The sequence below is a fragment of the Paenibacillus sp. S150 genome, from assembly GCF_019352175.1.
Classification (GTDB): domain Bacteria; phylum Bacillota; class Bacilli; order Paenibacillales; family Paenibacillaceae; genus Paenibacillus_AQ.
The window spans coordinates 57,388-99,152 of the sequence record NZ_JACBYI010000022.1 but is presented as its reverse complement, the minus strand read 5'-3'; the positions used below and the strand labels follow the sequence as shown (position 1 = coordinate 99,152).

37 protein-coding genes and 2 pseudogenes are annotated in these 41,765 nt (G+C 55.8%); 7 read left to right on the top strand and 32 right to left on the bottom strand.

All coding sequences use genetic code 11. The annotated features are described in order from the left end of the window. Nucleotides 1–265: 265 nt before the first annotated feature. From HYD27_RS19310 to HYD27_RS19300, 3 genes are all read right to left on the bottom strand, one after another. Nucleotides 266–427: a hypothetical protein gene (locus tag HYD27_RS19310; RefSeq protein WP_219217866.1), complete on the bottom strand. Its 162-nt coding sequence runs from the start codon at nucleotides 425–427 to the stop codon at nucleotides 266–268. Then, the gene (locus HYD27_RS19305) at nucleotides 424–651 is read right to left on the bottom strand and encodes an ABC-2 transporter permease (protein ID WP_219217864.1); all 228 of its coding nucleotides are present in this window, start codon (nucleotides 649–651) and stop codon (nucleotides 424–426) included. Before HYD27_RS19305 ends, HYD27_RS19310 begins: the two co-directional genes overlap by 4 nt. Before the next feature lie 164 nt (nucleotides 652–815). After that, nucleotides 816–1,241: a TetR/AcrR family transcriptional regulator gene (locus HYD27_RS19300; RefSeq protein ID WP_228745213.1), complete on the bottom strand. Its 426-nt coding sequence runs from the start codon at nucleotides 1,239–1,241 to the stop codon at nucleotides 816–818. A gap of 145 nt (nucleotides 1,242–1,386) precedes the next feature. On the opposite strand from HYD27_RS19300, the gene HYD27_RS19295 reads away from it, so the two are divergent. Beyond that, the gene (locus tag HYD27_RS19295) at nucleotides 1,387–2,496 is read left to right on the top strand and encodes an FAD:protein FMN transferase (protein WP_219217862.1); all 1,110 of its coding nucleotides are present in this window, start codon (nucleotides 1,387–1,389) and stop codon (nucleotides 2,494–2,496) included. A 94-nt stretch (nucleotides 2,497–2,590) separates the two neighbouring features. Here HYD27_RS19295 and HYD27_RS19290 read toward each other — a convergent pair whose 3' ends face one another. The 10 genes and pseudogenes from HYD27_RS19290 to HYD27_RS19250 all read right to left on the bottom strand — a co-directional run bounded on the left by HYD27_RS19290 (nucleotide 2,591) and on the right by HYD27_RS19250 (nucleotide 11,805). Then, nucleotides 2,591–3,304, bottom strand: coding sequence for an HAD family hydrolase (locus tag HYD27_RS19290; RefSeq protein WP_219217859.1), 714 nt, complete (start codon nucleotides 3,302–3,304; stop codon nucleotides 2,591–2,593). A 60-nt stretch (nucleotides 3,305–3,364) separates the two neighbouring features. Continuing rightward, a complete protein-coding gene (locus HYD27_RS19285) occupies nucleotides 3,365–3,859 on the bottom strand; it encodes a metallophosphoesterase family protein (protein ID WP_219217857.1) in 495 nt (164 codons plus the stop codon). Nucleotides 3,860–4,083: 224 nt separating this feature from the next. Beyond that, nucleotides 4,084–4,353 carry a hypothetical protein gene (locus HYD27_RS19280; RefSeq protein ID WP_219217856.1) on the bottom strand — a complete coding sequence of 90 codons (270 nt, stop codon included), beginning with the start codon at nucleotides 4,351–4,353 and terminating at the stop codon, nucleotides 4,084–4,086. Nucleotides 4,354–4,393: 40 nt separating this feature from the next. Further along, a complete protein-coding gene (locus HYD27_RS19275; RefSeq protein WP_219217855.1) occupies nucleotides 4,394–5,572 on the bottom strand; it encodes an anti-sigma factor in 1,179 nt (392 codons plus the stop codon). Continuing rightward, on the bottom strand, nucleotides 5,565–6,068 hold the full coding sequence (locus tag HYD27_RS19270; RefSeq protein ID WP_219217853.1) for a sigma-70 family RNA polymerase sigma factor: 504 nt from the start codon (nucleotides 6,066–6,068) through the stop codon (nucleotides 5,565–5,567). Before HYD27_RS19270 ends, HYD27_RS19275 begins: the two co-directional genes overlap by 8 nt. A 283-nt stretch (nucleotides 6,069–6,351) precedes the next feature. Beyond that, on the bottom strand, nucleotides 6,352–7,638 hold the full coding sequence (locus HYD27_RS19265) for an ATP-binding protein (protein ID WP_219217850.1): 1,287 nt from the start codon (nucleotides 7,636–7,638) through the stop codon (nucleotides 6,352–6,354). Further along, nucleotides 7,608–7,926, bottom strand: a pseudogene (locus HYD27_RS19260) (RtcB family protein); the annotation flags it as partial. The gene HYD27_RS19265 and the pseudogene HYD27_RS19260, both read right to left, overlap by 31 nt. 500 nt (nucleotides 7,927–8,426) lie before the next feature. Further along, nucleotides 8,427–10,529: a serine hydrolase domain-containing protein gene (locus HYD27_RS19255; RefSeq protein WP_228745212.1), complete on the bottom strand. Its 2,103-nt coding sequence runs from the start codon at nucleotides 10,527–10,529 to the stop codon at nucleotides 8,427–8,429. Between the two features lie 505 nt (nucleotides 10,530–11,034). After that, complete coding sequence (locus HYD27_RS32445) at nucleotides 11,035–11,163, bottom strand: hypothetical protein (protein WP_255596485.1); 129 nt, start codon at nucleotides 11,161–11,163, stop codon at nucleotides 11,035–11,037. 381 nt (nucleotides 11,164–11,544) lie between these two features. Further along, nucleotides 11,545–11,805: a YqkE family protein gene (locus tag HYD27_RS19250; RefSeq protein ID WP_219217848.1), complete on the bottom strand. Its 261-nt coding sequence runs from the start codon at nucleotides 11,803–11,805 to the stop codon at nucleotides 11,545–11,547. A gap of 215 nt (nucleotides 11,806–12,020) precedes the next feature. Here HYD27_RS19250 and HYD27_RS19245 point away from each other — a divergent pair, with 215 nt between their 5' ends. Further along, nucleotides 12,021–12,365, top strand: a complete 345-nt coding sequence (locus HYD27_RS19245; RefSeq protein WP_219217846.1) for a winged helix-turn-helix transcriptional regulator — start codon at nucleotides 12,021–12,023, stop codon at nucleotides 12,363–12,365. A 41-nt stretch (nucleotides 12,366–12,406) separates the two neighbouring features. Here HYD27_RS19245 and HYD27_RS19240 read toward each other — a convergent pair whose 3' ends face one another. The 4 genes from HYD27_RS19240 to HYD27_RS19230 all read right to left on the bottom strand — a co-directional run bounded on the left by HYD27_RS19240 (nucleotide 12,407) and on the right by HYD27_RS19230 (nucleotide 16,374). Beyond that, entirely contained in the window at nucleotides 12,407–12,910 is a 504-nt protein-coding gene (locus tag HYD27_RS19240; protein WP_219217845.1) for a GNAT family N-acetyltransferase, read from the bottom strand. 91 nt (nucleotides 12,911–13,001) lie between these two features. Then, nucleotides 13,002–13,844, bottom strand: coding sequence for an SDR family oxidoreductase (locus HYD27_RS19235; RefSeq protein WP_219217844.1), 843 nt, complete (start codon nucleotides 13,842–13,844; stop codon nucleotides 13,002–13,004). 301 nt (nucleotides 13,845–14,145) lie between these two features. Further along, nucleotides 14,146–14,268, bottom strand: coding sequence for a hypothetical protein (locus HYD27_RS32440; protein WP_255596484.1), 123 nt, complete (start codon nucleotides 14,266–14,268; stop codon nucleotides 14,146–14,148). 828 nt (nucleotides 14,269–15,096) lie between these two features. After that, nucleotides 15,097–16,374, bottom strand: coding sequence for a PQQ-dependent sugar dehydrogenase (locus HYD27_RS19230; protein WP_219217843.1), 1,278 nt, complete (start codon nucleotides 16,372–16,374; stop codon nucleotides 15,097–15,099). 527 nt (nucleotides 16,375–16,901) lie between these two features. On the opposite strand from HYD27_RS19230, the gene HYD27_RS19225 reads away from it, so the two are divergent. Together HYD27_RS19225 and HYD27_RS19220 are read left to right on the top strand one after the other, a co-directional pair. Continuing rightward, nucleotides 16,902–17,996 (top strand): M24 family metallopeptidase, encoded by a 1,095-nt coding sequence (locus tag HYD27_RS19225; protein WP_219217842.1) that lies wholly within the window; start codon nucleotides 16,902–16,904, stop codon nucleotides 17,994–17,996. A 951-nt stretch (nucleotides 17,997–18,947) separates the two neighbouring features. Continuing rightward, nucleotides 18,948–20,636, top strand: coding sequence for a methyl-accepting chemotaxis protein (locus HYD27_RS19220; protein ID WP_219217841.1), 1,689 nt, complete (start codon nucleotides 18,948–18,950; stop codon nucleotides 20,634–20,636). A 366-nt stretch (nucleotides 20,637–21,002) separates the two neighbouring features. On the opposite strand, the gene HYD27_RS19215 is transcribed toward HYD27_RS19220, so the two are convergent. From HYD27_RS19215 to HYD27_RS19160, 12 genes and pseudogenes are all read right to left on the bottom strand, one after another. Continuing rightward, nucleotides 21,003–21,329 (bottom strand): YnfA family protein, encoded by a 327-nt coding sequence (locus HYD27_RS19215; RefSeq protein WP_219217840.1) that lies wholly within the window; start codon nucleotides 21,327–21,329, stop codon nucleotides 21,003–21,005. A gap of 2 nt (nucleotides 21,330–21,331) precedes the next feature. Further along, nucleotides 21,332–22,936 carry a cobyric acid synthase gene (locus HYD27_RS19210; RefSeq protein ID WP_219217839.1) on the bottom strand — a complete coding sequence of 535 codons (1,605 nt, stop codon included), beginning with the start codon at nucleotides 22,934–22,936 and terminating at the stop codon, nucleotides 21,332–21,334. A gap of 105 nt (nucleotides 22,937–23,041) precedes the next feature. Further along, nucleotides 23,042–23,851, bottom strand: coding sequence for an adenosylcobinamide-GDP ribazoletransferase (gene cobS / locus HYD27_RS19205; protein WP_219217837.1), 810 nt, complete (start codon nucleotides 23,849–23,851; stop codon nucleotides 23,042–23,044). Beyond that, on the bottom strand, nucleotides 23,848–24,396 hold the full coding sequence (gene cobU / locus HYD27_RS19200; protein ID WP_219217835.1) for a bifunctional adenosylcobinamide kinase/adenosylcobinamide-phosphate guanylyltransferase: 549 nt from the start codon (nucleotides 24,394–24,396) through the stop codon (nucleotides 23,848–23,850). Before cobU ends, cobS begins: the two co-directional genes overlap by 4 nt. Continuing rightward, on the bottom strand, nucleotides 24,393–25,454 hold the full coding sequence (gene cobT / locus HYD27_RS19195) for a nicotinate-nucleotide--dimethylbenzimidazole phosphoribosyltransferase (RefSeq protein ID WP_219217833.1): 1,062 nt from the start codon (nucleotides 25,452–25,454) through the stop codon (nucleotides 24,393–24,395). Before cobT ends, cobU begins: the two co-directional genes overlap by 4 nt. Nucleotides 25,455–25,625: 171 nt before the next feature. After that, nucleotides 25,626–26,831, bottom strand: a complete 1,206-nt coding sequence (locus tag HYD27_RS19190) for an aminotransferase class I/II-fold pyridoxal phosphate-dependent enzyme (protein WP_219217830.1) — start codon at nucleotides 26,829–26,831, stop codon at nucleotides 25,626–25,628. Nucleotides 26,832–27,057: 226 nt separating this feature from the next. Further along, nucleotides 27,058–27,963: pseudogene (locus HYD27_RS19185) on the bottom strand (D-alanine--D-alanine ligase); the annotation flags it as partial. Between the two features lie 14 nt (nucleotides 27,964–27,977). Beyond that, the gene (gene pdxR, locus HYD27_RS19180; RefSeq protein ID WP_219217828.1) at nucleotides 27,978–29,438 is read right to left on the bottom strand and encodes a MocR-like pyridoxine biosynthesis transcription factor PdxR; all 1,461 of its coding nucleotides are present in this window, start codon (nucleotides 29,436–29,438) and stop codon (nucleotides 27,978–27,980) included. 324 nt (nucleotides 29,439–29,762) lie between these two features. Continuing rightward, nucleotides 29,763–30,524, bottom strand: coding sequence for a histidine phosphatase family protein (locus HYD27_RS19175; RefSeq protein WP_219217827.1), 762 nt, complete (start codon nucleotides 30,522–30,524; stop codon nucleotides 29,763–29,765). 7 nt (nucleotides 30,525–30,531) lie between these two features. After that, a complete protein-coding gene (gene cbiB, locus HYD27_RS19170; protein ID WP_219217826.1) occupies nucleotides 30,532–31,497 on the bottom strand; it encodes an adenosylcobinamide-phosphate synthase CbiB in 966 nt (321 codons plus the stop codon). A 37-nt stretch (nucleotides 31,498–31,534) separates the two neighbouring features. Continuing rightward, nucleotides 31,535–32,392 carry an adenosylcobinamide amidohydrolase gene (locus HYD27_RS19165; protein ID WP_219217825.1) on the bottom strand — a complete coding sequence of 286 codons (858 nt, stop codon included), beginning with the start codon at nucleotides 32,390–32,392 and terminating at the stop codon, nucleotides 31,535–31,537. Between the two features lie 1,120 nt (nucleotides 32,393–33,512). Beyond that, a complete protein-coding gene (locus tag HYD27_RS19160) occupies nucleotides 33,513–34,601 on the bottom strand; it encodes a pyridoxal phosphate-dependent aminotransferase (RefSeq protein ID WP_219217824.1) in 1,089 nt (362 codons plus the stop codon). A gap of 227 nt (nucleotides 34,602–34,828) precedes the next feature. Here HYD27_RS19160 and lplA point away from each other — a divergent pair, with 227 nt between their 5' ends. Continuing rightward, a complete protein-coding gene (gene lplA, locus HYD27_RS19155; RefSeq protein ID WP_219217823.1) occupies nucleotides 34,829–35,830 on the top strand; it encodes a lipoate--protein ligase in 1,002 nt (333 codons plus the stop codon). An 845-nt stretch (nucleotides 35,831–36,675) separates the two neighbouring features. Here lplA and HYD27_RS19150 read toward each other — a convergent pair. Continuing rightward, nucleotides 36,676–37,389, bottom strand: a complete 714-nt coding sequence (locus HYD27_RS19150; protein WP_219217822.1) for a metal-dependent hydrolase — start codon at nucleotides 37,387–37,389, stop codon at nucleotides 36,676–36,678. 237 nt (nucleotides 37,390–37,626) lie between these two features. Here HYD27_RS19150 and HYD27_RS19145 point away from each other — a divergent pair, with 237 nt between their 5' ends. After that, on the top strand, nucleotides 37,627–38,586 hold the full coding sequence (locus tag HYD27_RS19145) for a DMT family transporter (protein WP_219217821.1): 960 nt from the start codon (nucleotides 37,627–37,629) through the stop codon (nucleotides 38,584–38,586). A 134-nt stretch (nucleotides 38,587–38,720) separates the two neighbouring features. Further along, nucleotides 38,721–39,533: a Cof-type HAD-IIB family hydrolase gene (locus HYD27_RS19140; RefSeq protein ID WP_219217820.1), complete on the top strand. Its 813-nt coding sequence runs from the start codon at nucleotides 38,721–38,723 to the stop codon at nucleotides 39,531–39,533. Nucleotides 39,534–39,948: 415 nt separating this feature from the next. Here HYD27_RS19140 and HYD27_RS19135 read toward each other — a convergent pair whose 3' ends face one another. Further along, nucleotides 39,949–40,533 (bottom strand): GNAT family N-acetyltransferase, encoded by a 585-nt coding sequence (locus tag HYD27_RS19135; RefSeq protein WP_219217819.1) that lies wholly within the window; start codon nucleotides 40,531–40,533, stop codon nucleotides 39,949–39,951. A gap of 463 nt (nucleotides 40,534–40,996) precedes the next feature. Continuing rightward, complete coding sequence (locus HYD27_RS19130; RefSeq protein ID WP_219217817.1) at nucleotides 40,997–41,716, bottom strand: 5'-methylthioadenosine/adenosylhomocysteine nucleosidase; 720 nt, start codon at nucleotides 41,714–41,716, stop codon at nucleotides 40,997–40,999. Nucleotides 41,717–41,765: the final 49 nt, after the last annotated feature.

Below are 41,765 nucleotides of genomic sequence, written 5' to 3'. Positions count from 1 at the left end.
GTTTCTCGTCGTTGCAGCCGGTCAGATTAAGTGTCGGGATTTCTCACCAATATTTTATCGACCTCTGATCCACAGCACCATTTTACCAAATACGCACTCTGTCTTCATCTGTTTTTCATGACCGACGGTGGCTGCCAGGCCATGGTTGATTAAGTGTACAAATTCCCACTAAACCTCGCAGCAGCGCCGATTTCAGCAAATTAGTTGTACTAATTCCCACTAACACTCTGAGCAGCGCCATTTCGGGGCAATCTGGCCGGACTAATTAATTTCCTTCAGCTGGAGCCGCCGCAGATTGCAGCAGTTTAGTTACAACCTTTCCCTCCAGCTCTCTGCCGGCCCGGCGCTTGGCGCAACACAGCTTCCCGATGTCAACCCGAGTCGTTCCGGCCCGGTGCATGCCCGGCAGCTTCAGGTTATACCTCATGCCGTCAGCTCTTTAAGGGCAGCTGGTGTCCGCTTGGTCTGGCGCGCAAAATACAGGAGGGTTAGGGCCAGAAAGATCACGGCATAGGTGAACAAATACACGGTTTGCTCTCTTAACAAGATATAGCCGCAGCTGGCGATAATCGCCTTGCAGCCAACGGTGCTGTGTGTCATAGGCAGCCACGGATTCATCTTCTGCATCCAGCCCGGCAGCAGCTCCAGCATCTCTTGCTTGTAAATTCCCGAAAACTTTCACAATATTCATTAAGGGACAAAAAAATAGCCTTTGCAGGCTGGACGGCTTGGCTTCTATACTTGGCAGCTATATAAGAATGCCGTTCGAAATAAACAGAATCATATGCTCCTTAATCCGGTTGTTATCCAGCGGCTCATGCTCTTTGTTCCATCCGGTGGTCTAAGCCAGGTATAGACGCAGAATCATGAACGCCGCCACGCTTGGATCGCAAGGCTTCACTTCGCCCCGGCTGATCGCCTGCCCAATCTGCTGCCGCAGGAAATCCAGCGCATATTCTTCCATCCGCTTGACGCCTCCAACGCCTGCACAGTGCCGATATCCCTCCCTCTTGCGCCAGCTTGACGAATAATTCATGATTGGAGCGGAACTCCAGAATAGAGTCGAGCAGATTGAACAGCTTCAGTATAAAGGTATTATCCTCCTCCGCCAAACGGTTCATTACCGAGGTCAGCTCCTGGGAGGCCTTGCCCAGAATTTCTTCGAACAGCTCTTCCTTCGTTTTGAAAAAGGTATAAATCGTCCCTTTGCCTACATTTGCGATCTTGGACACTTGATCCATGGTTGTGGCTTTTAAATTCTGCGGGAAGGAAAATCCCATCTACTTCTTATGCCCAAAATGTCGTCAAAAAAGTATCCATTGCCCGCTTATCTGGGGTATGATAATAAGGATGTAGTCAAGAAACTAACTTTATGGATGGTGGAATATGTTTAAGAACAAAAAATCGAGACTTTTCCTCGTCGCCTTCGTCGTTATCATCGCTCTGGCTGTCACGGCCTGCAGCAAGAATAAGGACAGCGGCAGCAGCCCCGCTGAAACCTCCGGCGGCGCAAAGGTATCCACGGATGGCGGAACGAAATCCCTGGAGCAGACGTTTTATATTTATGATACCGTTGTGAATATCAAGGTGTTCGGCGACAACGCTGAACAAAAGAATATGGATGACATCCAGCAGATGTTGGAGCGAATGGATACAGAGTTCAGCCGTACCAAGGAAGACGGAGAATTGTTCGCAGTGAACAAGGCTGCCGGCAAAGAAGCCGTTGTCGTCTCCGATGAAACCCTGGATATTGTCAAGCTCTCGCTTCAGTACGCCGAAGAAATGGACGGGCTGTACGATCCGACGATCGGACCGCTTGTGGATCTGTGGAATATCGGCAATGGCGGAGAATCGGTTCCTCCTCAGGCGGAAATCGACAAAGCCAAAGCACTGACCAACTACAAGGATGTTATTGTGGATGATGCCGCGAAGACAGTCAAACTGACCAAAGAAGGCATGGTGCTGGACATGGGAGGGATCGGCAAGGGGTATGCCGCTGACCGCATCGCCGATTATTTGAAGGAGCAGGGTCTGGACAGCGCAATGATCAACCTTGGCGGCAGCAGCATCATCGCTCTGGGCAATAAGCCTAACGGCTCGCCGTGGAACATTGGCCTGCAGGACCCTGACCAGAGCCGCGGCACCCAGCTCGGAACCATCAAGATTACCGATGAAGTCATTGACGCTTCCGGTGTGTATGAACGTTTCTTCATGCAGGATGGCGTGCGTTACCATCACATTCTTGATCCCCGCACAGGGTTCCCATCCCAGAACGGGCTGAAAAGCCTTACCATTATGAGTCCCAATGCTACTGACGCTGACGCCCTCTCTACCGGGGTCTTCCTGATGGGCCTGGAGGATGGAATGAAATATCTTGAAGCGCTGCCGGAGAAGGTTGAAGCTTTCTTTATTACCGATGACAACAAAATCTATGCAACCTCTGAGCTGAAGGAAAGGCTGCAGTTGACCGATCCTACGTACACTTTTGCCAACTAAGGCTCATCTGCTGCGACGTCTGCAGCACAAACAAAAGCGGCGGAGCCTGGGCTCCGCCGTTTTTTAGGCAGGTATATGATATTAGAACACTCGCTCAAATCAGCGGAAGCCCGCTGAATTCCCGGTAGCTGGTGAAGATATAGCTCGGCTTATGCTCCGTTCCCGGCTGGCGGCCGCGGGGATTGTACCAGCACACCTTCCAGCCTGCGGCAAGCGCACCGACCACATCATTGTCCCAGGTGTCTCCAATGTAGAGCGACTGCTCCGCTGTTGTCCCGGTCACCCGGTTGACATGGGCAAAAATTGCCGGGTCCGGCTTGGCCAGTCCAACTGCATCGGAGATAAAGATCATCTCCTGCGGGATGAGCTTGTCCACCCCCAATCCGCGCAGCTTGTTCATCTGGTGGTCCTGCGGGCCGTTCGTAATAATGCCCACCTTGTGTCCGAGGGAGATGAAGCGCTGGAGCTGTTCAGCCACACCCTCTATCAGTTCAATACTGTACTGGCGGCCGATATAGGCTGCCTGCACTTTTGCCGCCTGCTCCCGGTTCAGCTCCAGGCCAGCCTCGGCAAAAGCAAGCTCCAGCCGCCGCACCCGCGTTTCTTCCAGTGCAAGCTCGCCCTGCAGATACATCGGCCACAGCAAGTCGCTGTGATGCCTCACCTTGTAGAATAAATCGGCATAATTCAAATTGCTGTCTTCCGGCTGCAGCACCTCGCGCACCGCTTCCCGGAAAGGCACCAGATGATCGTACAGCGTATCATCCAGATCAAAAAAAACAGCCAGCTTCCCATTGCTCTTATCCACGTTAACGCCCCTTACTCTTTTCTTCAAACATAGTTCACTCTACTCTATTATTCCCTGGAATCAAAAGAAAATGTGGCGTGCGCTGACCTTGCCCGCTTCAATATCCAGCAGGCCGAAGGAATACTGCTTCTCCCTCCGCTTATCGGTTGGGGAGCCTGGATTGAACAGCAGAATACCGTCCTCTTTGCGCAGCAGCGGCTGGTGGGAATGGCCGAAAAGAATGCAGTCCACCTCCTCGCCTTCAAAGGCAAGCAGCGCGTTGCCGTCGGTTCCCCTGCGCGAATACGGCGCATGCCCATGAATCATCCCGATACGCACGCCTTCCAGCGTAATGATCTTGCGCTCGCCCAGCCGGCGGATGATCTCCGCTCCGTCATTGTTGCCGGCAATCCCCTCCACCGGGGCAAGCTGTGCCAGCAGATCATAAATCTCCATCGACACCCAGTCGCCCAGGTGCAGAATGATATCCGCCTTGCCGAATTCCTCCATAAGCACGGAAGGCAGCCCTCTTGCACTGCTTGAGAGATGCGTATCCGATACAACTCCTACCTTCATCAGCTTCAGCTCCTAATCTGTATAATCGTGAACATTTACCGCAGCTTTGCGAATACTAATTTTCAGTAATTGTACGATTTGCAGCGGAGAGAAGCAAGTAAGGCAATTTATTATGCCACCCTTAGAAGTGTGGTGATTTTGTCGTAACCTATGGCCGGGTAGGGGTTTCCACTCGAATAAACAAGCGGAGGAGCATTCTCCTCCGCTTGATAAATGCCTCTTTTTTATTCATTGTTCTGTCCATTGTTTTCCGCAGCATATAAATCTTTAGGTGAATAATATTTGCAATCTAATTTCCATTTTTTAAAACCCGAGTTCCAGGTAAGTATAGGCAGCCTGTTTTCCCGGTGGAGTTCTTTCACGCCAATCTCTTCTCTCACCTTTATGGGGATGGCTGCTTGCCCCTTAGCGGACAGCTTGCCTGTTTCAGCAATTACAATTATTTGTTCTAATAGGGTTTTATCCATATGATCTCTTTCTAAGCCTTTTCTCATTGTTTCCAGTTCTCCCTTTGCGATGGGAAACGTATATTATCTAATGCCAATTCCACAGCTGCACTTCCCCGATTCTGATGTTGCTGAGCCAGGAATTCTCCTGCAGCTTCAGCAGCTCCTTCACCGGTCCCGTAACAACAGCTCCGTACAGCTGAACTCCCTGCTCCTCCACATAGCTGACTGCCTCATCCAGCCGGATGAACGGAGCCGCCTTCCGGGCCAGAGATTTATGCTGCTGCAGAAGCTTCAGCGTCTTGATGAAGTTGTCATTGCGAAGTTCGCCATCGCCGTACGCCTCAACAGACGGGTACGCCACACTTCTGGTAGTAACACTGCTGAACCAGCCTGTCTTTTCTCCGGAGAGCTGCGTCACCTTCGCATCTTCTTCATGCCAAATTGGCATATATGGGAAGCCGAGCGGAGCGGTGACTGCCGTATTGGCAGAGCGCTGGCCCGTGTCTGCGGCAAACCACACCGGCAGCAGCTCCAGCGGCTCCAGCGTTTTCAGCAGCTCATCTGTTGTGAATAAATGGTCAAAGGACAGGTAGGCCTCCGCCACGGTGCCCTCGGGAAGCTTATTCAGCTTCTTCCACTCCCGGCTGTCATCCGAACCGCTCCCGGAACCCGCTGCTGCATCAGGATAAAAAAAGTAAAAATTTCCGGCATTCCCCGCATCTGTCCAATTAAAAATACCCGGACCGGACAACCCAAAGAGAAAATTCTGCGTATATTCTCCGGCATCCGCCTGTTCCCCGCCGATTTGCTTCTGCAGCCTTCCGCTTAACTCCATTCTGAAAAAGTATTTTGCATTTGCGCTTAGGTACACCTCCGTATTCGGCCTCGAAACGGCAATCGCCGAGGATATTACATCACGATAGGTGTCCGTCCGGTCTCCCGCAGCATAGAACACAGCAGTAATTATACTGCTGATGATGGTGAATGCCAGAAGCGCCGTCAGCACGGTAAAGGTATTCACAAACCGCGCTCTCCATTTTCCCCGGCGGACAATCCTCTTTTCCTTGCCCCGTACCGGAGCCGCCAGGGGCGGAAGGTTTTTTTTTCGCCATCCTTGTGACTGATCCTCCTGCTCCATTTGCTCCTCGAGGTAAATCTGGTAAGCCTCCAGCTTCTCCAGCTCCTGCTCCACTTCTTCGCGCTCGGCTTCCGGCAGCTTGCCTTCACTGTATAACCGCAGCTTTTCTTTGAATCCCTCACTCATCGCCGTTCCTCCTCCGCCGGTCACTCCGCAGACTTTGCCTGGCACGGAATACCAGCATTTTATATTGGGACAGCCCGATCTCCATGATCTCCGCAGCTTCGAGGTAGGTCATCCCGTACACATCATGCAGCAACAGCGCATGGCGCTGCCTCTCCGGCAAGCCGTCCACGGACAAAGCCGTCTCCTCCAGGCGTTCCTGCCTCAGCAGCGTACCCTCCGTAGTCTCGGGGTGGGCCAGCTTGTTGAAATAATCGGCATCCTTGCTGATGCTCCTCCTGGCCTTGCGTATGTAATCCACAAAAGCATTGTATGCGACACGGAACAGCCAAGGCCTGATTTTGTCTTCCGGGCAGTTCTCCAGATACAGATAAGCGCGGAAAAACGTCTCCTGCGTCAAATCTTCGGCAAGATGATGATCATGGCAAAGGGAGCGCAAGTAGGTGTATATGTCCCGGACATAGTTCTGATACAGCTCATCCAGCGATTTCGGCTCCATTCCTTCCCCCCTTGACTTAACCACGCATCAATTCGGCAAAAGTTACACCCCGGCCTCCAAAACAGGGAAAATAACCCTGCACAATTATATATCGGCTTGCGTCGCCTCATCCAAGCAGAAACGGCTTCGCCGTCCTTATAGGACGGTATCCGTTACAGCGAGAAAGATAAGGATAATTTTTAGCGTGAAACATATAAATTCTTTTTAAAAAAAGGAAGCCCTCCGGCTCCCTCAAATGTACTGCATACCCATTTTCTGTATTGGCTTATTTCAATAATAAATCTCAATAAAACCCGATGGCCGATGAAGCATCCTTCATCCATTCCCGCTTGCGCCCTTTGTCCACCTCGCCGCGCATCCCGCGTACAAGCGCCTCAACATCAATCCGGCCGTTCTTGTGCCATTCCAGCGCCGCGCTGACATACAGCTCGCCGAGCTGGGTCAGGGAGAAATCCGCCGTCAGGCGCGCAGCGGCCGCAACGCCTTCTTCACCGGTAAACGCCGTGAAGTCCCGCAGCCTCAAATACTCCAGGCGCAGCTCCTCGTCCGGCATCCTGATTTCGTAGGCCCGGTCGAAGCGTCCGGCGCGGTTCATGAGGCCGGGATCTATTTTCTCCGGGTAATTGGTGGTGCCGATCAGAAAAATCCCTTCCTTGGAGGTCGCCCCGTCCAGCGTATTCAGAAAAAAGGATCTGACCTCCTGCGGCATCGAATCGATATCCTCGATCACCAGCACCATCGGCGCAAGCCTGGCGGCGGCTTCAAACACCTCATTCACTGATTCGCTGCTCGTGTATTCGGTAATCTGCCAATAGACCACGGGACCGGGCACACTGCCGGCAATGGACTTTACCAGCGTGGTTTTGCCGTTGCCCGGATGCCCGTAGAGCAGAATCCCCCGCTTGTAGGGAATGTCATAGGTGACATAGAAGCTGCGGTCCGAATCGAAAAATTGGTCCAGCGAGCGGTAGATCTCTTCTTTGATCCCCGCCTCCAGTACCACATCCTCGCGCCCGACAGAGCGGGTAATCGGCTCATCTTCACGGAAAATCCCGTTGCGCCTGTCGGTGAACACGGTCACCTTGTTGATATTCTGCTCCCGCTGCCGCTTGCGCACATTGCCCAGAAACCCCTGCAGCTGCGCGTCGGAGGCGGCGAACACATAGTCCTGAAAGTTGATGCCATTTTCCTGGAATACGGGAACCCGCGCGAGCGCCACACCCATATCCGGGTAGGCCAGCACATTGTTGCGGATCGACAAATGGATGCTGTATTCCGGCTGCTCCTTGTCATCGTCGTACACAAACGTCCGGTCCTCCAGACGGTCGAAAATCCGCGCCACATGCTCCACCCCCGGATTTCCGCTCTGCACATCATTCTCCAGCAGCTTCCAGTATTCACTGTTGGGATCGTCACTGGCATACAGCTCATAGCGGACACCATAACGGGTGTGCAGAGCTTCAAGAATTCCGTCCACAAGGCGTGCGTAAGCATCGTAGCCCTTGATCATTCCGACGGTGTTCTCATCATATTCGTATATTACAGTATGCTTCCTGTTCCCCTTCTCCATTGTCGCTTGGTCCCCTTTATCGCTGCGAGCGGCTTGCATTTGGCCACAACGGCAGCCAGGCCGGCAGCCCGTAACGCTTTCTATGATCTCATCTACATTCTTATAGGCTTGAGGCGATTCGTCAATGATAGATTCCAGGGAATGCTGATTGACGATAATCTCATCCTCTTTGCCTGCCCTAAGCGACCGGGGAAATTCACCAACCGGCACCAGCCGCTTCGTTGCCGAACGTGAGATGCGGCCTGCGCCATGGCAGATGGAATAATAATTCTCTTCCCCGCCCGGCAAACAGCTGGCCGCTGGCATACACCTTCAGGTCGCCGCCCGGAAGGGCTACAGTGTGACGGTACTGGGGTTTTAGCTCATAGGTACTCATAACAGATTATCCTTCCCTTTCTTATAAACATAAAAATCCAAAACAAAGAACCGCAGATCCTGTACGGACCCACGGCTCAGCCAAAGCGTTGTCTGATGCGGAAGCGGCTGCAGATCCTCTGATCTGCCGGCCGTCCCCCTGATATAACACGACATGACAAGCTTATGAAATCTTTACCAGTACAGCCAGTCAGATTCCTAAGCTCGCTCTGTATAACGCATCATGTCTGCCGGACAGGGCCGATGGAATCCAATTTCTGATATGCAATTAGCGCTGGTTGTGCCTGCGGGAACAGCGTATTCGTTCCAATCATCTTCATCGGCCCCCTTCATGGTAAGATAATTCTCATATTAAGTGTTATTCAAAAGCTCTGTCAATCCTATACTTTGGAAAATATTCGCTGTCCGCAATCTCAGTTGCCCGCTTCTCCGGTCTTCTCCGCCAGTCCGGCAACGATTCTATCGACCGGATTCGTGAACAGAGCATATAGAATCGCAGCATTCTCCTTCTTGCTCAGCGCTTCTCTGGACTTGTAATCGACAGCCCCGTTGGCATCCGCCTTAATATCAGGTCCGTACAGTCCCAAAGCCACGGCCATCTTTACTGCCGGAACCGCCCATTGATCCGTGCTGCCGGCCAGCTTCACATTTTGGAACAGCTCATCCGGGTACTGTGCGCTGAGCAGTCTCCATACCATCACCGCCGCCTCCTGGCGGGAAATGACCCGGTCGGGCTGGAACTCTCCGCCTGCCGTCCCCTGAACCATCCCGAGCTGGACGGCCATTTGCACGTAAGCGGCATCAGGATGGCCCTGCAGATCAGGGAACGCCAGCTTCTCTGTCTTGCTCTCTTTTATACTGCTGCTCTCCAGCATCAGCCGAACATACTCGGCACGCGTAATTCCCGCCTCAGGCTGAAAGCTGAGCGCTGCATCATTCGGCAGATAGCCCAGCGACTGCAGCATCATAACCGGGGTCGCATACGGGTGGCTCGCGGTGACATCGGCATAACCGAGGCCGTCCGGCCCTTTTTGCCCATAGCCGTAAGGATTGAGGTACGGTTCTTTCAGATAGGCTCCCTGGCCGTCCGCAGCCAGTGCAAAGCCGGTAAATTTCCCGGTCAGCTCATCTATGAACAAATTATCGTCCACCTGGCTCAACTGGCGGGTGCCCAGCAAAGCATCGCTAATGCTAAGCGCGCCTTCTTTTACAGCAACCGTGGAGACCAGGCTTTTGAGACGGAGGTCCGCATAATAGCCTGTAAATGCGTCCAGGGCCTCGGCGCTTAGCGGCTGGAAGGCGTCCAGCTTCGCAGGTGCGGCATATTGCGGGAAAAACGTCTGGATAAACGCCGGGTAGAACAGCTCCCGCAGCACGCTTTGCTGATTATAGCCAATGAAAACTCCGGTCTTTTGCTCCGGAATCAGAAACATATAAGAGCTGAAGCCGACCAGATCGCCTGCCTTGGTGATAATCTTGGAGCTGCTCCCCGCACCTGGAAGCTGAAAGGGCGCTTCGAAGCCATAGGTGGTATTCGGCAGCAACGGATGGATAGAGGAGCGGTATTCCTCCATGGCATCTACTGTGCTTTCAGCCAGAATACGGTTATCGCCCGCAGCTCCTCCGTTCAGGAAAGCGGTCATGAACTTGCCGATGTCATCGGCGGTGGACAGCATGCCTCCATGCGGCATGACGGTTGGAGTTACCGTATACAGGTCAAGCGCCTTGCCTGTGGCATCATAGGCTGTAGCAAGGTCTTCCTTCAGCTTGCCTTCCAGCAGGAAGCCGCTTTTATCCATATCCAGCGGGGCGAATACATGCTTCTCCATATAATCCTCGTAGGGCTCGCCGCCGGCCTTCTCCACTACCAGACCTAGCAGCAGCGAAGCGAAGTTGTCATACATGTAAGAAGTGCCCGGCTCACGGACCACCGGCGGCATATGCTGCAGCACATAATCCTCAATCGGTACCATTGCTTCGAAATTATCGTTGATATCCTCCGGCTGGGGATCCTGAATCCGGAACCCAGTGGTGTGGGTCAGCAGATGCTCCACCGTTACCGGAACCCCGAAGGGATTCTCGAATTCAATCGGTCCTGTATAGGTCTGAAAATCCGCCTTCAAATCGATTTTCCCCTGCTCCGCCAGCTGCATGGCGGCAACGGCAGTGAAGGTTTTGGATACCGAGGCCATACGGAAGACGGTTTCATCCGGGTCTACCGCTGTCTTGCCGGCCTTGTCCGCATAACCGAAGCCTTCTTCAATCACCGTCTCGCCATCCTTGACCACAATAATAACCGCACCGGTAAGCTGCTCCTTCACCTCTTCCAAGCTGAAGAACTGCTGGAGGAATGCCGCGGCATTCTCTGTCGTCAGCGGCTTGGCTTGCCCGGAAGCAGGCGCGGGAGAAACGGCAGACGCCTGCACCGCCGGGGCCATCAGAGACAGAATCAGGGCAGCGGCAAGAACAGTCCTCATCCAAAAAGCCGGACGGTTGCGAAACATTGACACATTCATTCACTTCACTCCAATTCAATTAAAATAGTAGATATAGTTGTTATTACGGAATTTCCCGGATACGGGTTCTTTAAATTTATTTAAACGCCTTGCTTGCCTTGCGGTAATAGACAGCTGCTGCACCAGCAGAATGAGGCCAGGATGATAATTGGGCAGCGGTGTGAAGCCGAACAGCAGGGAGTACAGCGTAAACAGCACGATGCCTGCGATAGCATCTCACCGGTAATCTGATCGGCGAACAGGCAGACCGGTATACCGTCCACTGCTCGCCTTCGTCCATTTCGGCAAGCAGTTGCGCCGCTTCTTTCCCGCTGCCTGATTTCAGATTCAGCGTCCGTTCCGGTACCCTGATGAGGTAACAAGCGTGCGGTGCTGGAGAATAATGGCCATAAACATTGTGAGGCAGACGCTGATTATGTCCACCAGCATGTAAGTTTGCATAGTCTCTCTTGGGCTGGAGGCTCGATTATTTACACTATATAGATTGAACTTGTAATTTTTCTATTTAGGACTGGTCGTAATCCAGAGAATGCTTGGACTTCCCGCCGCTGCCCGTCTGCAGATTTCTTGATGTATAGTTCGCGGTGGAAATCCGCAGACAAAGGCAGACGCTCCGCTCCTGCAGTCTCCACATTCCCTTCCGCCGCTTTTTCGCCAGCCGTAATTAGTGGTAAAAAGGACCCTTAAGGTAGCGCATGCGGATCCTGGATCATCCCTAGTGGGAAAAAGTACAACTAATTTGCCTGAAATCACCTTGTATGGGGGAGATGGCCTCCAATAAGTGTACAAAATCCCACTAAAGCCTGTTAAAGCCGGGATTCCAGCCCATTAGTGTTACTTTTTACACTTCGCTTTCGTTCCCTATGAATCTCCTTGCGTTCCATCCGCTTGTTCAGGTTCTCCGGTTCAATTCATATAAAATTATTCACAACCACGTCTGTTGAGCAATTAACCAAAAACGGCTGCGCCGCCCCTTCAAGGGCCGCGCAGCCGTTTTAGCGCATGCGTATCCTGTTTATTTGAATTTGCTCCAGTCCTGGCTGCTGTTCTCCAGCAAATGGGCAAAATCATTTTCCAGACGCTTCTGCTCCGCCTTACGCTGATCCTCAACCGCTTTGCGGGCGGCCTCCTTTTTCTCATTTTCTTCAGCCTTGAGCGCATCTGCCTGCGCCTTCAGCTTATCCAGCACATCTCTGCTCAGCAGATCCTTCAGGGTTGCCGGAGCATCTGACGCGGCAGGGCGCGGAGCCGGGGTTGATTTCTTCTTTTTGGCCATTGTAATCATCCTTTCGGGTCAGTCGGTATCTGGAATGAAATGAAATCATACTCTTCGGGCTATAAGAGAATGCCCCGGTTTCCGGCCGCTGCCGCTCCGCAAGCTTCAAGCTTCTCCTTAGTTGCTTTTGTCAGGATTAACCTCATCTTATATACTTCAAATTTGTTTTAGTCAGGGGTCTTTTCGTTTATAATGTAGAGTAAGAGGTGAGCCTTATGAAATCTACAGATTTGTGTCCAAGGTTACAAAAAAGCATGGATATTATCGGCAGACGTTGGACGGGCTTAATCATCTATCAGCTTCTCCAGGGACCCCAGCGGTTCAGTGTGATCGAAGCCTCGCTGCCGGTCAGCGGCAGGCTGCTCTCCGAGCGGCTTAAGGAGCTTGAACAGGAGGGCATCGTCCTCCGCGAGGTGTTCCCCGAGACGCCCGTACGTATCCAGTACTCTCTGACGGCTAAGGGACGGGCGCTGGAATCGGTCATCCGTGACCTCCAGCAATGGTCGGATTCATGGATTACAGCCGAAGAATGCCAGTCTGAACCTGTCCGCCCGCAATAAGCTTCACGTACCGCTCCGGAGCGCGGAGAGCATTCCATAAATTACAGCTTGCGGCCGATAATCACCAGATCACGCAGAATTCCGTCCATCTCGGCGACACCCGGCAGCAGGCCCCACTCTTCAAAACCAAATTTCCGCAGCAGCGACAGGCTTGGCTCATTATGGCCAAACACAAAGCCGACCAGATTCTGCAGGCCAAGGCGCGGGCATTCCTCCAGCGCTTTGGCCAGCAGCAGGCTTCCTGCCCCTGTGCCGCGGAATTTTTCATTTACATAGACACTGATTTCCGCAGTGCCGTTATAGGCCGGGCGGCCGTAGAAGGACTGGAAGCTGAGCCAGCCGGCGATTTCCCCGTCTTTTTTCAGCACCCAGAGCGGCCGGTGATGGCTGTTGTGCTCCTGGAACCATTTCTCTCTGTCCGCAACGCTCACCGGCTCCAGATCGGCAGTAACCATTCTGCCGGCAACCGTTGAGTTATATATATCCACGATGGCCGCCAGATCCCCGGCCACTGCATCTTCGATGCTGTAATTCTGCGTTGTCATTCATCCATTCCTCCTGCAAATTTATGAATTGCATTGGCTCGCCGCGCGGCTGTAATCGGGCCGGCTGAGCTTTCTTCTCTGCTGCGGCAATTTATTGCAGACCGGTTTGCTCCAGACTCCACTTCCACAGCCGTGCGGCCTCCTCCGCATTCCGCGCCCGGGAGGACAGCTCCTGAATCTTCCTCCGGTAATAATACTCTCCGGACACTTCACGCAGCTCAGGCGCGGTTGCCAGCCAGACAGCCGTGTCCGCGCCCTGCTCCGGTGTCAGAAAAAAGTGCGACAGCAGCTTCAGGATTGAGCGTCCGAAGCCTGTCTCGCGGTTAACCCCGAGGCTTGTTCCAACCGCACCCGGATGTACGGCATTAACTGTAACACCAGTTCCCCTCAGGCGTGAAGCCAGCTCCCGGGTGAACAGAATATTGGCCAGCTTGGAACGGGCATAGGCCTTGGCCGGATTGTAGCCGTGCGACAGGGTGTGATCATCCAGATGGAGCTTGCCGATCTTATAAGCGCCTGAGGCAACTACAACAATCCGCCCCTGCTCCGCTGCGGCCAGCCGCTCCAGCAGCAGATTCGTCAACAGGAAATGGCCCAGGTGGTTCACCCCGAAATCCAGCTCGTACCCGTCGGCCGTGAGCTGCCTCTTAATTGAGATGACTCCGGCATTATTGATTAACACATCAAGCACGGGATAGACGGCCTTAAATTCCCCGGCAAAAGCGCGGACGCTCTGGAACGAGGCCAGATCGCACAGCATCAGCTTAATATTATCCGACCCGCTCTGCCGCTTGGCTTCCGCAAGCGCCTCTTCTCCCCGCTTGCGGCTGCGGCAGGCCATAATGACCGCCGCTCCCCGGCGGGCCATTTCAATCGTTGCCGCCAGTCCCATTCCGGAATTGCCTCCGGTGATCAGCACGGTCTTCCCTGACATGAGCGAATCCCCTCTCCCCACGTTGTACCCTGCCGGCTTCAGCCCCGGCCTGGCCTTTTTACAAGCGCATGTTTTAAGATTATGTTACATCATATCGGGGGATTAAGAAAACCCTTAAGCTGACAACCCTGTCTGGAGGCGGGTCCGGGGACCCGCCACGATTTATCCGGTGCTGCTGAAGGATGAGGATGGCCTCACGCTGATCGGTACCGGCATGTCCGGAATAACACACGCCCTCTTGCGGCCCACGGGGAACCCGGGTCACCTGCCTGCAAACCCCAAACGCATTATCCTGACCCCCTCAGGATATCGGCATATCGGCAATCTGCCGCTGCCCGCCGGTAAGCTGCACGGTGTCCGGCTGTTCGAATACCGCGGCGATATGCCGTTCATCACAGGCAGCCCGCCGATGCTGAAAGGTCATATTTTCAGTTCGCTGAAAATGCCCCCTTTAGCGGATTGCACAGATGACGCAGGCGTTTCAGGGGCAGATGCAGGCCTTTCCCGGCCGGCTGACGCAGCTGAACAGCCTGTGCGGGCTGGCAGCGTGGTGCGTGATTCTTACATGCAGTCAAGTCACCAGTCAAGCTACAGCCTAACTTCGATGATCCGAAGTGGAAAAAGGTCACTTAAATCCGGGCCTTCCCGCTTCAAACCGAATCCTAGTGGGAAAAAGTAGACTTAAAGGGGCCGAATCGCTCCAAATATAGACATTTCACTGAAAATAAGTGTACAAAATCCCACTAAAGCTGCTGCGGAAGGGATTTCAGTAATTTTAAGTATACTATTTCCACCTAATCCACTATTCGCTGTATAGTCAATGCTCACTTGGACATCATTTTCCGGATTGAGATTGAGATACATGGTGTGTTCTTGCGGGCCAGACGTTGGCCCGCCGAAGTCTGTATTCTGCGGGGATACCGCCTGCCAATCGCTGACTGCTCTGCGGGGATACCACCTGCCAATCGCTGACTGCTCTGCGGGGATACCACCTGCCAATCCGCCCGCTCTGCACGGATACCACCTGCCAATCCTCCGGCCGCTCTGCGGGGATATGCTGGCAATTGCCGGCCGCTCTGCGCTCCATTCCCATGGGTAACGCGAAGCTTTCCGGGGGTGAAGATTCTATTCAGGCAAAGGTTGGCCGTGTCTGAATGGCTTATCCCTGCACTGGCAGCAGCTGATCCTGCACGCAAGCATAAATCGCCGTCCTCCTATCCTATCGGTACCGCTTCAGCAGGAAGCTCTCCGCTTACTCTACATTCGGCTTCAGCGCAATAAGCCGGTCATCCTCCGCTCCGGGGCTTCCCCTGCCGTCCCGGTTGTTGGTCATCAGATACAGGGTTCCGTCCGGCCCTTCGGCCACATTGCGGATGCGGCCCCACTCCTCATGGAACATGGCTTCTGCCGCAGCTTCACCGTTTCCCGCCCCCAGGGAAACATGCAGCAGCTGTTGTCCGGCCAGATTCGCCACAAGCAGCTCGCCGCTCCATGGCCCCTGGGTAATAAAAGCGATTCCTGACGGGGCCCAGGTCTCCTCTCCGCTGTGCAGCAGCGGAAGCTTCATCCCTGCTCCGTTCCCGGCCCCGGCTTCGTCGCCTTCAATCAGAGGCCAGCCGTAATTCCCCCCGGCCTCAATGATATTGATCTCATCATGGCTGGACTGGCCGTGCTCCGAGCTGTAAAGAATGCCGCTGCCCGGCTGCCAGGCCAGCCCCTGAGGATTGCGGTGGCCCCAGCTGTATACGGGGGAGCCAGGGAACGGGTTGTCCGCCGGGATGGAGCCGTCCGGGGAAATCCGCAGAATTTTGCCGCCCAGGCTGTTCCGGTCCTGTGCCAGCTCCGGCTCATAGCGTTCGCCTGTCGTGATATACAGATAACCGTCAGGTCCGAATTTGATCCGCCCGCCGTTGTGATTGGTGTCTCCCGGGATGCCATCCAGCAGCACTTTATCGATCACCGCCTTGCTGCCGCTGATGCTTAAACGGAGCACCCGATTTTCCACTCCCCCGCTTTCGCTGCGGTATGAATGATACGTATAGGCGAACCCGTTGTCTTCAAAAGCCGGATCAAGCGCAAAGCCCAGCAAGCCGCCCTCTCCCCTGCTTAAAAAGGGTGCAGGGAATTCCAGAAGCGGATTGTCTCTTACTTCGCCGTTCTCGATCACACGCAAGGTACCAGGCCGCTCGGTAAAAAATATCCGTCCATCCGGCGCAAAGTCCATCTCCCAAGGTACATCCAGCCCGGCAGCCAGTGTCTGAGCCGTGTACGGAAAGGAGGAAGAAGAAAATGAAGGCGGCGGATTCCCGGGAGCCGTTCCCTCACCTTCCGATGATTCGCCTGCAGATGCTGCCGCTTCAGGGCCGGCGGATGCTGCAGGTGTTCCCGCAGGGAGCGCTCCCCCGGCATTCAGTCCGGCTTCGCCGCTCTCCGGTCCGGCAGATCCGCCGCAGGCCGTCAGCAGTCCTGCCCATAGAATGCACGTGACGCCCAGCAGCAGTATGCGGTTAGGGCTTTTAGTGAGAAACATGGTCATAACCTCCCGGAATTGAAATGGAAATAATGAGCGGAATGGGATACGGAGTGGAATAGTCAGTAAATCAGCTGGGCAGCCGAAGGAATCCAAACCTTCCACGCAGCAACGCCAGTTCTATCGGTGCAGTAAAGTAAAGTAAGGGAAAATCGCTTCCTGTCAACGGTAATTGTATTTCGCACAGTAAAAAATGGCGTTTGGCCGGTGTTTGGTCATTGGAGGTTTTTGAACTGCAAGGAGTGCAATAAGCTGCGGGGCGGAAGAGAAACCATTTTTTTAGTTGTAAAGAATACAGCCGGGAACAGGATGCGGCTTCGTCAAAAAAAGCAAGGCTCCCTCCGCGCAGCATGCAGGACTCTGCAGTTGGGGCTGCACAAGCCGTAAAACGATGTTGGCACCTATTACCCCGCTCTCTTTTTTCTTAAACCCGCTTTCCCTATTTTCCTGCACGTGCACCATACCGGCTTATGATCTATAATGAGAACGTTGCTTTGTAACGTGAATCCGAAAGGGGAACAACTGAAATGAATGAGGCTCTATCCACTTTGGAGCAGGGAATGGCTGGCGGGGGCCTGGATGCGCTGCTCGTCACCGATCCGAAGCATGTCTATTATTTGACCGGATTTGCCAGCAATCCGCATGAGCGTTTTTTGGGACTGCTGCTGGTCCGCGGCGAAGAGCCCGTACTGATCGTTCCGGCGCTTGATGCAGAAGCGGCTCATGCCGCCTCCTCCGTGACGAAGATTCTGACGCACAGCGATACGGACAATCCGTACGAGCTGCTGAAATCATGCTTGGGAGGCTCTAAGCCCGGAGCTATGGGCATCGAGAAGGAGCATTTCTCTGTAAGCCGCTATGAACAGCTGGCAGAAGCGGTTCCTGCGGATGCCTTCCGTGATATCGGCCAGCTGCTGCGGGCAATGCGCGCCAAAAAAACACCGGAGGAAATCAGCCGCATGAAGCATGCCGCCGAGCTGGTGGAGGAGGTGCTCCGCCGGGGCCTCACTCATGTCAGAGCCGGAGTCAGCGAAATTGAGCTGGTGGCCGAGCTGGACTATCTGATGAAAAAGGTCGGCGCTTCCGGCCCCTCCTTCGATACCATGGTTCTCTCGGGTCCGAATACCGCCCTGCCGCACGGTGTGCCAGGCAGCCGCATCATTCAGCCCGGGGACTTCCTGATGTTCGACCTGGGCGTATATGCCGCCGGCTACGCCTCCGATATTACCCGCACCTTCGCCGTTGAAGAGGCAAATCCCAAGCTGGCAGAGATCTACAACGCCGTGCTGGCGGCCAATGAAGCCGGCATTGCCGCATCCAGGGCCGGAGCAACCTTCGGCTCGGTGGACCGTGCGGCGCGTGAAGTGATCGAAGCCGCCGGCTACGGAGAGTACTTCATGCACCGGGTTGGACACGGCCTGGGCATGGACACGCACGAGTATCCGTCGCTGCACGGGATGAACGGCGATTTCATCGACATCGGCAATGTATTCACAGTGGAGCCGGGCGTTTATGTCGCGGGCCTGGGCGGCGTGCGGATTGAAGACGACGTCTGGATTACGCCGGAAGGCCCGCAGACGCTGACGACCATGCCGAAGGAACTTACTGTGCTGCATTTATAGGCGGCAGCCCAGCCACCACCGATTCACGCAGGCAATGCGCATTCCCGCAGCATTCTGCGTGCAGCACAGCACAGCAAACAAGCAGCAGACCGGCCCCGTGGGGAGCCGGCTGCTGCTTGTTGTGTTTTAAGACAAGGTGGTCCCGCTGGAAGCGCGCCGGTTCTGTGCAGGGCTTCAGGAAACGCTGTGCGCATCTGCCGGAGCTAACATGCCATGAAATTTTAAGTTTTCATGAAACCAGACAATATTCAGCTTTTTTCGCTATATATAAATGGAACTTGAGATATTGCTAATTCGGGTTTTGATCTGCGGAAAGGTTTTGGACTTCCCGCTTTCTGAGGTAACCCCGGTTTACGGCCGAAGTCCAAACCTAAAGGCGGACGCTTCGTTCCTAACCTATATAGCGGGAAATAGGGAACGGCTGCTAAGTGGAAAAAGTAAAACTAATCCGCTGGAATCGGTCTGCCAAACGACTTTAGTGGGATTTTGTACACCTAATTTCAGCCCTGCTGCCCAATATGGCTGCTTTCCGCAGAATTAGTGTTACTTTTTCCCACTAATGTCCTCCACGAGCCCAATAAGTTCAATTAGTTTTACTTTTTCCCACTAAACTGGTTGTCATTTCCCCTAAATTCCCCAAACCACACTTTGTTGTAGAAATACAGAATTTATGCCTTTTACCCGATGAGGCGGCCCTTATAATTATGAGTTCAAGCTATATAGAAGCAAAAAATTCGTCAATTATGCGTAAAATTTCTGAAAATTCTTCAGCAATAAACAAATTTTCACTATTCAACCGGAGGTTAATTCTATAGAATAGTTATCAATCACATTCCCGAACACGATAGCTTCATATATGACCTATACCTGCGGAATATATTGCTGCTTGCCGGGCTCATGAGCATCGGCATGGGATAGAAGGATGCAGTTGAAAGAAAAGGAGAGAACGCAATGTTTAGTTTCAAGAAGTCAATCAGCCGTAAATTCACGTTTTTGTTGTTTGTCGTTCTGTTGCTGTCGTCCGCTTTGTTGAGTATCAGCTTTTATTTTATATCCATCAATACAATTAACAGCTATGTAATGCCGCAGATCAACAAGCTTCTGACCGGGTCAGCCCAGGATATTTATAAAAATATGAATGCGACGCATGCCCAGCGGACCCTCAACAAAAACGATCAGTCACTTTCGACGATTGAATACTATTTCCAGGATAAAAGAAAACAGCATGATGTGGAAACCATCTTTCTGATGAATCTGAAGGAGGGTGAAGCGACCGTACTCGCAGCAGACCGCGGAGCGGAGCTGAAGCAGGACGAGCGCATTGCGGTACAGCCCGCCATGGAGCAAGCCGCCAAGGGAAAAACCGGACTCAGTGAAATTTATACGGACAGTCATGGTATACATAAGACCGCCTATGTCGGCGTTCCCGGCACTACAATGATCGTCGGGGTAAGCTCGGATGTAACTTTTGTACAAGAAAAAAGGTCGAGTATTCTCTGGACAAGTGCCGGGATTACCTTGCTGGTGCTGGTCATCGGACTAAGCTCAGCCATGCTCATGAGCCGCAGAATCACACGTCCAATCGCACAGCTCGCAGCGTACAGCAACAAGCTGGCCGGCGGTGATTTCACCGAGCAGCTGGCAATCAAGGGCAGCGACGAAGTCGGCCAGCTCGCGGAGAGCTTCCGCACCATGAGCGAGCGGCTGAAGGAAATGATTACCCATGTCCTGGATACCTCCAGCGTCGTGGTCACAGATTCGAATGATCTGAAGGAGCGCACCGGCATTCTGAACGGGATGGCCGAGCATTCCTCTCTTTCGGTTGTAGAGATCGGCAAAGGCAGCACAGCTATTGCAAATAGCGCAGAGGATAATTCCCGGGCGATGGACGAGATTAATATCGGCATTCAGCATATCGCCTCAGCGGCCGGTGAGGTTACTGAACAAATCATTGAGGCTTCCGGGGAAGCAACGGGCGGCAATGATATCGCCCAAAGCGCCGTTGAGCAAATGCGCCAGGTTGAACGGGCTTCGGTGAAATCGCTGGAGCAGTTCCGCACCATGAATGAGCGCTCCCTGCAGATCGGAGAGGTTGTCCAGGGAATTACGGAAATCACCAAGCAAATTCAAATGCTCTCATTGAATGCCTCCATTGAAGCAGCACGTGCAGGGGAGCATGGCCGCGGCTTTGCGGTAGTTGCCGGAGAGGTCCGCAAGCTGTCCGAGCAATCGAAGGAATCGAATGAGCAGATCCGCGAATTCCTGCTCAGCCTGCAGGAGGATATGAACCGGTCGGCGGAAGAAATGAATCATGTGAACTCCGAAGTGGCTTCAGGAGCCGGCAAGGTGGCCGAAGCCGGGAATGCTTTTAACCATTTGCTTGTTCTTATTCAGAGCATCAACCACAGCATCCAGTCCGTATCGGCCGCCACACAGCAGATTTCGGCAGGAACCGAGGAGGTCAGCGCCTCCGTGGAAGAAACCGCCCAGATCACATCCAAATCCCGGCAAAATGCCGAGACGCTGGCCCTCAATTCCGACCGCCAGCGCCAGGAGCTGGAAGTCCATGCCCAAACGGTTGAGCATTTGTACCAGCAGGCTGTGAAGCTGCAGGAAGCTGTCCGGCAGTTCAAAATCTAGTCCGGCGCTCAGTGTGACCGTACGTGATAACGCCGCTCCAACAAGAAGAAACGGCTTCTCCGTCCTCTGAAAGAGGCGGCATCCGTTTCTCCAAAAATAGAAGGATAATGGATAGCGTGAAACATATAAATTCTTATATTTCAAGCAGAAACGGGTGCCGTCCTCTTATAGGAAACGGCACCCGTTTTTAAGTGTAACCTTAGAACCCCTGGCCTAGCAACGGGCCGGGATGCGCTTATTCAGGAGAAAGCCATAGCTTGGCGATGCTGACGGACTCCAGTGCGCTTATGTATGGTTATTTACCCAGGTGCTTCCCTGCGGAAAGCAGCCCGTCCTGAGTCCGCAGATTTAGAGCTAAAACTCTGCTTAGTGTCTCGGCGCCCACAGAATGACGGATACGCCGATTACACAAATGGCGGCTCCGGTCCAGTCATAGAGATCCGGTGTTTTTTTGTCGACCAGCCAGCCCCACAGCACGGCCAGGACGATGAACACTCCGCCATAAGCGGCATAGACTCTGCCGAAGGAAGGAAACTTCTGCAGGGTGGGGATAATTCCGTACGCTACGAGAATGAGGGCTCCAGCCAGCCCATACCAGAGCGGCCGCGATTCGCGCAGCCACAGCCATACCAGATATCCTCCGCCAATTTCGGCGAGACCGGCAACGATAAAGAGCAGAACTGCTATAGCCATGGTTACCTCCCTTTTTGAGCTATTCCCATAATCTCATAGACGGCGGCCATGTCAAGGTTCGCACGCACAGCATCCGCCAGTTTGTCGAATTCCTGCTCCCGCAGTGCCGCTGCCGAGAAGGTCTGCGTCAGCGGGGCAAGTCCTTTGGACAGCCTAAGACCGTCAAGCCAGGCTCTGCGCAAGCCGTCGTTATGGAACAATCCGTGCAGATAGGTTCCCCAGACCCGCCCCTCCGGCGTTCCCCAGCCTTCGGGCTGCGGATTCTCTCCCGGCCCCTTCAGTTCGAAAAGGCTTCTAACCGAGGACGGTTCATGGTTTACGGTTGTCCCCATATGGATTTCATACCCCTCAATGGAGAGGGCGGCTGCCGTATCCCGGGCCGGGCTGCCCAGTGGCAGCGGATGATCCTGAGCCAGCACACCGCTGGTGCGGACCGTAGTCTTCTGCTGCCGGAAGGTCGTGGACAGCGGCAAATAGCCGAGGCCGTCCAGCACGCCGGGTTCAGCGCTTTCTACGGCATGGGGATCATACAGCTTCAGCCCCAGCATCTGATACCCTCCGCAGATCCCCGCAAGCTGCCGGGTTCCCTGCTCCAGTGCACCGGCAATAGCTGCCGTGAATCCCTGCTCCCGCAGAAACTCCAGATCGGCGGCTGTATTCTTCGTACCCGGCAGAATGATGGCATCCGGCGTTCCCAGCTCACCGGCGGTATCCACATAACGAACAGCGGTGTCCGGCTCGTCCTCCAATGGATCAAAATCGGTGAAATTGGAAATTCTCGGGTAGCGGATGACGGCGATATCCAGCTCCTTGCCCTGTTCCGTGCGCCGCCCCGGAGTTCCCTCCAGAACCACGGAATCCTCGGCTTCGATCCGCAGGCGCGGCAGAAAAGGCAGCACGCCCAGCACCGGTATGCCTGTCCGCTGCTCCAGCCAATCGAGTCCGGGCTGCAGCAGCGACAGGTCGCCGCGGAATTTATTGATAATGAAGCCTTTGACACGGGCCCGCTCATGCGGCTCCAGCAGCTCCAGAGTGCCGACCAGAAACGCAAACACGCCGCCCCTGTCGATATCGGCAACCAGCAGCACCGGGGCATCCGCCCAGCCCGCCAGATTCATATTGACAATGTCCCTGGCCTTGAGATTAATCTCGGCCGGACTGCCCGCGCCCTCCATCACCACCACATCGTAAGCCGCCCTTAGCCGCCCCAGTGCATCCATCACTGTGTCCCTGGCCTCCGGCAGGAATTTCTCCCGGTATTCGCGCGCGCTCAGTGCTGCATGCGGCACGCCGTGAACCACGATCTGCGCACTCATCTCGCCCGAGGGCTTCAGCAGAATCGGATTCATGTCGGTGGTGGCGGCAATGCCGAACGCTTCGGCCTGCATGCCCTGGGCACGGCCGATTTCCTTGCCGTCCGCAGTGACGTAGGAATTCAGCGCCATGTTCTGCGACTTGAAGGGCGCCGTGCGGAACCCGTCCCGGGTCATGATCCGCCCGATGGCCGCGGCCACGAGGCTCTTGCCGACATCCGAGGCAGTGCCCTGAATCATCAGCACCGCCCCGGGCTGCCGCTTCATTTCTGTTGTTGCCGCTTGCTCTTCCATGCCAAGCCTCCTTGCTGTATTCCTGCTGCCGGAGTCCGGGCGAAGCAGTTGTTAGCCGGGATGGGCGTTACCGTCATGTACGGCCTATCCCGGGGTGTGGCGGCGCTACAGATTATGCTGGAGCAGCACCAGGAGCAGCAGAAGCAGCGCCTCCAGCAGCTCGTTCAGCGCGCCGTACACATCGCCGGTGAGCCCGCCGAGCCGGCTGCTGATCCGCCGCGCCGCAAGCGTGCCGCAGGCCAGCGCCAGGGCCGGCGCAAGGACGGCCGCGGCCAGCAGCTGCGGCCAGGCGGCGCTTCCCGCGCCGAGCGCCAGCGGCGCGGCGGCGGCGGCGAGCGTGAGCAGCGCCGCGAGCAGCCGCGCGCGCCGCTCCTGCCGGGCAGGCAGCCCGCCGAAGCTGGCGGCCAGCCCTTCATTGCCGCGGGCGAGCGGGAAGCGGGCCATGGCCCGCACCATGTACCAGCGGCTCCAGACCGGCGGCAGCAGGAGCAGCGGCAGCTGCGCGTAAGTGCCGCCTTCGATGAAGGCCGCCAGCAGCGAGGCCTTCAGCAGCAGGAGCAGCACGCAGGCCAGCACGCCCATGGCCCCAACGCGGCTGTCCTTCATAATCTCCAGCATCCGCTCCCGCGTGCGGTAGCTGAGCAGTGCGTCGGCGCTGTCCATCCAGCCGTCCAGATGCAGGCCGCCGGTCAGCCCCGCCCACAGGATGAGGGTGATGACGGCGGCAGGCCAGGCGGGCAGCAGCCAGGCCGCGATGCCCGCACTAAGCGCCGCGCTCAGCCCGATGGCTGCGCCAACGAGTGGATAATACACCACGCCGCGATGCAGAAGCTCCCTTGAGAAATCCCCTCCGCCTTTGACCGGGAACCGCGACAGGAACTGAAAAGCGGCGGCGGCATCCTCCCGCGCGCTCACAGCAGGTACTCCCTGCTCTTCAGCTCAACCGGAATTCCGGCAGTAACCAGGAAGACCTGGCTGCTGCCGCGGGCCAGCAGCGCATTCATCCGTCCGGCCAAATCCCGGTACAGCCGGCCAAGCGCATATTCCGGCACAATGCCGTCACCCACTTCATTCGTCACCAGCACCAGCGTGCCTTGAAAGGAAGACACGCTGTGCTCCAGGCGGGCAATTTCCCGTTCCGCCCGCTCTTGTCTGTCCTCCTGATCCTCCACGGCCAGCAGTACATTGGAGAGCCACAGCGTCAGGCAATCCACAAGCACCGCCTTGCCTCCGGAGAGGCGGTCCAGCAGTGCAGGCAGCGCATGCGGCTCCTCCAGCGTCTCCCAGGCGCCGCCGCTTTCTTCGCGTTGCTTGCGGTGCAGGGCAATCCGCGCCTTCATCTCTTCATCGAAGGCTTGTCCGGTAGCCACATATACCGCCTCATCCGCCAGGGAGAGCGTCAGCCGCTCGGCAAAGCCGCTTTTACCGCTGCGCGCCCCGCCGGTTACAAGAATGCTCATTGCCCCTCAGCCCCGGAGACTCCGGCACTTTCGAAGGTGGCCATCTCCGTCATGATGCGGCTGACCGCTTCGATCAGATGCAGGCACAAGACGCCTCCCGTGCCTTCGCCCAGCCGCAGGCCCAGATCCAGCAGCGCTTCCAGTCCCAGAGACTCCAGCATCAGCTTGTGGCCCTGTTCGTTCGAAACATGCGAAGCGATCATATACGCAGCCGATTCAGGCGCAATGGCCTTCGCCGCCAGTGCAGCCGCACCGGAGATGAAGCCGTCAAGAATCACGGGAACGCGGGCGGCAGCCGCTCCAAGAATGAGTCCGGCCAGACCGGCAATCTCAAGTCCGCCTACCTTGGCGAGCACATCCACCGGATCTGCCGGATTGGGGGAATTGATCCGGAGTGCGCGCTCCACCACTTCGATTTTGTGCAGCAGCCGTTCATTGTCGATGCCTGTTCCGCGTCCCGCGGCAACCTCAGGCGGGATGCCTTCCAGTGCGCACAGAACGGCGGCGCTGGCCGTTGTATTGCCGATGCCCATTTCACCGGTAATAAAAATCTCCGTACCGCTCTTCACCGCATCCTGCGCAACACGGACACCGACAAGTATCGCCTCAAGAGCTTCGTCACGGCTCATTGCCGGTCCCGCTGCCATGTTGTCCGTCCCCCGCCGCACTTTGCGGTTAATCAGCTCCGGATGTGCAAGCTCCGCATTGATGCCGATGTCCACGAACTGCACGCTTGCCCCGCCCTGACGGGCCAGCACATTGACCGCCGCTCCCCCGCTGAGGAAATTATAGGCCATCTGCACTGTAACCTCCTGCGGAAAAGCGCTGACTCCCTCGCAGCAGACACCGTGGTCGGCCGCCATTACCACGACCGTACGGGTCTGATAGCCGGGCTGCTCGTTTCCCGAAATGCCGGCCAGACGGACGGCCAGCGCTTCCAGCCTTCCAAGGCTTCCCGGCGGCTTGGTCAGACTGTTCAGGCGCAGCACCGCGCGCAGGGCGGCTTGTTCATCCGGCGGAGCAATCCGCCCCGTGACTTCTTCAATTTCAGTAATCATAATATAGCCTCCTGTTTGTTCTTGATTCAATATGTACCTGTGTTTATCAAGCTTGCCCAGAAGGCCCCCTTCTCCAGAAGAAGGGGGCCTTCCAATGCTGCAACAGCCGTTTCGTTAATTCTCCCTGTTTCTTCCTTTAAGGATTATAGGGGATACCGCCGCATCTTACAATTACATTTTTACCTTCATGAAGCCTTCCATCCGCTCCAGCGCTTCGGTGAGCTTCACCGTGGAAGCCGCATAGGAGCAGCGGATATGGCCTTCACCGCCCGTTCCGAACACATGGCCCGGTACAGCGGCGACCCCCGCTTCCCGCAGCAGGCCCAGCGCAAATTCCTCCGAGGACATTCCCGTATGCGCAATGGAAGGGAAGGCATAAAATGCCCCCTGCGGCTCATGGCAATGAAGCCCGATGGACCTGAGTCCTTCAACAAACAGCGAACGGCGCTGTCTGAAGCATTCCATCATCCTATCTTTGTCACTGAGTCCATGGCGCAGCGATTCAATCGCGGCGATCTGTCCCAGCACCGGCGCGCACATCGCGGTGTACTGATGGATTTTCAGCATCGCAGCCAGCAGCCCGCTGTTCCCGCAGGCATAGCCGACCCGCCAGCCGGTCATGGCAAAGGCTTTGGAGAAGCCGCTGATCACAACCGTCCGCTCCTTCATGCCCGGAAGCGAGGCGATGCTTGCGTGCCTGCTCTCATAAGTCAGCTCGGCATAGATTTCATCCGAGAGCACGACCAGGTTATGTTCTTGCACAATTTGCGCAATGGGTATCCAATCCTCGTAAGACATTACCGCCCCTGTGGGGTTATTCGGAAAGTTCAACATCAGCAGCTTGGAGCGCGGGGTGACCGCCTGGCGCAGCGCCCCGGCCGTAAGCTTGAAGCCCTGCTCCGCAGTGGTCCGGGCCTCTACCAGCGTTCCCCCGTTCAAATAGGCGATGGGCGAATAAGCAATGTAGCCGGGTGAAGGAATGATAACTTCATCGCCCGGAGCGGTAAAGGCGCGCAGCGCCAGATCCAGGGCTTCACTGCTGCCCACCGTTACCAGCACCTCATCGGCCGGATCATACGTCAGGCCAAAGCTCTCCTGCTGGTAGCGGGCAATCTCCTCCCGCAGCTCCGGCAGCCCGGCATTTGGCGTATACATCGTCTGTCCCCGCTCCAGCGCGCGGATGCAGGCAGCTCTGATATGCTCCGGCGCAGCGAAATCCGGTTCCCCTACACCAAGTGATATAATGTCGTTGTTACCCGCACTCAATTCAAAAAAAGCACGGATGCCCGAAGGCGCTATCTCCCGTACGCGCGGAGCAATCCGCTCACTCAGCAGTGCGCTGTTATCCTTCTGCGGGAGCGGCTGGTGCTTATACATAGTTCACAGCCCCCTGCTCCGTTGTCTTTGCCGCCTGGCTTATCCGCACTCTCTGCATCCCCTTCAAGTCCTGTACGGCTTGCACTTTTTGCACATCCTGTGTTTCCCTTGCCCCCTGGCTGCCCTGTACACTCTGCGCTTCTTGCCCTCCATGGCTTCCTTCTGCGCTCCCGGTTCCCGGTATGCCGGATGGTTCTTGTTTCACTCCTGCCTCCGGACCCAGCCCCCGCCGCTCGGCCAGCGAACCGGAAATGATCTCATCCAGCAGCCCGCTGAAGGTATACCCGGCAGCAAGCGCACTTCTCGGCATGAGGCTGGTTTCAGTCATGCCCGGCAGCGTATTGACCTCCAGCACATAAGGAATGCCGTCCTTCACCAGCATATCCACCCGCGCGTATACCGCGCATTTCAATGCCTGATAGCAGGCCAAAGCCGCCGCATGCACCCGTTCCGCAAGCCCCGCAGGCAGCTGGATTACCCGCTCCTCCGCTCCGCCCGGCTCATATTTGGCGCTGTAATCGAACCAGTCGGCCCCCAGTGAACGGATACCGATGATCGGCAGCAGCGTTCCTCCAAGAATAGGGCAGGTGATTTCCTGTCCTTCCGTGTAGCCTTCAACCAGTACCGAACGGTCAGCCGCAAAAGCCTTCTCCACCGCGCTCCGCAGCTCCCGGCTGCTGTTCACCTTCGTCATGCCGAGGCTGGAGCCGCCCGAGTTCGGCTTAACCATTACGGGATACCCGAGGCGCTCCACCGCTTCCGGCTCTAAATCCTCCATCCGGTCCAGGCACAGCCAATCCGGCGTACGGATACCCTTGCTGCGGAGAATGGTCTTGGCGAGATGTTTATCCATACACAGGCTGCTGGAAAGTACGCCGCTGCCGGAATAGGGGATGCCCAGCGTCTCCAGCGTTCCCTGTACTGTGCCATCCTCGCCATAGGCTCCATGGAGCGCAAGCAGCGCGAAGTCCAGGCCTTTTACAGCCTCAATCAGCACTTCCCGCGAAGCAATGGCCAGCGGAACGCCTTCATATTTGCTGCGGTCCAGAGCCTTAAGCATTTCTCTGCCGGTATTCAGCGACACCTCGTATTCGGAGGATACTCCGCCCATAATCACGCCCACCTTTATCATCCCATAACCCCTTTTCATCCCTGTAGTTGCCGTGCAGTCCTGCCGATGATCTCAATTCCTTTGCGGATATCGCCGTCAGCCACCCTGGAGAAGCCCAGCCGCAGCGTGTTGTGCCCTTGCCCATTTGTATAAAAGATATCACCCGCCGTAAAAATAACGCCCTGCTCCCGGCATGCCGCCAGCAGCTCCCGGGTGCTGAAGCCTTCCTCAAATGTTATAAAAAGATGCAAGCCCCCGTCCCCGGTCAGCGCCGCATAGGGAATATGCTCTTTGCAGCAGGCCAGGGTCAGCTCGTATTTGCGCTTGTATTCCGCTCTGGCCCGTTTCAGGTATTTCTCCAGATTTCCGCCGAGCAGGTATTGGTACAGTATTGACTGGTCCAGCGTTGAGGTGTGAATGCTCCGGGCTCTTTTGACACTTTCCAGGTAATAGATCAGCTCCTGATCCGCCAGCACCCAGCCTACCCGCAGTCCGGGAAACAGCACCTTGGAGAAGCTCCCCAGATAGATTACGCTGTTCCCGCCGCGCGCCGCTGCGGTCAGAGGCGCCACGTGGGAGCCTGAATACCGCAGTTCCTCGTTGAACCCGTCCTCGATCACCGGCACCTTGTACTCCGCCATCAGCTTCATCAGCCGCTGCCTTTTCTCGGGGGACATGACAATGCCGGTAGGATTATGATAGGAAGGGATGAAGTAAGCACAATCATATTCACGCGCCTCAAGCGCCCGCTTCAGCTCCCCCAGATGGATGCCGTCCCGCTCCATAGGCACTCCCGCAACCTCAAAGCCGTGCAGCTTCATGTTCTTAATCGCCGTATGATGCGTCGGATTCTCGCAGAGCACCGCCCCGGCTTTACGGCCCAGCGCAGACAGCACCACATCAAAGCCTTCCGTAAACCCGTTCGTAATCAAAATGTCCCTGCCCTGCGTATCTACGCCCTTGTGCTCCATATATTGACGCAAATAGTCTATTAAAGGCTTATACCCCTTGGCATAGCCGTAGTTCAGCAGAACATTGCCCTCCACCGCCATACGCGCAAGAAAGGCCCGCTTCACATTTTCCAGGTCGAACAGGCTCTCATCAGGCGCGATGCTGGTAAAAGAAATCGTCCCCTTCGCCGCGCGTATCCCGCGCTTCATAATATCCAGTTCCTCTGCCAGTCTGGCCCGGCTGCTGAGCCGCGCTTTCCAGTCCACCGTCCAAGCGGAAGCTCCGGGACTGCCGCCGTCAGGGGCTGTGCCTTGTGACACATAGCTTCCCTGGCCCTGCACCGCATACGTGAACCCGTCGTCCGCAAGCGCCTCATAGGCGGAGATGACCGAATTGCGGCTGACCTTAAGCAGCGTGCTGAGCTCGCGTGTGGACGGCAGCTTCTGGCCACCCTGGAGGGCGCCTTTGATTATCAGCTGCTTCATGTAATCTTTGACCTGAATATATACCGGCCGTCCGGCAATGAGCCTGAAATCCTTGAACATGCTTCAATCGCCCCCATAGCTATCATGGCACAGTCCCCGCCGTAAAAAAAGAACCACAGCCCCGGGATTTTCTTCCGGGTGTGGTTCCAACTTGATGTAAGCAGGCCTGGGAGCAAGGAAATCTGCGCTTAAACCGATTAGCTTAAATCGATTAGCTTAAACCGAGAATTTCACCCGGCAGCATCCGGCTCCCTGCTTGTGAGTTTCATGTTGCCTTCCTCGAACGGCGCGCTGAAGCTCTAACTGTAGTCCATACAATTTTTTGCAGCGTTTATTTCAGGGGGCTGAACAGCCTTCCGGTATAGATTATCCCGGCCAAGCCGCTCACTGTGCGGGGAATCGCCATTGCCCTCCTTGAAGCATCAGCCTCACTGTGACCGCAGTGCCTGGCAGAGGCGCAGCTGTGTCACGGAAGCTGGACCTTGCTGCTATCTTCGTCAGCAGCTGGCGGATGACACCGCCATGAGTTACAATCAGCGCGCGCAAATGCGGAGGTTCGCCGCCATTCTCCAGACGGGAAGCCGCTGCCGCCGATTGCAGCAGGCCGGACACAAAACCCTCCACGCGCTCAGTGAATGCAGCCCAGGCTTCACCGCCGGGCGGAGTTACCGCCGCAGGATCATCAATCCAGCGGCGGTAACGCGGATTATGCTGCAGCTGTCCATAGACAAGTCCTTCCCACGCGCCGAAGCTCATCTCGCGCAGGCGGGAATCATGGATAGCCGCCTGCGCGAGATGAGGGGCAATGACCTCCAGGGTCTCGCGGCATCTGCGCAAATCACTGCTGCACACCCGCCAGAAGCCGCCCGCCAGCTCCGGCTGCTTCCGGAGCTTGGCCAATTCCGCCTTAGACTCCGGCAGCAGCGGAAGATCGGTGCTGCCCAGATAGCGGCGTTCCCTATTCCATAAGGTATGTCCGTGACGGATAAGCACCAGTTCAAGCAGAAGTTCAGCTTCGCCTTCAGTCTCAAATGCCAGGGGCTGCTCAAATGCAAGGCCCGGTTTTTCCCTCACATTCCCGGAAGGGCGCTCTTCCTCAGCTTCCTGTTCAGGATCAAATCCCGGATCAGTATGTTCATCTGCCATCTCCGGCTCAGCCTCCAATCCCATGCCACAATAGGGCTGCCGCTGCGCACAAGCAGGCAAACACGGTGGAGGAACACAGCATCAGCCGCGAGGCAAGGATGATGTCCTCCGGCTCCATCGTCCGCAGGGGATCTCCCATGTAGGCGCGGAATGAAGCCACGCCGTGGTAGACATTTTCGCCGCCCAGCCGGATGCCGAGAGCTCCGGCCACCGCCGATTCGGGATAACCGCTGTTCGGGCTGGGATGGCGGCGAGCATCGCGCCGCACAATGCGCCGGCTGCTGCGCCAGTCCAGACGCAGCAGCCGGGCGCACAAGACTAACAGCAGCGCTGTAATCCGCGCCGGGATGTAATTGGCCAGATCATCGAGCCGGGCGGAGGCCCAGCCGAGGTCACGGTATTTGTCATTTTTGTAGCCGACCATGGAATCCAGCGTGTTGACCGCACGGTAAGCCATAGCCAGCGGCGCTCCGCCCAGCAGGGCGAAGAACAGCGGAGAAATGATCGCATCGACGATATTCTCCGCTACGGTCTCTACCGTGCCCCGGACGATATCCGGGCTCTCCAGCTGCGTGGTGTCGCGGCCGACGATCATCCCGAGCGCCTTGCGGGCTGCCGGGACATCCCCCTTGCGCAGCTCCGCATAAACGGCCATCCCGGCATCCTTAAGTCCCTTCGAGGCAATCGTGGTGGAGATCAGCCAGACCTCGGCAGTCCAGGCCAGCCAGGGCGAGAGCCGGGACAGCAGCCAGACCAGCACGGCCGTCAGTACCCAGGCGCCGCCCGCCACCAGCAGCGGGAGCAGAACCCCGGCACGCTTCAGAGCGTGCGGCTGCGAGGCGAAGCGGCGGACCAGCCGCTCAATGGCTGTAATCGCCTTTCCCATGAGCACCACCGGATGGGGCAGACTGCGCGGATCGCCTACGATCCGGTCCAGCACATAGGCTGCAAATAATATTACAGCAAGCGTCATCGGGCTTCACCCGGCAGCGGCATGCGCCTCAAGCGACTCATTGGCTGCCCTTCCCTCGCTGCGATGCCGCGGCTTCGGCCGGGGCTGACATTGAAGCTGGCTGCTCTGGCGCAATGGCCACCGGCTCGGGGTCCTGCCCGGAAGCAAGAGCGCTCGGCTTCACTGGCTGGGCCGCCTTCGCCGAACGGAGACTGGCCGTTACGGCGGCGTATACCAGCCGCCCGATGGCCCCGCCCAGATCGGTGGCGGTTCCGGCGTAAACATGCTCTGCCCCATAGCGTCCGCTCCCGCTTACGGCGAGCAGGACAGCATCCGTAGTTGTGCCGGTTGCAATCAGGCCATTCTCGGGGTCTGTGACCCCGAGATCGGCCAGCGCCGCAGCCTTCGCTTCGGCTGCCGTCATCACGGCATTGACCATCGCGGACGGAGTCAGGCGGCCGTCAATGCCCAGCATGATGTTGATCGTGCCGGGGCGGTAGGCCGCCAGCACGCTCCGCTCTACTCCGGCACGCGCTGCATTGCCGGAGGCTGCGGTGACGCAGCAGAAAATGCCCGCCGAGCCCGTATCCTCCTCCGCAACTGCGGCATGCTCCAGCGGCACCGCCGTCATCAGGCCTGCACAGCCCTCCAGCGGGTAACCCCACTCGCGCAATTTGATCTCCATATCGCGCACCGGATTGCTGCACTCATAATCGCGGCTGACGAACTGGTTGACGGCCCGCTTCAGCCGGACCATTCCTCCTCCGTACACCGCACTCGAAAGTCCCTCCGCCTCAGCCGGGAATTCCAGCAGCAGATGCTCCCGCCTCCATTCAAGCACCAGCCCGGGCCAGACGGCGGAAGAATACAGCTTCTCGCCCGCCTTGAGACTAAAAGGAATTCGCGCCTCACTCATTGTAGATTCCTCTCCCTTCAAACCCGTAATCAACAATCGTCCATAATCTCAGCGGACATCCGCAGCAAGCAGCAATTACAAACGTCTTAAGCAGAAAGCCTCCATCATTCTAAGTGGAATTTGTACCACTAAATCGGGCCATTTGACGTTTCAACATACATATAGCGGGAAAAAGTAAACCTAATCTCGCCATATCTGCCCGTATGTGATGGTTCACCTCAAAATAAGTGTAGAAATTCCCACTAATACTCTGTATAAAAATAATTCAAATTAATTAGTTATACTTATTCCACTTAGCTCCACCGCAAGGAGCGATTAGTCCAACAACATTGAAGAATCTCAACCTGAGCTGCTGTATTTAGAGCCTCTGATCCCCTTGATCACGGGAACTTGCACTCAGAACATCTGCTTCCAGACCACGCGCTACTTTTAACTGCAGCTGCTACGCATGCCTGCTTCTATTTACCTCAACTACATACGCATGCCTTCTTCTATTCATCACAACTGCATACGCATTCTTGCTTCTATTTACCTCAACTACTTCACGTATCTGCTTCCATTCACCGCAACTGCTACGCATGCCTGCTTCCAATCATCACAACTACATACGCTTGACTGCTTCTATTCATCACAGCTGCATACGCATTCTTGCTTCTATTTACCTCAGCTACTTCACGTATCTGCTTCCATTCACCGCAACTGCTGCGCATGCCTGCTTCCAATCACCACAACTACATACGCGTGCCTGCTTCTATTCATCACAACTACATACGCGTGCCTGCTTCTATTCATCACAACTACATACGCATGACTACTTCTATTCATCACAACCACTACGCATACCTGCTTCCAATCACCACAACTACATACGCTTGACTGCTTCTATTCATCACAGCTGCATACGCATTCTTGCTTCTATTTACCTCAGCTACTTCACGTATCTGCTTCCAATCACCGCAACTGCTGCGCATGCCTGCTTCTATTCACCTCAACCACAAACACATCCATTCACTAACACTGCACTTCCCCAGCTATTAAGAGCATTCGCAGCCGCTCAGAACCCGCTTCCACACCTTAACGCTTTACTCATCCCGACCGTTTGCATGCCGGCTCCGTGCCGCTAGACGCCCGCACGCATAATCTCTGCCATCTCCCGGAGGAGGCGGGCGTTGTCCTCCGGGCCTTTGACCGCGACGCGGATATGCCCCGGCGCAAGGCCCGGATACATCGCGCAGCTGCGCACGAGAATGCCGCTGTGCCCCAGCTTCTCCTGCAGGGACGCAGCGCTCCACGGTGCGGGCAGGCCCAGCAGCAGGAAGTTCGCTTCGCCCGGCGGCACCTCGCAGCCGAGCCGCAGCAGACCCTGCCGCAGCGCTTCGCGTTCTGCGGCGATCAGCCCGCGCGTGCGCTCCTCATAGCCGCGCCCGCTGTGCAGGCAGGCTTCCCCGGCCAGCAGTGCCAGGCCGTTCACGCTCCAGGTCACCTGCTTGCCGGTCATGGCCGCGGCAAGCTCCGGAGCTGCGATTGTGTAGCCGAGCCGCAGCCCCGGAATGGCATAGAACTTCGTCATCGAGCGGATCAGCACCGTATGACGGCAGCGTTCAAGCTCCGGCAGCAGCGATTGCCGCCGCTCCCCGGGGATGAAGTCGATGAACGCTTCATCCACCGCCAGCACAGTCCCGCAGCGCTCCGCCTGCTGCGCCAACTGCCTCAGGTCGTCCAGCGCATACTGGACGCCGTTCGGGTTGTTCGGCTGTCCGAGGAACAGCAGATCCACCCGCTCCAGCAGCCCGGCAATCTGCAAGGTGCCGGCCCGGTATCCCTGCTCCTTCGTCCCCTGAACGGACAAGACTTCCGCACCGAACTGCCCGGCAAGCTGCCGGTATTCAGAGAAGCAAGGCTCAATGATGCCCACTGTGCGCGGCTTCACCGCCAGCAGCAGCAGCGCCATCGACTCCGCCGCACCGTTGCCCACTGTTATCCGCTCGCGGGTAACCCCCAGACTCTCTGCCAGCAGAGACTTAAGCCTGCGGTGCCCCGGATCAGGGTACGCCGTCACGGCAGATACCGAATTCCGCAGCAGGTCCAGGACACCGGGCGGCGGACCAAGGGGGTTGATATTGGCGCTGAAATCAAGAAAAGCGCCGCCGCTGCCGTACAACTCCGCCGCTGTCAGCAGGTCGCCGCCGTGGCCGTATTTTTCAAGCATGCCTACACTCCTTTTTAACCTGTCAAGGATAGCTGAATATGACTCATTGACCCCATTATTGCCCCATTGCCGGAACTGCGTCAATGATTGAGTTCCCCATACCGCAAAACACCGGCGCTTGCTGCAGGCAAGCTTTGCCCTTGCAACCATCTGCCCTTTTGTACAAACTGCGCTTTTGGTTTAAAATAGCTACAGCAGTTAATCATGCCCAAGCGGAGGAATTCACTATGCTTTTTATCAATAACACCGGAATTACAGACGCATCGATCAATCTCGCGATTGAAGAATTTGCCCTGAAGAATCTGCCGATGGACGACAGCTATCTGCTCTTTTATATCAACAGCCCGTCCATTATCATCGGCAAGCATCAGAATACCATTGAAGAGATCAACCAGGAATACGTGAAGGACAACAATATTCAGGTCGTGCGTCGGCTATCCGGCGGCGGGGCGGTCTATCACGATCTCGGGAATCTCAACTTCAGCTTCATTACCAAGGATGACGGGCAGTCTTTTCACAACTTCCTGAAATTCACCCAGCCGGTCATCGACTATTTGCAGTCCATGGGGGTTAATGCCGAGCTGAGCGGACGCAATGATCTCCAGGTCGGTGAGCAAAAAATCTCCGGGAATGCCCAGTTCTCCACGCGCGGACGCATGTTCAGCCACGGCACCCTGATGTTCGACCTCAATCTGGACGATGTGCAGGCTTCGCTGAATGTGAACCCGGAAAAATTCAAATCCAAGAGCACCAAATCCGTGCGCAGCCGGGTTGCGAACATCAAGGGCCTGCTCGGCGCCGACATAACGATTGAGGAATTCCGCGACGGCCTGCTGCGTTCCATCTTCGGCATGGAGCCCTCCGAGGTTCCGCAGTACAAGCTGACGATGGACGACTGGGTGCGGATCAATGAGATCTCCAAGGAGCATTACCAGAATTGGGATTGGAACTACGGCCTGTCGCCGAAAAGCAATGTGAAGCATACCCGCAAATTCCCCGCAGGGCTTGTCGACATCCGTATGGATATTGAAGATTCCTACATTAAGGATATCAAAATCTATGGCGACTTCTTCGGCGTCGGCGATGTGGCGGACGTCGAGAACGCACTGCGCGGCAAGCGTTATGAAGAGGCGGAGGTTCGGCAGGCTCTGGCCGGGCTGGACCTGGAGCATTATTTCGGCCGCATTGAGCCGGAGGACTTCATCGGTCTGATTTTTCTGGAGGAATAGCTAAGCATACCGCAGCTTTGACCTAAAACAACCGCCAGCCGCTCTCTATCCCGGAGAGGGCTGTTTTTTTATACAACACCGGTCCTCCAGGCTCTGGAAGGCTTCCGCTTGCGGTACAGCATCAAGCCTATTCCAAAGTATATTTTTAAGCCATACACAAGTGGAAACGGCTGCGCCGTCCTTGACCGGGCAGCGCAGCTGTTTGCATTTCAGGTGTAAGGCTGGCTGCTGAAGCCAGGCGGGAAGCCAAGTGGAAAAGGTCACTTCATCTCCCCGCATCCCCTTTTTCGCAACCGTTAGTGCGAAAAAGAATACCTAATCGATCCGTTTCACCCCTCCCCCTTACAGAGGAATACGCCTACATTAAGATGTACTTGAACCATTCATCCAAAGGGCAGCCATTTTAGTGGGAAAAAGGATAACTAATCCACCGCATTCGGAGACTGGATCGTCCCTAGTGGGAAAAAGTACAACTAATTCGGCTGAAATCAGCCCTATGGGGGGAGCGGGCCTCCATTAGGTGTACAAAATCCCACTAAAGCCCGTTAAAGCCAAAATTTCAGCCTATTAGTGTTACTTTTTCCACTTCGCTTTCGTTCCCTATGAATCTCCTTGCGTTCCTTCAGCTTGTTCAGGTTCTCCGGTTCCATTCCTATACATTAAGTTTCTTTATTGTGCTTTTTAAAGATTACAGAACCGCCTCCCGCTTAAACAGCGGAGCGGTCGGACGGACCCGCGGAACAGCGGCCGCGGCCGCCCGGGTCTCCGGATTTTCACCGCTAAGGGGAATGAAATAAATCTGGAGAGCACAGCGGAAAGCCTTCCCAGAAGGGGCCTCACTCTTCTCAGGAGGTGAGCACAAATACATACACAACGAGCGCCAGTGTGAGCACGATGCAGAATTTCTCCACCGCGCTGCCCTTCTTCGTGCCGGTGCTCATCAGCTTCAGGCGAAGCTTGAAGGGCAGCGGCGGCAGCGGGGTGATCCCGCGCTGGGTCAAGGAATCGGCCAGCAGATGCAGCGCGTAGGACAGGCCGCCGGCAATCCACAGGCTGCCGCCGTCATCCATGCCGAGCGAGGCGAAATAGAGCAATGCCCCCCAGCCTGCCACGCCGTACAGCGTATGCGTCACCCCGCGGTGCGGGACAACGGAGGAGATGACAAGCACACAGGCGGCGATGTAATTCCACGGATCGTAAGCATCCGCGAGGGCAAACAGTCCTATAGCGATCAGCAGCATCACCAGATGCCGCAGCCTTCTTCCCGGAAGGAATGAGACGCTGCCGACCAGCACAGCCAGAACGATATTCCAGGGAGGGGCAGCGATTCCGGCAAAATACAGATAGATGGCTGCCCCGATCAGAGCCAACTGCAGAATGCGCAGCAGAAATTCCGGCACGGCTTTGCGCACCAGCAGCGAATTCGGCTCATCGATATCGGGCAGCAAGGCGCTGAGCCCGGCGACGGCAGCCGCCGGAAGCGTAATTTCATGGCCGAGCAGGCTCATGACGGATAGGGTAACCCCGGTGCTGATGATTAAATGGGATTTGCCCATCATGGTGCTCCCGCTCCTTTCTAAGATGTAGGGGCATGCTCATATCCAAAATAGGAACAAGTGTGCGGTTATCGAAGTATACCAAGCACCGCCTTTTTTGTCCAGCTCATCTCTATTTTGGATTCCGCAGTCTATGCCCTCCTTGCCTCTTAAGCAGTTCTGTCTTGTCCTTCCCCCTGTTTTAAGATACAATTTGGACAACTTAATTTGAAACTGTCGTGTCAGGAAAGGATGACCTCTGTGAATCGTTCCCGAATCGCCGATCTTAGTCTGCTGCTGGTGGCGATGATGTGGGGATGTACGTTTCTGATTGTGCAAAGCGCGGTTAAGGTGCTGCCGCCGCTCGCTTTTAACAGCATCCGTTTCACCGGTGCCGCCCTGCTGCTGGCGCTGATCACCGCCGTGTTTTACCGCCGGGAATGGAGGCTGCTGAGCTGGCGCATGGTAAGGCACGCTTTGCTGCTGGGCCTTTTTCTGTTTATGGGCTATGGCTTCCAGACTATGGGACTGCTCTACACCACCACATCCAACACCGGATTTATTACCGGACTGTCGGTGGTGCTCGTCCCGTTCCTGTCGCTGGCGCTGCTTAAAACGGCCATCTCACGGTATACCTGGTTCAGCGCGGGTCTCGCGGCGGCAGGCCTCTACCTGCTCACCTTCACCGGCTCCGCGCTGTCCCTGAACAAGGGTGACGCACTGGTATTGCTCTGTGCTGTCGCCTTTGCACTGCAGATCGCATATACCGGCGTATATGCTCCGCGTTATCCGGTGCTGCCGCTGGCTGCGCTGCAGCTCGCCTTAGTCGGGCTGCTCAGCACCCTTGCTTCCCTCCTTGTAGAGGGGCCTGCCCCGCTTGCGCACAGCGGGGCACTGATCCTGAAGCCGGAAGTGCTCTGGGCGCTGCTCGTATCCATCGGCCCGACCAGCGCCTTTGCCTTCTGGATTCAGACCGCCTGCCAGAAATACACCACACCATCCCGGGTGGCGATTATTTTTGCCACCGAACCGGTATTCGCCGCTGTTACCGGCCTTGTCTTCGGAGGGGAGTCGCTGGGCCTGTCTGCAATACTGGGCTGTCTGTGCATTCTTGCGGCAATGCTGACAGCCGAGCTTAGTCCCGGGCCTGCCCCTGCGGCTCAGGAGAATGAAGCAGCGCCCGGCACTGTGAATGAAATTGACCAAAGAACGGGCGGATGAACAGCATTGTTTGCAGCGCCTTGCATCTGCCCTCTATTTCTTCAACAGACGCGGGCTTCCCCGCGTTCCCGGCTTATCCAGAGAAAAAGCCATGCTCCCGCATAGGCTCAACAAATTTTTAGGAGAGAACCTACATGTACAAATTGATTGCAATCGATATTGACGACACTCTGATTAATGATGACAAGGAAGTTACCCCGGCCACGCAAACCGCGCTGGAGCAGGCTGTAGCCGCTGGCGTTGTGGTTACCCTGGCTACCGGACGCGCTTATGCTTCCGCCCAGGCCATCGCCCGTCAGACCGGATTGAATGTGCCGATCATCACCTACCAGGGCGCACTTGTGAAGAACCTGATGGATGAAAAAGTGCTCTATGAGCGTTATGTGCCTCAGGATGCCGTGCGCAAGCTGTTCAGCTACTGCGTGGAGCATGACCTCCACCTGCAGACTTACATTGATGACAAGCTGTACGCCCGCGAAGAGAATCAGAAGCTGATCGACTACTCCACACTTAACAGAACGAAATATTATATCGAGCCGGATTGGGAGAAGCTTGTCCCGCAAAAAACACCAAAAATGCTGATCATCGACGATCCCGCCTTCCTGGATGAGCTGTCGCCCATTCTGCGCGGGCTTCTGGGCGATTCCGTGCACATCACAAAGTCCAAGCCGCATTTCCTGGAAATCATGCACCATGAAGGCACCAAGGGACTGGCCCTTGAGTTCCTGGCGGCGCACTTCGGCTGCGAGCTGTCCGAAACCATCGCGGTTGGAGACTCCTGGAACGACCATGAAATGCTGGAAGCCGCCGGCCTTGGGGTAGCCATGGCTAACGCAATCCCGGCGCTGAAGGACATTGCCGACTTCGTCACGCTGAGCAACAATGAAGACGGCGTGAAATACGCCATTGATAAATTCATCCTGCACACTGCTGAACAGGAAGCGTAAGCTTGTTCTCCAGACAAGCGGTACCGGCTTAGCCTTCCATTGAAGGGAGCCAGCGCTTCCGAAGCGGCGATGCAGAGTATCGCTTTCAGGTCTATTTAGCCCATATAAGCAGCCCTGCACTCATAAATACTGCACTGGCTATGTGCGCTTGCACACTTAGCCAGTGCAGTATTGTCTTTTTTCAGGAACTGTTTCCCTCTTTATTAACTATTCAATTGCTTAAACAAACACTCCTTCAGCTGCCAGGTTCAATGTATCCGCATCCCGGGCGGCCGTACTTGGTGTTACATTTGATTCCGCCGAAACGGACTCAAATTCCTCCATGCCGACAGATGCTCCGGAAGCAGCTTGCGCCTTCAGCATGTATGTATTTAATCTGGAAAAAGCACCTTTTTGCCTCAAATCATCATCCTCGTTAAAATTCCGCCCCCCGCACCTTGGCGTATATCCGGGAATCATGCAATTCCCCGTCCATGCTGCGGGTGCTGCGGCGCAGGATGCCGTCCAGTGTAAAGCCCGCACGTTCGGCGACGGCAGCGCTTCTGGCATTTCGTCCGCTGCAGCGGATTTCGATCCGGTTCGCCTCAAGCTCCTTGATGGCAAACGCGGTAACTCCGTTCACCGCTTCGGTGATATAGCCATTGCCTGCACAGGACGTCCGGATCCAATATCCGGCCTCAAAACAACGCGCGTCCCAGTTGATATGATGCAGGCCGGTGCAGCCGATGAAGGCGTCATCGCTTTTGCGAAAGACGAGCATGTTCAATTGGGAGCGGTTCAGGAATTTCAGCCTCGAATCCCTGGCGAAGTATTCAGACTCCTCCAGGGACGGCTGGCTTTGGGCAAAAGGCATCCACGGCTTCAGTTCCTCCAGACTCTCCCGGACCGCCTCATTTACAGCCTGGCCGTCACCCCACTGCGGAGCCCGCACCAGCAGGCGTTCAGTCTCAAAGCTCTCGGAAAAATCAAGCAAAATCGGGATAAACAATTCAGATTTCATGACAGCATTCAACCTCCTGATTAAATCAGTATAATTTCCAATTTCCATACAAATAAACCGCGGATTATCCCCATTATATAGACGGTTACATATCTTTGAAATGCAGTTTTATACGCAGGGATTGAAAAGGGGTTGGGTGTCATGGATAACCTGCCCTCCCGCGGATGGACCGAACGGAAGGACTGATCGGGAAAGAAGATCAAGGCTTTTCAACGAGGCAGCACCAAGGAATAGCCTGTCCATGCGGACCGGAATGACGTTATTTCGCGCAAGTAAGCCCATCCTTCCCGGCAAGCGGACACAGATGCCGTTAAATGTGCCTTAAGCCATGACAGGCTGGAATTATGAAATTACGGCTCCTGTGTCCGCATATTCGAAAAAAGACGATATTTCCATATACTACGGTCTTCTGTGTCCACACCAGTGCGCAAAAAACCGCCTCCCGCTTCGGAAGACGGTTGTTCTAGATTTCAAAAACGTCGGGCGGTGTGTACCATGACAAAAGCTCCAGCACCACCTCTGCCGAGTTCCTGGCCGCCAGCTCCAGATGGGACTTGAACAATCCGGCGGCCCCGGCCCCGGCGATATCCGATATGGAGCGGACAGCGAGAAAAGGAACGCCGAATTGGTACGCCGTCTGGGCAATCGCCGCCCCTTCCATATCCGTGGCCTTCGCCTCCGGGAACCGGCTGACAATGTCCACCGCCCGCTCCGGCAGGCTGATAAAAGAATCGGCCGTTGTTATCAGCCCGGCGACAACCTGCTCCGGTCTGCCGCCGCGCCCGATTACCTTCTGCGCCAGAGCAAGCAGTTCAGCCGCAACCGGATAACGCGGCGGCATCTGCGGCACCTGCCCGTAAGCATAGCTGAAGGCCGTGGCATCCACATCGCTGTAGACCAGTTCCTCCGCAATCACCACATCGCCAACCTTAAGCTCCGCAGCCAGGCCTCCGGCAGCACCGGTATTGATGATCAGCTCACAGTGAAACCGCTCCAGCAGCTGAGTGGCGGTTACCGCCGCGTTGACCTTGCCAATGCCCGACTGAAGCAGCACTACATCCTGTCCATTCAGCACTCCGGCGTACAGCTTTCCGCCGCCCGCCTTCAAGCTGCGCACATCCTGCAGCTTTGACAGCAGCGGTGCTACCTCTTCTTCCATTGCGCCAATAATCGCTATGCTCATAAGCCTCCAGCTCCTTTAACACGGAGATATGATTCTGAACGGCGGCCCT

What these genes read in the sequence shown, in the direction of transcription:
- HYD27_RS19310 (WP_219217866.1), bottom strand. Translation starts at nt 427, where the DNA reads ATGAGGTATAACCTGAAGCTGCCGGGCATGCACCGGGCCGGAACGACT.
- HYD27_RS19305 (WP_219217864.1), bottom strand. Translation starts at nt 651, where the DNA reads ATGCTGGAGCTGCTGCCGGGCTGGATGCAGAAGATGAATCCGTGGCTG.
- HYD27_RS19300 (WP_228745213.1), bottom strand. Translation starts at nt 1,241, where the DNA reads ATGGATCAAGTGTCCAAGATCGCAAATGTAGGCAAAGGGACGATTTAT.
- HYD27_RS19295 (WP_219217862.1), top strand. Translation starts at nt 1,387, where the DNA reads ATGTTTAAGAACAAAAAATCGAGACTTTTCCTCGTCGCCTTCGTCGTT.
- HYD27_RS19285 (WP_219217857.1), bottom strand. Translation starts at nt 3,859, where the DNA reads ATGAAGGTAGGAGTTGTATCGGATACGCATCTCTCAAGCAGTGCAAGA.
- HYD27_RS19280 (WP_219217856.1), bottom strand. Translation starts at nt 4,353, where the DNA reads ATGAGAAAAGGCTTAGAAAGAGATCATATGGATAAAACCCTATTAGAA.
- HYD27_RS19275 (WP_219217855.1), bottom strand. Translation starts at nt 5,572, where the DNA reads ATGAGTGAGGGATTCAAAGAAAAGCTGCGGTTATACAGTGAAGGCAAG.
- HYD27_RS19270 (WP_219217853.1), bottom strand. Translation starts at nt 6,068, where the DNA reads ATGGAGCCGAAATCGCTGGATGAGCTGTATCAGAACTATGTCCGGGAC.
- HYD27_RS19265 (WP_219217850.1), bottom strand. Translation starts at nt 7,638, where the DNA reads ATGGAGAAGGGGAACAGGAAGCATACTGTAATATACGAATATGATGAG.
- HYD27_RS19255 (WP_228745212.1), bottom strand. Translation starts at nt 10,529, where the DNA reads ATGAATGTGTCAATGTTTCGCAACCGTCCGGCTTTTTGGATGAGGACT.
- HYD27_RS32445 (WP_255596485.1), bottom strand. Translation starts at nt 11,163, where the DNA reads ATGTGGAGACTGCAGGAGCGGAGCGTCTGCCTTTGTCTGCGGATTTCC.
- HYD27_RS19250 (WP_219217848.1), bottom strand. Translation starts at nt 11,805, where the DNA reads ATGGCCAAAAAGAAGAAATCAACCCCGGCTCCGCGCCCTGCCGCGTCA.
- HYD27_RS19245 (WP_219217846.1), top strand. Translation starts at nt 12,021, where the DNA reads ATGAAATCTACAGATTTGTGTCCAAGGTTACAAAAAAGCATGGATATT.
- HYD27_RS19240 (WP_219217845.1), bottom strand. Translation starts at nt 12,910, where the DNA reads ATGACAACGCAGAATTACAGCATCGAAGATGCAGTGGCCGGGGATCTG.
- HYD27_RS19235 (WP_219217844.1), bottom strand. Translation starts at nt 13,844, where the DNA reads ATGTCAGGGAAGACCGTGCTGATCACCGGAGGCAATTCCGGAATGGGA.
- HYD27_RS32440 (WP_255596484.1), bottom strand. Translation starts at nt 14,268, where the DNA reads ATGACCTTTCAGCATCGGCGGGCTGCCTGTGATGAACGGCATATCGCC.
- HYD27_RS19230 (WP_219217843.1), bottom strand. Translation starts at nt 16,374, where the DNA reads ATGTTTCTCACTAAAAGCCCTAACCGCATACTGCTGCTGGGCGTCACG.
- HYD27_RS19225 (WP_219217842.1), top strand. Translation starts at nt 16,902, where the DNA reads ATGAATGAGGCTCTATCCACTTTGGAGCAGGGAATGGCTGGCGGGGGC.
- HYD27_RS19220 (WP_219217841.1), top strand. Translation starts at nt 18,948, where the DNA reads ATGTTTAGTTTCAAGAAGTCAATCAGCCGTAAATTCACGTTTTTGTTG.
- HYD27_RS19215 (WP_219217840.1), bottom strand. Translation starts at nt 21,329, where the DNA reads ATGGCTATAGCAGTTCTGCTCTTTATCGTTGCCGGTCTCGCCGAAATT.
- HYD27_RS19210 (WP_219217839.1), bottom strand. Translation starts at nt 22,936, where the DNA reads ATGGAAGAGCAAGCGGCAACAACAGAAATGAAGCGGCAGCCCGGGGCG.
- cobU (WP_219217835.1), bottom strand. Translation starts at nt 24,396, where the DNA reads ATGAGCATTCTTGTAACCGGCGGGGCGCGCAGCGGTAAAAGCGGCTTT.
- cobT (WP_219217833.1), bottom strand. Translation starts at nt 25,454, where the DNA reads ATGATTACTGAAATTGAAGAAGTCACGGGGCGGATTGCTCCGCCGGAT.
- HYD27_RS19190 (WP_219217830.1), bottom strand. Translation starts at nt 26,831, where the DNA reads ATGTATAAGCACCAGCCGCTCCCGCAGAAGGATAACAGCGCACTGCTG.
- pdxR (WP_219217828.1), bottom strand. Translation starts at nt 29,438, where the DNA reads ATGTTCAAGGATTTCAGGCTCATTGCCGGACGGCCGGTATATATTCAG.
- HYD27_RS19175 (WP_219217827.1), bottom strand. Translation starts at nt 30,524, where the DNA reads ATGGCAGATGAACATACTGATCCGGGATTTGATCCTGAACAGGAAGCT.
- cbiB (WP_219217826.1), bottom strand. Translation starts at nt 31,497, where the DNA reads ATGACGCTTGCTGTAATATTATTTGCAGCCTATGTGCTGGACCGGATC.
- HYD27_RS19165 (WP_219217825.1), bottom strand. Translation starts at nt 32,392, where the DNA reads ATGAGTGAGGCGCGAATTCCTTTTAGTCTCAAGGCGGGCGAGAAGCTG.
- HYD27_RS19160 (WP_219217824.1), bottom strand. Translation starts at nt 34,601, where the DNA reads ATGCTTGAAAAATACGGCCACGGCGGCGACCTGCTGACAGCGGCGGAG.
- lplA (WP_219217823.1), top strand. Translation starts at nt 34,829, where the DNA reads ATGCTTTTTATCAATAACACCGGAATTACAGACGCATCGATCAATCTC.
- HYD27_RS19150 (WP_219217822.1), bottom strand. Translation starts at nt 37,389, where the DNA reads ATGATGGGCAAATCCCATTTAATCATCAGCACCGGGGTTACCCTATCC.
- HYD27_RS19140 (WP_219217820.1), top strand. Translation starts at nt 38,721, where the DNA reads ATGTACAAATTGATTGCAATCGATATTGACGACACTCTGATTAATGAT.
- HYD27_RS19135 (WP_219217819.1), bottom strand. Translation starts at nt 40,533, where the DNA reads ATGAAATCTGAATTGTTTATCCCGATTTTGCTTGATTTTTCCGAGAGC.
- HYD27_RS19130 (WP_219217817.1), bottom strand. Translation starts at nt 41,716, where the DNA reads ATGAGCATAGCGATTATTGGCGCAATGGAAGAAGAGGTAGCACCGCTG.